This window comes from Flavobacterium oncorhynchi, assembly GCF_002217355.1.
Classification (GTDB): domain Bacteria; phylum Bacteroidota; class Bacteroidia; order Flavobacteriales; family Flavobacteriaceae; genus Flavobacterium; species Flavobacterium oncorhynchi.
Window position 1 is genome coordinate 1 of the sequence record NZ_MUHA01000015.1, and the last position, 57,671, is coordinate 57,671.

Consider the following 57,671-nt stretch of genomic DNA (forward strand, 5'->3'; position numbering starts at 1 on the left):
ATTGTGATGAAGTAACTTCAGTTATAGTAGTTAGCCAGCCGACAATCGATGCAGTAACAGAAACAACAGCTTCGATCAATGGTTACACAGGAGGAACAACCCCAGCTTTAACGTTAAATGATAAATTAAACGGAGCTGCTGTAGTAGTGGGTACTAACCCAGGAGAGGTAAGAGTTACCCCGGTAACTGTGCCATTGGGATTAACTCTGAATGCAGACGGAACAGTAACTGTTGCAGCAAATACAGCTGCAGGAAATTATGATCTAACGTACAAAATCTGCGAAGTAACCAATCCAACAAATTGTGATGAAGTAACTTCAGTTATAGTAGTAGGTAAATCAATTATCACTGCATTGACGGAGACTACAGATGCAATCAATGGAAGAGTTGGTGGAACGACATATTCATTAGTTAAAAATGATCTTTTAAACGGAGTTGCAGTTGTTATTAAAAATAGTAATGGAGGAGTAATCTTGACAAGTGTAAGTGTACCAGCAGGATTAACTTTAAATGCAGACGGAACTGTAAAAGTAGATGCGGGAACGCCAGTAGGACTTTATGAGGTTGAATATACAATTTGCGAATTTTTAAATCCAACAACAAATTGTGCAACTGTCAAAAGTTATGTTCTTGTTACAGGTTCAGCTCCTAGTGCAGGATTATTAAAAGCAAATGATGACAATGGAGGAACTATTGATACTAATAAAGGTGAAAAACCAAACGTAAATGTCTTTAAAAATGACACTTATAATGGTTTGCCATTAGATCCTTCAACTGTTATTTTAACAACAGTAATTTCAAATCCTAATTTAATTTTAAAAGCGGATGGATCAATAGAAGTAAAAGATGGAACTCCAGTTGGGGATTATGAATTGACATACCAAATTTGTGAAGTCTTAAATACAGATAATTGCAGTCAGGCAAAAGTGAAAGTTTCAGTTGAAAACAGCGTTGATCCTGAACCGCCAATTTCAAAAATTGTACTTGGAAACGATCAAGGTGTTGCAGATGGAATAAATGGTTCACTTGAATTCATCAATGTTTTAGACAATGATTTCTTGAATGACAAGCCAATTAGTTCTCTAGATATTGTAATTACTAATATATCAAGAAGTCCATATTTTGAGTTTAATTCAGATGGAACAGTAAATGTGAAACCAAATACGCCGGGAGGAAATTATGCAATTGCATATCAAGTTTGCGAAAAAGCAGATTCATCTAATTGTAGTACCGGAATGTTAAATGTTTTTGTTGAAGTTCCAGAAATTGCACTTGTAAAAACAGCGGTATTCAATGATGAAAATGGTAACGGAGTTGCTAATGCAGGCGAAACAATTACATATAGATTTGTGGTAACAAATACAGGAAATGTTCCATTAAAAGGAATTATGATTACAGATCCTTTAGTTGGAGTTAAAGTCTTTGGTCAAGCAATTGATCTAGATGTTAACGAATCTAATGACACTAATTTTACTGCAGAATATAAGATCACACAAAGTGATATTAATTTCGGAAGCGTGAGTAATCAAGCTAGTGTAAAAGGAAGCAGTGCAAAAGGAGTTGTAGTTGAAGATATTTCTGATGATGCAAGCCTTACAGATGATAAACCAACTGTTTTAGGTCTAAAAGGATGTGTGATAAAAGTCTTTAATGCTTTCTCTCCAAATGGAGATGCTAAAAATTCAAGATTCTACATTCAAGGATTAGAATGTTATCCAAACAATACAGTAGAGATTTACAATCGTTGGGGAGTATTAGTTTTTGATATTGACCGTTACAATAATGAAGATCGAGTGTTTACAGGATATTCACAAGGACGTACAACTATTAGTGAAACTGCTGGATTACCTGTTGGAACTTATTTTTATATTATTAAGTATACTGATAGCGATTCTAACCCTCACGAACTTTCAGGTTATTTATATCTAAATAAATAAAAATTACAAACGGCTTAGTATTAAGCTAAGCCGTTTTTTTAAATTCTTTTAAATGAAAAAATTAAGCTTAATTTTTATATTCTTTTCCGTTGTAGGCTTTGCGCAGCAAGATGCTCAGTATACACAATACATGTACAATACTATAAATGTAAATCCCGCATATGCTGGTTCACGAGGAGTAATGAGTGTTTTTGGATTGTATCGTACCCAATGGATAGGGCTTGACGGTGCACCAAAAACCAGCAGTTTTTCATTAAACACCCCAATAAATAACAGCGATATTGGAATAGGGGTTTCGCTTGTAAATGACAAAATTGGACCTACAAATGAAAATACCTTATCTACAGATATATCTTATTCAATACCAACATCCGAAACCTTCAAACTTTCGTTTGGAATTAAAGCAACAGCCAATTTATTCAATTTAGACATAAACAAACTTACTCCCGAAGATCAGGGAGATCCACAGTTTCAGGACTTAAATAATAAATTCTCGCCAAATATTGGAGCAGGAGTTTATTGGCACTCAGACAAAGCCTATGTTGGTTTTTCCATTCCAAATTTCATAGAAACAAATAGATATGATGACAATGATGTCGCAATTTTTAAAGATAAAATCAACTATTACCTAATGGCAGGTTATGTATTTGATCTTAATTATTATCTCAAATTTAAACCAGCTGTTCTAACAAAAATGGTTCAAGGAGCCCCTTTACAAGTTGATTTATCAGGAAATTTTATGTTTAATGAAAAGTTTGTCGTGGGATTGGCTTACAGATGGAGTGCTTCATTAAGCGCAATGGCAGGTTTTCAAGTCTCAGAAGGAATGTATATAGGCTACGCTTATGATCGTGAAACGACTAAGTTAAACAACTATAATTCAGGTTCTCACGAAATATTCCTTCGTTTCGAGTTTTTTAATAATTACAATAAAATGATATCTCCAAGATTCTTCTAATATATGCCATAATGAAAATTAAAAAAATAGGTTATTCAGTTCTATTACTATGCTTCTTTTTCCAAATAAATGCGCAGACAAAAGTTATAAGTAAAGAAAATAAAACTAAAAGCAGCAAGGAGGTTAAACTTGCAAAAAAAGAAGAGAAAGCAAAAAAAGCATATGCAAAACGAGTAAGCAAAGCGGATAAAAAATATGACAATTATGAATATGTAGATGCTATAAAGGCCTACAGAAAGGTAATGGAAAAAGGAGATTTTGACGAAAAACTGCTTCAAAGACTTGCAAACTCTTATTATTTTACAGCCGATTTAAGAAATGCAGAAAAATGGTATGGAGAACTTTACAGAATCAATAAAAATCAATTACCAGAATATTTATACAGGTATGCGCAATCCTTAAAATCAGTAGGACATTATCAAAGAGCAGATCAAATCTTAGAAATATTTAACACCAGAGCTACGTCAGAAAATAGAGCTGCTTTAGTTAGAAACGAGAAAAATTATTTAGACGAAATTAAATCCAATTCGGGACGCTTTGTAATCGCCGATGCTGGAGTTAATTCTGAATTTTCAGATTATGGAGGAGTAATTTATGATAACAAGATTATTTTTACTTCTGCAAGAGATACCGGCGGAATAGCCAGAAAAAACTTTAAATGGACAAATAAATCCTTTTCTACTTTTTTTACAGCAGATTTATTACCAGATGGAAGTGTTGGAAAAGTGAAACTTTTCTATAAAAAAGACCATGGAAACTTTAATGAATCTTCTCCAGTGTTTACAAAAGATGGACGCACAATGTATTTTACCCGAAATAATTTTATTGATGGTAAAAGAGGAGAAAATAATAAGAATGTAACGCTTCTTAAACTTTATAAAGCAGAATTGGTTGATGATAAATGGGATAATGTAAAGGAGCTGCCTTTCACAAGTGATCAATACAGTACTGCACACGCTGCTCTAAGCATAGACGAAAAAACGTTGTATTTTGCTTCAGACATGCCTGGAACTCTTGGAGAATCTGATTTGTACAAAGTAACCATAAATACAGATGGAAGTTTTGGAACACCTCAAAATTTAGGAGCACAGATAAATACAGAAGGCAGAGAAACATTCCCATTTGTCTCAGGTGATAATGAATTGTATTTTTCTTCAGACGGACGTCCAGGTTTAGGTGGCCTTGATGTGTTTGTTGTAAAAATGAATGAAGACGGAACGCTGGACGAAGTTCAAAATGTTGGACAGCCAGTAAACAGTAAACAAGATGATTTTGCTTTTATAATCGACAGTAGAAAGAGAAATGGATTCTTTTCGTCAAACCGCGAAAACATGCATGATTCAGATAATATCTATCGATTTACAGAAATAAAAAAATTGGTATGCGAACAAGCACTGTCAGGAATAATTACAGATGCTGAATCAAATGAAATTTTAGCAAATGCTTCTCTTATTTTGTTTGATGAAAATTTCAATACGCTGCAAAATGTTGAATCTGATGAAAAAGGCAATTATGCTTTTGAAAACGTAAAATGCGGAAAGAAATATTCTATCAGAGTTGTTAAAGACGGTTTTAACAGAAAAGATGTTTCAATTGCTTTAAAGAAAGAAAATGGTAAAACTGAATTACCAATTGGGTTGCATAAAAATGTGCAGCCTGCCGAAATTAAGAAAATAGCGGTAAATAAATTAGCTATTAAACCTTTGAAAATAGGGACTATTAACGTCGGGTCAGATTTGGTAAAATTACTTCACATTCCGATGAACTTTTTTGATTTAGGAAAAGCTACAATTAAAAAATCATCCGAAGCTTCGCTAATTAAAGTTGTACAAGCCTTAAATCAGTATCCGAATTTAAAATTAGATATTCGATCACATACAGACAGCCGATCTTCATCTGAAAGTAATCAAATTTTATCTGATAAAAGAGCCCAGTCAACAAGAGATTGGTTAATAAGTAAAGGAGTTGATGCCAGTAGATTAACGGCAAAAGGATATGGTGAAACACAGTTAGTTAATAAATGTGCAGACGGTGTAAAATGTACCGAACAACAGCACCAGTTAAACAGACGCAGCGAATTTATTGTAGTTGCAATGTAAAAAATAAGTTTCTTTAAAATCTAATAAGCCCTTTTTTAAATCTAGAAAAGGGCTTTTTTTATGATAACTCTTTAAAAGTTAAAAAAGCTGATTTTTGGCAAAAAAGAGCCGTAAATGTTTTTGTTCTTTAGTGTATAGTTTTAAAAAGTTAAAAAACAATGTATAATGTTTAAAATGAATGTGTTGTATTTTCAAAAGATAGGGTTAGAAGTAAATAGTGTGCAATTTTTTTTTAACTTTATAAATCTAAAATTTTTCAGATATGACTGTAGATCAAATACTAAACGCAAAAGGTAAAAATGTTTATTCGGTACATTCAACAACAACAGTTTATGAAGCTTTGAAAGTAATGGGCGAAAAAAACATAGGAGCAATCCTTGTTATTGACGGAAATGACTTAAAAGGAATTTTATCTGAAAGGGATTATGCTCGAAAAATTGTTTTAAAAGATAAATCATCCAAAGAAACCCTTGTACATGAAATCATGGAAAGCAATGTTTTTTCGGTTAAATTATCCAATAATATCGAGGATTGTATGGAGTTGATGAGCTCAAAGAGAATCAGACATCTTCCAGTTTTAGAAAACGAAATTGTAGTAGGAATAATTTCGATCAGCGATGTGGTAAAAGCTGTTATCGAAATTCAAAAAGACACCATTAATCATTTAAATTCCTATATCTCACAGTAAATAAATTTTATGAAATATAACTTTTTAAATAGTCCATTATGTCATGGGCTATTTTTTTGACGTTATTAATTTAACATTTTAACAAAAGAAAGTAGTAAAAACATACCTTTTTAAGCTAAGACTTATATCTTTGTAAGCTAGAATAAAAGCTAAAAATAATGAACAAAGAGAGTAAAAAAAGAGAGGCATTACTGTACCACGCAGAGCCAACTCCAGGAAAAATTCAAGTAGTTCCAACAAAAAAATATGCAACCCAAAGAGACTTATCACTGGCTTATTCGCCGGGAGTTGCTGAACCATGTTTAGAAATCGCAGCAAACAAAGAAGACGTTTATAAATATACAGCAAAAGGAAATTTAGTAGCTGTAATTTCAAATGGTACAGCTGTTTTAGGTCTTGGAAATATAGGTCCTGAGGCAGGAAAACCAGTAATGGAAGGGAAAGGTTTACTGTTTAAAATCTTCTCAGACATTGATGTTTTTGATATAGAAATCGATACCGAAAATGTTGAAGAATTTATTCAAACGGTAAAAAATATTGCCCCAACTTTTGGAGGTATCAATCTTGAAGATATTAAAGCACCAGAATCTTTTGAAATTGAAAGAAGATTAATAGAAGAATTAGACATTCCGGTAATGCATGATGATCAGCACGGAACTGCGATTATTTCTTCTGCAGCCTTAATCAACGCACTTGAATTAGCAGGCAAAAAAGCCGAAGAAGTAAAAGTTGTTGTTTCAGGAGCAGGATCTGCTGCAATTGCTTGTACCGACCTATATGTTTTATTAGGAGTAAAAGTCGAAAATATTTTAATGTACAATAGTAAAGGACTTTTAACAAAAGACAATCCTTCACTTTCAGAATTACAATTAAAGTACGCGGTTAACGGTCCTAAGATTGATTTAGCAGATGCAGTAAATGGAGCAGATGTTTTCATCGGATTATCATCAGGAGATATTCTGTCACCTGAAATGTTATTGACAATGAAAGAAAATCCGATTGTGTTTGCAATGGCAAATCCAAATCCGGAAATCGATTATAATTTAGCTGTTCAAACGCGAAAAGACGTTATTATGGCTACAGGACGTTCAGACTTTCCTAACCAAGTAAATAATGTTTTAGGTTTTCCATATATTTTTAGAGGAGCGTTAGATGTACGTGCTACTAAAATTAATGAAGAAATGAAAATGGCGGCTGTAAAAGCTTTAGCTATTTTAGCAAAAGAACCAGTTCCAGAACAAGTTAACGTAGCTTATGGTGCGACAAAATTAGGTTTTGGTCAAGAATATATCATTCCTAAACCTTTTGATCCTCGATTAATTACTATTGTAGCGCCTGCAGTTGCTAAGGCAGCAATGGAATCTGGAGTAGCAAAAAAACCTATTACAGATTGGGCAGCTTATGAAGATGTGCTTCGTGAGCGTATGGGTAATGATAACAAAATGGTGCGTTTAATTACCAATCGTGCTAAATTAAATCCTAAACGAGTTGTTTTTGCAGAAGCAGATCATTTAAATGTTTTAAAAGCGGCTCAAATTGTTTATGAAGATGGTATTGGTTCGCCAGTATTATTAGGAAATAGAGAATTAATTTTAGAATTAAAAGCCGAATTAGGTTTTGATGCTGATCTTGAAATTATTGATCCTAAAACTAATGAAGAAGAAGCAAGACGAAATCGATTTGCAAATTCTTATTGGGAAACTAGAGAGCGTAGAGGAGTTTCATTACTTGATGCTCAGAAGTTTATGCGCGAAAGAAATTATTTTGCAGCAATGATGGTTAATGAAGGAGAAGCTGATGCTGTAGTTACAGGTTACTCAAGAAGTTATCCAAGTGTTGTAAAACCAATGCTTCAGCTAATCGAAAAAGCGCAAGGAGCATCTCTTGTTGCGACTGCAAACATGATGCTTACATCTCGCGGACCAATGTTCCTGTCAGATACAGCAATTAATATCAATCCAAGTTCAGAAGATTTAGTGAACATTGCTATTATGACAGCGAAAACAGCAAAAATGTTTGGTGTTGAGCCTGTTATAGCGATGGTTTCTTATTCAAACTTTGGATCATCAACAAGTCAAAGTGCTTCAAAAGTAAGAGAAGCAGTTGCTTATTTACATAAAAATCATCCAGATATGATTGTTGATGGTGAAATTCAAGCAGATTTTGCTTTAAATCCAGATATGCTTAAAGAAAAATTTCCTTTCTCTAAATTAGCAGGTAAAAAAGTTAATACATTAATCTTTCCTAATTTAGAGTCAGCAAATATTACATACAAATTGTTGAAAGAGTTATATAAAGTTAATTCTATTGGGCCAATTATGATGGGAATGGGTAAACCAGTTCACATTTTTCAATTAGGAGCAAGTGTTGAAGAAATGGTCAACATGGCAGCAATTGCGGTAATTGACGCGCAGCAAAAAGAAAGTAAAAAAAACAAATTAGCAGAGTAGTACAATAAAGTAAGGATCAAATAATATTGTCTTAATTTTATTGCATTTTTGTTATATTTGATACTTATAAATAATACTATGATAGCACATTTGCAAGGGAAATTAGTTGAAAAAAATCCCACAGAAGTTGTAATTGATTGTGGTGGAGTGGGATACCATGTAAACATATCGTTGCATACCTTTTCATTAATTCCTAATGCTGATTTTATAAAATTGTATACGCATCTTCAAATCAAAGAAGATGCGCATACTTTATTTGGTTTTGTCGAAAAATCAGAGCGAGAAATATTTAGAATGCTTTTGTCTGTTTCAGGAATTGGAGCCAATATTGCGAGAACAATGCTGTCTTCTATTGAACCTAGACAAATTATCAATGCCATAGCATCGGGAGATGTCGGTGTTATTCAATCGATAAAAGGAATAGGAAACAAAACTGCACAGCGAGTAATACTTGATTTAAAAGAAAAAGTGTTAAAGTTGTACGATTTAGATGAAGTTTCCGTAGTTCAAAACAATACAAATAGAGATGAAGCGTTATCTGCTTTGGAAGTTTTAGGATTTGTTAGAAAAACTTCAGAAAAAGTAGTCGAAAAAATTGTAAAAGAAGATCCGGAAGCTACCGTAGAAACGATTATTAAAAAAGCATTAAAAAGCTTGTAAACCCAATCTTGATAAACGAATTGTATGCGTAAAATTTGTATTTTTTTGCTGGTTTTATTATGTGGTAACGTTTTGCGATCACAAGTAAATCCGGCGGCTCAAGATACAACCAAAACTCAGTTTTCTGTTGGAAAATTAGAGTTAGAAAATCCGCCTAGTATACTCTCAGCTTATCGATACGATCCAATTACAGATCGTTACATTTATACAAAATCAGTCGATGGTTTTTCCATTGATTATCCCCTTATTTTAACACCCAAAGAATACGAAGATTTAGTTTTAAAAGAATCTAGAAGAGATTATTTTAGAAAGAAATCCGATGCAATCGATGGTAAGAAAGCAAACAGCGAAGCTGCCAAAAAAGATTTACTGCCACGGTACTATATTAATTCAAGCCTTTTTGAAAGTGTATTTGGAAGTAACACTATCGACGTAAAACCTACCGGATCTGTTGAGATGGATTTAGGTATGCGTTATACAAAACAAGACAACCCTTCATTCTCACCTCGTAATAGATCAAGTCTTACGTTTGATTTCGATCAGCGAATCAGTATGAGTTTGATGGGTAAAGTAGGAACAAGATTAGAGGTAAACGCAAATTACGATACACAATCAACATTTGCTTTTCAGAACTTATTTAAACTGGCCTATACGCCATCAGAAGATGATATCATCCAAAAAGTAGAAGTTGGTAATGTCAGCATGCCGCTTAATAGTACCTTAATCCGTGGAGCTCAGAGTTTGTTCGGGGTTAAAACACAGTTGCAATTTGGAAAAACAACCATTACAGGCGTTTTTTCAGAACAAAAATCACAAACAAAAAGCGTCGTTGCCGAAAACGGAGGGACAGTTCAAAACTTTGATTTGTATGCTTTAGATTATGATAACGATCGACACTTTTTCTTATCTCAATATTTTAGAAATAAGTATGACGCATCTCTAAGGAATTATCCAATTATTGATAGTCGTGTACAGATAACAAGATTAGAAGTTTGGGTAACCAACAAACAAAATCGTATAAGCACAAACAATAATAACTTAAGAAACATTATAGCGCTTCAGGATTTAGGTGAAGGCCAGATTAGTGGTATTCCAGATAATGAAGTTGTTGTAATAAGTTCTAGCACTGGATTTTTTAATAATCCTGTAGATACACCAACAAATAATACCAATAATAAATATGATCCAGCGACCATTGGCCAAGCAGGAGCATATTTAAATTCTAATATTAGAGAAATAGTAACTGCAAAATCAGGATTTAATAATACCAATGTAAGCGAAGCCACTGATTATTCGGTATTAGAAAATGCTCGAAAATTAACAGCGGCAGAATACACATTTAATCCTCAATTAGGATATTTATCGTTGCAGCAGCGTTTAGCAAACGATGAAATTCTTGCAGTAGCTTTTGAATATACAGTTGGTGGAAAAGTGTACCAAGTAGGAGAATTTGGAAGTGATGGTATTGACGGAACAGTAGTTACTGGTAATAATAATGGCAATCAGGCAATTATAACACAGAGCTTAGTTTTAAAAATGCTGAAAAGTAATTTGACAAACGTTAAAAATCCAGTTTGGAATTTGATGATGAAAAACGTTTATCAAATTCCACAGGCCTATCAAATTAAACAAGACGACTTTAGGTTAAATATCCTTTATACAGACCCGTCGCCTATAAACTACATTACACCAGTTCAGGGAACTACTTTTCCTCCAAATCCGGCACCAGATAGTAAAGTGGAACAAACGCCATTATTAAACGTTTTCAACTTAGATCGCTTAAACTACAATAATGATCCGCAAACAGGTGGAGATGGATTTTTTGATTACATTCCTGGAATAACAGTCGATGTTCAAAACGGGCGTGTAATTTTTACAACAAAAGAACCTTTTGGAGAGCTTATCTTTAAAAAATTACAAAACAGCGCAGGAGAGACATACAACGATCCAACAACTTACAATGCCAATCAGCAAAAGTATGTTTTTAGAAATATGTATAAAAACACTCAGGCAGGAGCATTACAAGACAGCGATAAAAATAAATTCTTATTAAGAGGAAAATATAAATCATCAGGAAGCAACGGAATACCTATTGGAGCATTTAATGTACCTCAAGGATCTGTTGTGGTTACTGCAGCCGGACGAAGACTAGTTGAAGGTATCGATTATAGTGTCGATTACCAACTAGGAAGAGTACAAATTTTAGATCCTTCACTTCAGGCATCAAATACACCTATAGAAGTTTCGTTAGAAAATAATTCAATCTTCGGGCAGCAGACTAGAAGATTTATGGGGTTCAATGTTGAGCATAAAATTTCAGATAAATTTGTTGTTGGAGGAACTTATTTAAAAATGACCGAAAGACCATTTACTCAAAAATCAAGTTATGGTCAAGAGTCAGTAAATAATACCATTTTTGGTTTTAATGGAAATTACTCGACAGAAGTTCCGTTTTTGACAAGATTAGCAAACAAATTGCCTAATATTGATACAGATGTACCTTCGAACTTATCTATTCGCGGAGAAGTCGCATTTTTAAGACCAGATGCACCAAAAGCAAGTGATTTTGAAGGAGAAGCAACTATTTATGTTGATGATTTTGAAGGTTCGCAGACTACAATCGATATGCGATCTGCTTATGCATGGAGTTTAGCATCAACACCATTTGTGAATTCTATAAACGATAATACATTTAATGCCAATTCAAACACTTTAGAATACGGTTATAAAAGAGCAAAACTATCTTGGTATACTATTGATCCAATTTTTTATTCTTCAAAACCATCTGGAATTTCAAATGATGATTTGTCTTTAAATACAACAAGAAGAATTTACAGTCGAGAATTATATCCAAATACCGATATTGCTCAAGGACAGATTCAGGTAGTCAATACGCTTGATTTAACCTACTATCCATCAGATAGAGGACCTTATAATAATAACCCAAATTTTAGTTCAAGCAATCCATCGTCAAATTTTGGTGGAATCATGCGAGCTTTAAACTCAACAAATTTTGAACAAGGAAATGTAGAGTATATTCAGTTTTGGGTGCTGGATCCTTATGTTGGAAATGGAGAGACACCGGGAACTAATACAGGTAAAATATATTTCAACTTAGGAGAAATTTCCGAAGACGTTTTAAAAGACGGAAGAAAACAATATGAAAACGGATTGGGGCCAGATCAAATTATGGTTAACCCGCAGCCGCTTTGGGGTGATGTCCCTGCATCACAATCTTTAATTTATGCTTTTGACACCAATCCAGAGAACCGAAAAAATCAAGATGTTGGTTTAGACGGTCTGCCAAGTTCAAAAGAAGGGGCAATTTATACAAATTACGCAGGAGAAGCTGACCCTGCCGCAGACGATTATACCTATTACTTAAATACTGACGGTGGTGTTCTTGAGCGTTATAAAAATTACAACGGAGTTGAAGGAAACTCAGCAGTAAGTATTAATGATCCAAATCGTGGTTCAACAACTCTTCCGGATGTTGAAGATATTAATCGTGATAATACGATGAGTACCATCAATGCTTATTACGAATATAGTATTGATGTAAAGCCGGGAATGCAGGTAGGGCAAAATTATGTTACAGATATTAGAGAAGTAAGTAATGTCGAACTGCCAAACGGAGGAACAACTACAGCAAGATGGATTCAGTTTAAAATTCCAGTTTCTCAGCCACAAAACACAATTGGTAATATTACAGATTTTAGATCTATTCGTTTCATGCGTATGTTCATGACCGGATTTAATAATCAGACTACCGTGAGATTTGGAGCCTTAGATTTAGTAAGAGGAGAATGGAGAAGATATACAGGAACCCTTGATGCAAATGATCCAAATCCAGACGATGATGGAGTAGAGTTTGATGTAGCTGCAGTAAATATTCAAGAAAATGGAACAAAGTGTCCGGTAAATTATGTAATTCCACCAGGAGTTCGAAGAGAGCAGTTGTATAATAACAATACTGTTATCAATCAAAACGAGCAATCTTTGGCGGTGCGAATTGGTGGTGTAGGTTTGCAGTATCAAGATTCAAGAGCGGTTTTTAAAAACGTAAGTGTTGATATGCGTCAATACAAAAAACTTAAAATGTTTTTACATGCCGAATCTCTGCCAAATGAAAATACACTTGAAGATGATGAAATGGTTGGTTTCATTCGTTTTGGAAATGACTTTACACAAAACTTCTATCAAGTAGAAATTCCATTAAAAGTTACTAGAACAGGAGGTTCTTGTACGATAAGCCCAGACTTGGTTTGGATGGAAGAGAATAACATAGACTTAGCTCTTGATTTACTGACCAGTATGAAAATTAAAGCCATGTCTATTGATATCAATTCAGATAAGCGCGATATTAATGGAATTTATTATCCTGATGATGATTTATCAAGCGGGGGAGATGGTGACGGCAGATTAAAATTAGGTATAAAAGGAAATCCTAATTTTGGTTTAGTGCGAAACTTAATGGTTGGAGTAAAAAGCAGAGCCGATCATAAAGATATAAAAGGAGAAGTTTGGTTTAATGAACTTCGATTAGCAGATTTAGAGAATAAAGGCGGAATGGCAGCAATATTAAATGTTGACACTAATATGGCCGATTTTGCAACTGTTTCTGCAACTGGTAGAAAAAGTACAATAGGTTTTGGATCTTTGGAACAGGGTGCAAACGAGCGCAGCCGTGAAGATGTGCAGCAATACAACATTGTTACCAATTTAAATTTAGGGAAATTACTGCCTCCAAAATGGGGAATCAACCTGCCGTTTAATTATGCAATCGGTGAAGAAGTGATTACGCCAGAATATGATCCTTTTAATCAGGATATTAAGTTAGATCAGTTAATAAGAGAAACGACAAATGAGGCTGAAAAAGATAATATCAGAACTCGTGCTGTAGATTATACGAAACGTAAAAGCATCAACTTTATTGGTGTTAGAAAAGACAGAGCTCCAGAGCAGAAACCTCATGTTTATGATGTAGAGAATTTTACATTTTCACAATCATACAATCAGGTCGAAAGACATGATTATGAAGTTGAAAACTATGAAGACGAGCAGTCTAGTACAGCTGTAAATTATGCCTATACATTTCAGCCCAAAGAAGTAGTTCCGTTCAAGACTACAAAGTTTATGAAGAAAAGTGATTATTGGAAAATGTTAAGCGACATCAACTTTAATTATCTGCCGTCAAACATATCTTTTAATACTAATATTTTAAGACAAAGTAACCGTCAGCAGTATAGATTAGTTGAAGTTGAAGGTATTGGACTTGATCCTTTATATAGAAGAAATTTTGCCTTTAATTATCAATATGGTTTTGGATTCAACTTAACTAAATCATTAAAACTAAATTACTCAGCAGCATCAAATAATATCGTTCGAAATTTCTTAAACGATGATAATTCTCCAAAAGAAGATTTTAATATTTGGGATGATTATTGGGATATTGGTACGCCAAACCAGCACGTTCAGCAGTTAATATTGAACTATGATATTCCAATCAATAAAATTCCAATCTTTAGTTTTGTAAAAGCGAGTTATTCTTATACGGCCGATTACAGTTGGAATCGTGCTTCAACAGCATTTACTCAATACGAAGACACCAATGGTAATATATACGATTTAGGAAATACAATCCAAAACGCAAATTCTAATACACTTACTACAACCTTAAACATGAATATGTTGTACAAGTACTTAGGATTAACGCCAGGTGCAAAATCTCCTGCAAAACCTAAAACAGCAGCGCCGCCAAAACCAGGTGAGAAAATTGTTAATACAGCAAAACCAGTTGTAAGCAGCAGCCCTTTTTATGATGGTTTAATCGGGGTGTTGACAAGTGTGAAAAATGTTCAAATTAATTACACCAAAAACAGCGGTACCGTTTTACCTGGATATACACCAAGTATAGGTTTCTTAGGAACATCAAAACCAAGTTTAGGATTTGTATTTGGTAGCCAAGATGACGTTCGTTACGAAGCTGCAAAAAATGGATGGCTTACAACTTACCAAGATTTCAATCAAAGTTTTACACAAGTTTCAAATAAGCTTTTAAAAGTTACCGCAAATATTGATTTGTTTCCTGACTTAAAAATTGATTTGTCAATGGATCGTGCCTATTCTGAAAACTCATCAGAACAGTTTAGTGTTGATCCAGCAACGAGAGAATATTTGCCGTTGTCGCCTTATACTTATGGAATGTTTTCTATTTCGACAGTTTTGATTAAAACAGCTTTTTCAACGAGTGATGAAACACAGTCGGCTGCATTTGATGATTTTAGAAACAATCGCTTAATAATTGCAAACCGTTTGGCAGGAGAACATTATGGTGCAGGAGTTGAAATTCCTAGATATGGAGATGCAAATAATCCAATTCCGGCAGAAACAGATCCTAATTATAAAATATATGTGGCCAATCAAGGATATCCTATTGGTTATACAAAAAGTAATCAAGCTGTTTTATTGCCATCATTCTTGGCGGCATATACAGGCGCTGATGCTTCTGGTTCATCTACAGATATTTTTAGAAGCTTTCCAATTCCAAACTGGAGTATTAAATATAATGGATTAATGCGCTATAAGTATTTTAAAGATAAATTTAAGCGTTTCTCATTACAGCATAATTATAGAGCATCTTATACTGTGAATCAGTTTAGATCTAACTTTGATTTTAATGATCCTGCTAAGACGCAAGACGTTAATACTAATTTCTATAATCAAATTATTATGTCTAACGTTAACTTAGTTGAGCAGTTTAGTCCATTAATTCGAATGGATTTTGAATTGAAGAGTTCTTTAAGAGTGCTTTCTGAGATTAAAAAAGACAGAGCCTTATCAATGAGTTTTGATAATAACTTATTGACAGAAGTTAGAGGTGTAGAATATATAATTGGATTAGGATATCGTTTTAAAGATGTTATTTTCTCGTCAAGATTAGCAGATTCTCCAACAGGAATTATTAAGAGTGATATAAATATTAAGGCCGATTTCTCATTTAGAAATAATGAAACATTAGTACGATATTTAGATTACGATAATAATCAACTTGCGGCAGGACAAAATATTTGGTCGTTAAAATTAACAGCTGATTATTCTTTTAGTAAAAACTTGACAGCAATATTTTATTACGATCATTCATTTTCAAAGGCTGTTATTTCAACATCATTTCCTTTAACGAATATTAGATCCGGGTTCACACTTCGATATAATTTCGGAAATTAAATTTGAGTTTCTAAACAGGAATTTCTTAGAAGATTATTACATTTGTTGCAGAATTATTAAATTATCAATTTTCAAACACACAATTATGAGCATACCAGCAAATTTAAAGTACACAAAAGATCACGAATGGGTTAGCATCGAAGGAGATGTTGCAACAGTAGGAATTACTCATTTCGCACAGAAAGAGTTAGGAGATATTGTGTATGTTGAAGTAGAAACTTTAGATCAAACACTTGATAAAGACGAGGTTTTTGGAACAGTTGAAGCTGTAAAAACAGTTTCAGATTTGTTTTTGCCTTTAACAGGAGAAATTATTGCTTTTAATGATAGTTTAGAAAGCGCTCCAGAAACAGTAAACTCTGATCCTTACGGAGCAGGATGGATGATTAAGATAAAAATTGCAGATGCTTCAGAAATAGAATCATTATTGTCTGATGAAGCATACAAACAATTAATAGGTGCCTAAACAAATCCTTTTAATCTGGGCGATTATTTGCTCGGGAATCATTGCATACCTTTGTTTGATAGATTCAAGTAAAATACCAGCAGTCAATTTTCCGAGTATAGATAAAATCGTGCACTTTTGTTTTCATTTTGGATTTACAATTTCGTGGATTTGTTTTTTCAAAAAAGAACTCAAAGGAAAAGAAGCAGATGATTACAAAGCCTATTTGATTTCGTTTATATTCTCCGTTTTTTTCGGAATTACAATCGAAATTTTGCAAAATATTGCAACAGTTACAAGAGCTTCAGATGTAACAGATATTTTAGCAAATGCATTAGGCGCAATTGTAGCAGTTTTTTCTGCTATAGCTTTCAAAAAACAGATTGACAAAATATAAGAATGTAATAACCCACTTCGGTGGGTTTTTTTATGGTTTAAAAATAAAGATTTCTAAAAACTTATTTTGTCAGAATTTTAATGTATTTTTGTAGAATTCGATCTAATTTCAAAATTATGGATGTTAACCACTATTTAGATTCAACATATTTAAAAACAGCTTCTCAAGCCGGACTTACGGAAGAAGAGAATACTATTGTTGTAAAAAAAGCAATTGAAGAAGCAATTCAAGAAAAGTTTAAATTAATTATGATCAGGCCAAATTTTGTGACTATGGCCAAAGAAATGATCGTAAAAGCAAACTCAGCTTTACTTGTTGGTACTGTAATAGATTTTCCAGAAGGAAAATCAAGTTTAGAAATTAAGATAAAAGAAGCCAATGAAGCAATTGAAAATGGAGCCGACGATTTAGATTTTGTTTGCAATTATGAAGCTTTCAAAAATGGTAATACTGAATTAGTGAAACAAGAAGTTCTAATAGGAACTCAGATTGGGCTGGCAAACAATAAAACCGTAAAATGGATTATAGAAGTCGCAGCTTTGAATGAAAAAGAAATTATTCAGCTTTCGTCACTTATAAAAAATGTAGTTGTATCCAATTTTAATGAAGAAGATTACGCATCAGTTTTTGTGAAATCTTCAACAGGATTTTATAAAACCGAAAATGATCTGCCAAACGGTGCAACAATTCCTGCTGTAATTATAATGTTAGAAAATGCATCTCCGTTGTCTGTAAAAGCTGCAGGCGGCGTTCGTTCGTATGAAGATGCAGTAGAAATGATTCGTTTAGGAGTTAAACGTATTGGAACTTCAGCAGCAAAAGTAATTTCAGATGGTGGCAATACTACAAATCAGTATTAATTATAAGTCTAAATTTACGTGAACAAGATTTTTTTACTTGTTGTAGCTCTTTTATATCCTTACTTTCTCTTTTCACAAGAAACAAAAATAAAACTCGGTTTTTCTACAGAGCAATTTCCAGTTTTTTCAAATTGTGAAAATCTTCGATCTAAAAATCTTGAAAACTGCTTTTATAAAGAAGTTCAGGATTTTGTATTTAATAATTTTGGAGTTCCCGAAAATCTTCAGCACAACAATTATAAAGGAGAAGTTAAAGTGCTTTTTGAAGTTGATGCCAATGGCAGCTTTAAAGTAATTTATGTAAATGCAGCAAATGAGTTATTGTCTGATGAAGCCAAACGCGTTTTTAGTAAATTTCCTAAAATAAAACCTTCTACTTACAGCGGAAAACCAACTTACTCTCAATATACCATCTCCATTGACATACCTTTAAAAAATGCAGATCAAATAGCCCAAGAAGCTTTGGCTGCCGCCGAGATTTTAAGGCCAGTCGAAAAACCTATGACAGAATTAGACAGTGTAGTCTATAAAAAGTACAAAATGCCTGAATTTGAGAGTCATTTAAATGTACCTTTTTCGCACAGTTATTATGCGCAGTTTGATGGCGCTCTCAATCAAGTAGGAATTAATAACCATACAGCTTCAAAACCTTATACTTATACAGAGGTGTCTAGATATTATAATCTGAAAGCAGTAAATCAATCACTTCAAAAAAACGTTTCGACTTGGTTAGGAAGAAAATTTTGGAATGAAAATATGGTTCAGATTCAAGGAGAGGATTATTGGCTGGCATTAAATCCAATTGTCGATTTACAAGTGGGAAAAGCCTCAGATATTGATGCTTCATGTACTTATGTAAATACTCGCGCGTTGAATTTTAGAGGAGGATTAGGAAAGCAAATTAATTTCACTACAACAGTTTTTGAAAGTCAAGGTCGTTTTGCAGGTTATTTTAATGATTATGCCGAATCGATAAAACCGTCTGGAGGAAATTCTGCAATTATTCCAGGAGTTGGAATTGCCAAGCGATTTAAAACTGATGCTTATGATTTTCCTTTAGCAGAAGCTGATATAACTTTTACACCAAGTAAAGTTTTCGATTTTCAGTTGGGTTATGGCAGAAATTTTATTGGAGACGGCTATCGCTCTTTACTTGAAAGCGATGGAGCCAGTCCATATCCTTATTTTAAAATTAATACCACTTTTTGGAAGATAAAATACACCAATACTTATATGTGGCTTAAGGATGTTCGCCCAGATGTAACAATCGAGAAAACATATGCATCAAAGTTTATGGCAAATCATTACTTAAGCTGGAATGTTTCAAACAAATTAAATTTTGGCTTTTTTGAGTCTGTGGTTTGGATAGATTCTAATAATAGAGGATTTGATGTTAATTTTGTAAACCCAATTATTTTTTATCGAACAGTCGAATTTACATCTTCTTCAAAAAGCGGAAATGCACTTTTAGGGATAACGTCAAAGTACAAATGGAATAATCAAATCAATTTATACGGACAGTTTTTAATAGATGAATTTTCCGTATCAGATGTAAAAGCCGCAAATAAAAGTTGGAAGAATAAATTTGGAAGTCAAATTGGAGCCAAATATTATAATGCATTTCAAGTAAAAGACCTGTTTTTGCAATTAGAATACAATCACGTTCGACCTTATGTGTACTCGCACAGCGCTGTAATTACAAACTACGGACACAATAATCAAAGTATTGGGCATCAATGGGGAGGTAATTTTGAAGAACTAGCGGCAATCGCACGTTATCATAAAGGGCGTATTTTTGCAGATGCCAAAATTACAACCGGTACAAGAGGATTAGATTTTGACACTGCAGAAGACAATTACAATTATGGTGGAAATATTTATAAAGGTTATGATGAAAAAAGACCTTATAATACCGGTGTAAAAGTAGGGCAGGGAAATAAAACAAGTATTTTTATTGGCGATATTCAAGGTGGTTATCTGATAAACCCAATTACTAATTTAAAGCTTTTTGGGAATTTTATTTATAGAAATTTTGATCCAACAAAAGAAACTACGTCAACTTTTAAACAAAATACCACTTGGTTTACGGTAGGATTACGCTCTGATATTTTTAATTGGTACTTTGATTATTGAAATTTTTAATAAGATTTTTCGAAGTAATTGTGTTAAAGAATTGAAACTTCTCGATTTGGGACAGTTTTATTGAAAAAAATCTAAATTTATAGTTCTAAATTCTACAATCAAATTTGTACATTTGCACCACTCAAAAAAAATACAAACACTACGGTATTGAACGCTTCAAAAAAAACATTTTCAATAAAAGCAATATTTCAGGATTTCAAAGAGATTACTAAAGCAGGTTTAGCTATTAGTGTTTTGTTTTCTTCAATTGCTGGATATTTATTAGGTGTAAATGATGAGCATCCTTTTAAATGGAGTGTTTTGGCTGTTTTGGCAGTTGGTGGTTATTGCATGGTTGGAGCATCAAATGCTTTTAACCAAGTAATCGAAAAAGACATCGATTCTTTAATGGATCGCACAAAAAATCGTCCAGTTTCTTCAGGACGTATGTCGCCAACAACAGCGTTAATTGTTGCTAGTCTACTTACTATTATTGGTATTTCACTGCTTTATACAATAAATGCTAAATCAGCAATGTTTGCTGCAATTTCAATATTTCTATACACAAGTATTTATACACCATTAAAAACAGTAACTTCATTGTCTGTATTTGTAGGTGCATTTCCTGGAGCAATTCCTTTTATGTTAGGCTGGGTTGCTGCGACAGGAGAATTTGGCATAGAAGCAGGTACATTATTTTTAATTCAGTTTTTCTGGCAGTTTCCTCATTTTTGGGCAATCGGCTGGTTTTTATATGAAGATTACGAAAAAGCAGGAATCTTTATGCTTCCAACTGGAAAAAAGGATAAAGGGACAGCTCTGCAGGTTATTTTATATACAGTTTGGCTTATTATTGCTTCATTACTGCCAGTTTTAGGGTATACAGGACAATTGTTTATTTCGCCAATAGCTGCAGTTCTAGTGTTTTTATTAGGCTTATGGATGTTATTTTTTGCTGTTCGTTTGTATCAGCTTCGAACTGCAAAAGCTGCAAGAACATTAATGTTAGTTAGTGTGTCTTATATTTCGCTGTTGCAGATAGTATATATAGTAGATAAATTTTTAAGATAGTTATTTATGGAAATGACAATGACAAAAAGTGAAGAGCAAGTAAGGAAATCAAAATCAGCTAAGTTGATTTTGTTGTTCGCAATGGTTAGTATGACCATGATGTTTGCTGGACTTACAAGTGCATTTGTGGTGAGTAAGTCAAGAGCTGACTGGTTGAAGAATTTTGAATTGCCAACAGCGTTTTATTATAGTACAGCAGTTATCATTGGGTGCAGTGTTACTTTTTATTTGGCTAAAAAAGCCATTCAAAAAGGAAATAGAAGCGCTACAACTGCTTTTTTATTAGGAACATTAGCCTTAGGGATCTTGTTTGTTGTGCTGCAGTTTGCTGGTTTTGGACAAATTGTACAAAGCGGGTATTATTTTACTGGAGAAGGTAGCTCAATTACTACAACTTTCTTGTATGTAGTAACCGTTACGCACTTATTGCACTTGGCTGGAGGGTTAATTTCACTTTTAATTATAATTTATAATCATTTTAAACAAAAATACAATTCGACTCAAACTCTTGGAATAGAACTAGGTGCGATGTATTGGCACTTTTTGGATTTATTATGGTTATATTTATTTTTATTTTTATATTTCTTTAAATAAGAAAAAAACGTAAATTTGGGAACTTTTTAACGAATATCTTTTATGGGAGCGACAGTTACTACTGCAAACAACGACGAAAAAACTTGGGGAGGCGGTCATGAGATTCAGCCACTAGGAGCAAGTTATGGTAAAATGATGATGTGGTTTTTTATCGTATCAGATGCCTTGACTTTTTCTGGATTTTTAGGAGCCTATGGTTTTTCTAGATTTAAATTTATTGAAACTTGGCCATTGGCTGATGATGTGTTTACACACTTTCCTTTTATGCATGGTGTTTCGGCTCCTATGTATTATGTAGCCTTAATGACTTTTATTTTGATTTTTTCATCTGTAACAATGGTTTTGGCTGTTGATGCAGGGCATCAATTAAAGAAAACAAAAGTTGCAATTTACATGTTCTTAACAATTATTGGAGGTTTAATCTTCGTAGGCTCACAAGCTTGGGAGTGGAAAAACTTCATTAAAGGTGAGTACGGTGCAGTTGAAACAGTAGGTGGTAGTTTGTTACAATTTGTTGACAAAGACGGTAAAAGAGTTGCTCTTGCTGATTTTGCTGTAAAATTACCAGAACAAAGAGAAGCTTTGACAAGAAATAAAACAACTTGGTTCATGGAAGATGCTCATGCATTGCCATCTTACACAGTTGCCGAAGTTCAAGCAGGATTTAAAGCACATCCTGAATTATTGATCAGAACAGAAAAGCTTACTGAGAAAAAGAAGAAAACTGTTCTTGATAGAGCAGAATCTGAAGCTCATTTAGCAACTGCAAAATATGTAGTAGAAGGTGCAAACTTGATTAGAAATGAATACGGAAACAAATTGTTTGCTGATTTCTTCTTCTTTATTACAGGTTTCCACGGATTCCACGTATTTTCTGGAGTAATTATTAATATCATTATTTTCTTTAATGTATTATTAGGAACTTACGAGAAAAGAAAAAGCTACGAAATGGTAGAGAAAGTTGGTTTATACTGGCACTTTGTAGATTTAGTTTGGGTATTTGTATTTACAGTTTTCTACTTAGTTTAATTTTAGATTTTAATTATTATGTCACACGAGCACGTATCAAATACAAAAAGAATCTGGTTTGTTTTCGCTTTACTATCAGTAGTAACTACAGTAGAAGTTATTTTAGGTATTCTTAAACCAGAATCATTAGAACTTACTCATTTTGTTGGTTTGAATTTATTAAACTGGATATTTTATATCTTAACTATTTTCAAAGCATATTATATAGTATGGGCATTTATGCACATGGAAGGTGAAAAAAGCAACCTTAGATGGTCTGTTGTATCACCTGTTATATTCCTAGTTTTATATTTATTGTTTATTCTATTGACAGAAGGACATTATATTTATGGGGTTTTTAAAGATTCTACTATTAAATGGAATTTTTAACATGATATTAATTCGAAAAGAAGCTCCGTTTTGCGGAGCTTTTTTTATTTTTGTACCTCAATAACTTCTGTTAATACAATGAAAAAAAATATAGTTCTTTTTGTACTTTTTGTTTTGCCAATTGTAGCCTATTTGTTTTTTGCTTCAGGCGTAAATAGTTTTACAACACTTCCGGTAATTACACCAAAGATTGCTGATTTTGGAGATTGGAAATCTTTAGATGGCAAAAAAGTTTCTCTCGATAAAAAAATTACGGTTTTAGGATTTTCGGGTTCTGATATTTTAAGTAACAGAGGAAATTATTTTAATCTCAACGAAAAAATATATAAACGTTATTATGGTTTTGAAGATCTTCAATTCGTAGTAGTCTGTCCAGAAGGTACAGAAGAAGAAGCTCAAAAAGTACTTGATGCACTTAAGCCTTTTACAGATGTTAAAGGATGGAATTTTATTTTTGCTCCACCTGCTGAAATAGAAACTTTTTACAATCAATTGCATTTAAAAGGAAAACTAGATAAAAATCTTGGAACTCCAAATGTTTATATCATAGATAAAGAAAGAAACTTAAGAGGTCGTAAAGGCGGAGACAAAGATAAAAAGGATGAGTACAAAGAAGGGTATAATACTTTTCATCCTTCAGAATTGAGTAATGAAATGCTTGATGATTTTAAAATTATTTTGTACGAGTACCGTGCAGCATTAAAAAAGAATCATAACGCTACTAAACAACTTTAAACGTATATATAATGTTCAAAAACAAATCATACATAGGGATTTCATTTATTATTCTAATTTTTGGAATTTATGCAGTACCTAAAATAGTAGATAGAATAAAGAATGGTGAAGTTGTAAAAGGAAACCGTTTGGATAATGTAGGTTTGAAAAATTCAAAAGCAGATGGAAAATTAATAACTATAGGTCCAGCTCCAAAATTCGAATTGACAAATCAAGATAACGTTAAAGTATCTAACGCTGATTACAAAGGGAAAGTTTATGTATTAGAATTTTTCTTTACTACTTGCCCTTCAATCTGTCCAAAAATGAATTTAAGTATGTTGGAGATTGAGAAAACGTTTTTTGGTAATCCAAAATTCGGAATTGTTTCTATTACGATTGATCCAGCTCATGATACACCACAAGTATTAAAAGATCATGCAAAGCTATTGGGAGTGAAATCGTCAACTTGGAATTTTCTAACTGGAGATAAAACTACAATAATGGATTTATCTAATAAAGGATTTAATCTTTATGCGGGAGAAAATGAAAAAGTAAGTGGTGGTTTTGAGCACTCAGGTTTATTTGCTTTAATAGATAAAGACGGAAACATTCGCTGCAGAAAAGATGAGTATGGTAACCCAAGTATTTATTATGACGGTTTAGATAAAAAAGGAGTTAGAGAAATTCAACAAGATATTAAAATATTATTAGAAGAATAAAAATGGAAGATCAGTCTTTAGAAAAAAAGTTTAGCAAATTTATTATTGCCGTTTCGATTGTGATACCTGTGGTTGTTGCAATTTTATTCGGAATTAAACTAAAAGATTTTGGAATAAACGTAGAGCCGCTTTCTTTTTTACCTCCTATATACGCTACCACAAATGGTATTACAGCAATTGTTTTAGTTTGGGCAGTTATTGCGGTTAAAAATGGAAAACGAAAGCTGCACGAAAGATTAATGACTCTAGCAATTGGTTTATCAGTAGCTTTTTTAGTGATGTATGTCGCTTATCATATGACAGCAGATTCTACTAAGTTTGGAGGTGAAGGTATAGTGCGTTATGTGTACTTCTTTATTTTATTAACCCATATTTTGTTGTCAATTGCGATAATTCCATTAGTGTTAATCACGTATGTAAGAGCACTCGCAAAACGATTTGACAAACACAAAAAAATAGCTAAAATTACTTTTCCGCTTTGGTTGTATGTTGCGGTTACAGGTGTTGTAGTTTATTTAATGATTTCTCCGTATTATGCAAATTAAAAACAAAAATAAGTTTCAAGTTTCAAGTTTCAGAATGCAGAGAATATCTTTTGTAGTCTTGTTATTCTTTGTTGGAGTTGTTGCAAATGCACAATGTGCAATGTGTAGAGCAGCACTTGGCGGCGATTCAAATGTAAAAAAAGCGGAAGCAGTAAATGATGGAATCGTTTATTTAATGGTTATTCCGTATTTACTTGTTGGTATAATTGGATATCTTATTTATAGGATGTACCAATCTAAAAAGAAAAAGGCAGAATAATTATTCTGCCTTTTTTTATTTCAATCCGTTAACCGATACATTTACCGTTCCTTTAATTTTTATAAAAGCAATGATCGCTTGATTCGTCAGCTGTATTTTATCAAACTGAATATCTTCCATTTTTCCATTAACAAAAACTCCTGGCATAGGCGAGTAATTTTTAAGATAAGCAGCCATGTTTTTTTTGCCTTCTTCTAAATTTGGCTGTATAGAATAACGACAGCTTTGTTCCATTTTTCGAATTACATATCCTTGTGCGAGCCAGCTTGCAGTTCTCATTAGCTTACTTTTAGTGTCTAGAACGTAATCAAGTTTGTCGAAATAGATTTCTTTAGTCTGTGGATTGTATTGTGGAAATCCGTTTAAATAAAGCGTTCCGTTTATAGAACCTAAAACATCTAGAGCAATAACCATTTTTCCATCTTTATGCCAAATAGTAACATTTTTAACCGTTATTTTTTTGCTTCCAGAACCAAACTCTTGTCCGGCAAAATTCTTAGTCATAATTTTTGAAGCATCTACATAGCTCGAAATTGCAGCAATATTTGCTGAAATCTGATTCGGAATTTTTGTAACGGGCTTTAAAACAATTTTATTAGCATTGAATTTAGATTCAGGTTGTTTGCCTACAATAGTTTCCATATTGCATTTCATACCCATATCCATTAAAAAGGAATCATTTTTAAGTTTTGCATTAGTCGAGTAAATTTCAACAGGAACAATTCTGAGCCAGCTTTCATAAGTATCACTCATTTGAAATGGTGTACAGATTTTTTCTAAAGCAGATAAAACATTAGGTTTAAAATCCATAGACTTTTCAATTGCGTCATCTATTTTGCGTTCCAATTTAGATTTGAAAATGGAGATAGCGGGATTTATTAAATAAGTAATAGGCATATTTTTTCCAAAAACACTCATTGTAGGACTTTCGTTCCAGTCAAGTGATTTGAATTCCGTTTTGGTGTTTAATTTCCAATTTGTCAAAGCAGCTTCGCTGGATAAAGTAATTACTCCGTTTAAATTAAATTCGCGTATATCGTAAAGATCAACTCCTAGTTTCTTGGTTCCTATTCTGTATTTTATATTGGCTTTTAACGGCAGGATTGTTTTTATTTTTTTATCCGGATTGGCTGGGTCATTTTGAATTTTTATAGGAGCCTGTTTCCAAATTTTCATTTGAATGTCGTCATCTTCGATATCATTATCCTCATAAATTAATCCCGTTAATAAAGCATTTGTCTGGCTTTCAATATCAGTGAGTTTTACTGTTATTGGCAGGTTTATGAAAGACGGGTTTGCATCATAAACTAAGGGACTTGCGTCATCTGGCTCCGGTTTTAGCGTGTCTAGTTTTTGAGTTGTTGAACAGCTGGCAATTACTGTAAATACTGTAAATAGTGATAACCTTAAAAGAAATTTCATTTGTATTAAATTTTTAAAGTGCAACAAAATTAAGAAAACAATTAAATTATCTTAAAAAAGTGTAACAATTGGTTAAGATCGCCGTCTTATTTAGATATGGAAACGAAATTATTAACGTTTTGTTATCATAAATTACTTATAAAAAATATTATTATTGTTTAAAAATTTAACAATACCATGATCGAGATCAAAGATTTACACAAATCCTATAAAATGGGAAGTTCGGAGTTACATGTGTTAAAAGGAATAAATTTTAATATAGCCGAAGGAGAATTAGTTGCGATTATGGGATCGTCTGGATCTGGTAAATCTACGCTTCTTAATATTTTGGGAATTTTAGATGAGGCAGATTCAGGAAGTTATATTTTAGACAAAACCCCAATTAAGAAGTTGAATGAAACTTTAGCGTCAAAATATCGAAATAAGTTTTTGGGTTTTGTATTTCAATCCTTTAATTTGATAAACTACAAATCAGCTCTTGATAATGTTGCAATGCCTTTATACTACCAAGGAATAAAAAGAAAAGAGCGTTATGATATTGCTTTAAAGTATCTTGAAAAAGTAGGTTTGGGTTCGCATTCACATCATTTGCCTAATGAACTTTCAGGGGGACAAAAACAACGTGTTGCCATTGCAAGAGCATTAGCATCAAATCCTAAAGTTTTATTGGCTGATGAACCAACAGGTGCATTGGATACTAAGACTTCATACGAAGTCATGGAACTTATTCAAGGAATTAACGACGAAGGAAAGACTATTTTGATCGTTACGCACGAACCAGATATTGCCGCAATGTGCAAAAGAAATGTTGTCCTGAAAGACGGATTAATTATCGATGATAAATTAGTAGAACAAGTTAGAGCTTCATCTTATGTTTAATATTGAGCGTTGGCAAGAAATATTTGAGGCAATTTCTAAGAATCGACTGCGAACCTTCTTAACAGGCGTTTCCGTTGCTTCGGGAATTTTTATTTTGGTGATTTTGCTAGGAGCTGGTAAAGGTCTTCAAAATGGTATTGAAAAACAATTTGAACGTGATGCTGCTGGTCTTATCGAGGTTTGGTCTGGTACAACAACAAAGGAGTACAAAGGACTTAACCCAGGAAGACGAATTCAGTATCGAAATAGTGATTTTAATCAAGCTGTTCAAAAGTTTGAAGATAAACTAGATTTGAGAGCTTCAACACAGAATTATTGGGGAGCACCTTTTGCATACGGAAAGGAATCAGGGAATTATCAGTATAGAGGAGTTGATCCAGATTATGGTGATGTTGAAAACCTTACGATAGTTCAGGGACGATATGTAAATGCTAAAGATTTGCAGAATAATGAAAAAGTCGCTGTTATCGGAATGAAATTAAAAACTGATTTGTTTAAAGACAAAGAAGCTCTTGGGAAAGAAATTTCAATTAATAAAATTAATTTTAAAGTAGTTGGAATTTTTAGTGATCCGGGAGGAGAAAGAGAAGAAACGAGAGCATATCTGCCTTTGAGTACTGTACAAAGAACTTTTGGGGCCGGAGATAAAATCAGTAATTTGTTTTTTACTTTAAAAAAGACAAATGATTATGATGAAGCTTTGGCGCAATCTGAAAAGTTTACTCAGGATCTTAAAGATTTATTGAAGAGTAAAAATATAGTTGCTCCAGATGATGATGGTGGAGTAGGAGTTTACAATTCGGTTAAAGACGCAAAGCAGTTTTATGATTTAAATTTATACATTAGATTGTTTTTTTGGTGGGTTGGTATCTGTACTATTATTGCCGGTGTTGTTGGGGTTAGTAATATTATGCTGATTATTGTAAAAGAAAGAACAAAAGAAATTGGAATTAGAAAAGCTTTAGGAGCATCTCCGTTTTCCATTATTTCGATGATTCTTCATGAGTCAATATTTATTACCACAATTGCTGGTTTTGTAGGTTTACTTGCGAGTTTGTTATTGTTGGAATTTGTTGGACCGATGGTACAGAGTGAATATTTTCAGAATCCTGAGGTAGATTTCAGTGTGGCATTAACAACACTTGCTCTGCTTGTATTTGCGGGAGCGCTTGCTGGATTTTTTCCAGCGTACAGAGCAGCTAAAATTAAACCTATTGTAGCACTTAGAGACGAATAATTATGTTTAAAAAAGATAATTGGGACGAGATTTTACAGGCCTTAACGGCAAATCCTTTCAGAACAATTCTGACGGCTTTTGGTGTTTTTTGGGGAATTTTTATTCTGGTAATTCTACTTGCGGCAGGTAACGGCTTGGAAAATGGAATTAAAAAAGGATTTGACGGAATTGCTACTAATACCATGTTTATGTGGAGTCAGACTACTTCAAAAGCCTATAAAGGACTTCCGAAGATACGTCGTTACGATTTTAGAAATAGTGACGTTGCAGCCTTAAAAGCGGCATTACCAGACTTATTATATGTTTCGCCAAGGAATCAGTTAGGAGATTTTAACGGGACAAATAACGTGGTTCGTGGTACAAAAACATCTGCATTTACGGTGTACGGAGATTATCCAGAGCTGATAAAACAGCAGCCGATGGATATTATAAAAGGTAGATTTGTAAATCAGCAGGATATTCAAGAAAGAAGAAAAGTTGCGGTAATTGGTAAGGGAGTTATCAGTGAGCTTTATGGTAAGGAAGAGGAATGCATTGGAACCTATGTGAAAATTAACGGCATAAACTTTATGGTTGTTGGTGTTTACAATTCTAAACAGCAAGGAGGAAATGCAGAGCAGGAGCAAAAGAATATCTTTATTCCTTTTACCACTTTTCAGCAGGCTTTTAATTTTGGAGACAAAGTGGGCTGGATGGCTATTACTGCAAAAGATGAAACTTCGATTACGTCATTAAAACCAAAAATTCTAGAATTAATTAAAGCGCTTCATTCTGTAAATCCAACTGATGACAGAGCAGTGGGGAATTTTGATTTGTATGAGCAATTTAATAAAGTACAAAGTTTGTTTAATATTTTGAAAATCATTGCCTATTTTGTTGGAACGCTGGTTCTGATTTCTGGGGTTATCGGAATTTCAAATATTATGCTTATTGTGGTTAAAGAACGAACCAAAGAAATTGGAATTAGAAGAGCACTGGGTGCAACACCTGCCGCTATTCGTGGACAAATTTTAGCTGAATCTATATTTTTAACTATTATTTCAGGTATGTTAGGAATTGCCGTTGCAACTGGAATTATTGCGATTTTAAATATGGTTTTAGATTCGATGCCTCCGGGCAGTAATACTATGTTTGCTAATCCAAGTGTAGATTTAGGAGTTGTATTTGTTGCCTTACTTATACTAGTAGGGTCAGGTTTGCTGGCAGGTTTTATTCCTGCACAAACTGCCATTAATGTTAAGCCGGTAGATGCTTTACGAACAGAATAAAATTATCAATCAAAAATAATCGATTAAACCAAAAACAAAATGAAAAAAGGATTTACTGTAACCATTTTAATTTTAATTGCCGTAGTTTTTTTTGGCGCACTTTACTATTTGTACGCAAAGAATCAAGAGCCGCCTATAGTATTTAAAACTGAGAAAGCAGAAATTAAAACAATTGTAAAAAATACAATTGCGACTGGGAATATTCAACCTGATGAAGAAGTCTTAATCAAACCAAACATTTCAGGTATTATTGAAGAAGTTTATATCAAAGCAGGAGAAAAAATCAAGGCAGGCGACATGATTGCAAAAATCAGAGTAGTTGCCAATGTATCTAATGTAAGCAGTACTCAAAATCAAGTGCAAACCGCAAAAATTGCTTTAGATAATCAAGAGAAAATTTATCAAAGACAAAAAACACTTTTTGATAAAGATGTAATTTCTGCTAATGATTTTGATGCAGCACAATTGGCTTATAAACAAGCGAAGCAAAATTATTTAGCTGCAAAGCAAAGCTTAGATATTGTTAAAACAGGAACAACAACATCATTAGGAAACTATGCAAATACCTTAATTCGTTCAACTGTAAACGGAATGGTTTTAGCGGTTCCTGTAAAAGTAGGAAATCAGGTTATTGAAAGTAATAACTTTAACGAAGGTACTACTATTGCCAGCGTTGCCGATGTTGGAAGAATGATTTTTATTGGAAAAATTGATGAATCTGAAGTAGGTAAAATTAAAGAGAAAATGCCTATCGAAATTACAGTTGGAGCAATCGAAAACAAAAAATTTGAAGCCGTACTTACTGATATAGCGCCAAAAGGAGTAACAGAAAATGGAGCAATTCAGTTTGAAATTAAAGCCAAATTAGAAAATAATGACGGTACTTTTATCCGAGCTGGTTTAAGTGCAAATGCCTCTATTATTCTTGAAAAAGCTGATAAAGTAATGGCTATAAAAGAGTCATTGGTTCAGTTTGACAAGAAAACACAAAAACCATATGTTGAAGTCGAAACCGCTCCTAAGAAATTCGAAAGAAGAGATTTAGTTTTAGGAGTAAGCGATGGAATTTATGTTCAGGTCAAAAGCGGTATTAAAAACACTGATAATATTAAAATCTGGAACCAAGGTTTAATCAACGAAGGCGAGAAAAAATAGATTGAAATTGTAAGAAGTTTTTTGGTTTTAAAAAATGTTAAATTTGTACAGCTTGACCGCTGTACTTTCACTCAAAATATATGAAAATAAATAAATATAATAGTCTTGTTTTCGCCATGTTGTTCGGTTTAGGATTATCAGGGCAAGCTCAAACAAAACAATGGACGCTAGAGGAATGTGTACGATATGCATTAGATAATAACATAACTATAAAGCAGACAGAACTAGATGTTAAGACAGCTGATATTGATAAAAAAGGAGCATTTGGCAACTATTTACCATCAGTAAGCGGAAATGCTTCGCATTCTTGGAATATTGGTTTGAATCAGGATGTTACAACAGGACTTTTGCGTAATCAAACTACGCAATATTCTTCTGTAGGACTTAATGCTGGTGTTGATATTTACAAAGGTCTGCAAAATCAAAATGCATATCGAAAAGCTAAATTATCGATTGTAGCTTCAAAATATCAATTGTTAAAAATGCAGGAAGATATTTCGCTGAATGTGGCAAATGCTTTTCTTCAAATTTTATCGAATAAAGAAGATTTGAAAATAAAAAAAGAGCAGCTTATTATTGATGAAAAACGTTTAAAACGTTCTGAAGAAATGGTAAATGCAGGAACAATTCCGCGTGGCGATTTATACGATTTAAAAGCGACAGTTGCTACCGATCAGCAAAATATTACTGTTTCAGAAAATAATTTATTGATTTCAAAACTGAGTTTAGCGCAGCTTTTACAGCTTAAAGAATTTACAGATTTTGATGTTGTTGATGACACGAATGCAAAAGATGAAAATAACATCATGGCGCAAAATCCTATTGATATTTACAATAAAGCAAAAGAGACTAGAACAGAGTTAAAATTGGCTCAGACTAATCTTGAAATTGCTGAGAAAAATGTAGCAATCGCAAAAGGAGCTTATCAGCCGACACTTACAGGTTTTTATGGTTTTAATACGAGAGCAAGTTACAGCGATCAGATTAAGCTAGATGCAAATGATAAACCTTATACAGTTGGACCTGATCCTATTTTTGATCAGTTTAGTAAGAATAAAGGGCATAACTTTGGTTTTCAATTGAATGTTCCTATATTTAATGGTTTTGCTACTAGAAATAATGTTGAAAGAAACAAAGTAACTTTGGAGAAATCTAAAATAGATTTAGAGCAAAAAAGTTTAGATTTGCAACGTAACGTTTATACTGCTTTTACAGATGCAAAAGGAGCTTTAAATACTTATGAGTCAACAGTAGTAACGTTAGAAGCGAGACAACAGGCTTATAATTACGCTAAAGAAAAGTATGATGTTGGTTTAATGAATTCATTCGATTTTACACAAGCACAAACTTTGTTGACAAATGCACAGTCAAATGTTATTAGATCGAAATACGATTATATGTTTAAGATTAAAATAATCGAATTCTATTTCGGAATTCCAATTGTTCCAATTATTTCAAAATAATTTATTATGTCAAAAAAAACAATTTACTTCTTACTCGGCGGAGCTGTAGTACTTATCTTCGCATTAGTTGGTCTTTCCAAAGCAGGAGTAATAGGAAGTAAAGATGAAGGAAAAGAAGTTGAAATTTCTAAAGTAGCATCATCAACAATTGTTGAAACAGTTTCTGCAACTGGTAAAATTCAGCCTGAAATAGAAGTAAAATTATCATCAATGGTTTCAGGTGAAATTATTGCTTTAAATGTAAAAGAAGGTCAAGTTGTAAAAAAAGGCGATTTATTAGTTAAGATAAATCCTGATTTATACACCTCTGGTTTAGAGCGTTCGGTTGCCAATTTATCTGGAACAAAAGCAGGTTTAACACAATCTGAGGCAAGTTTTAAAGAAGCCAAAGCAAGTTACGAACGTAATAAAACGTTGTACGATAAAGGTGTAATTTCAAAATCAGATTGGGACAAAGCTATTTCAACCTACGAAGTTGCAAAAGCGACAAAGCAAAATGCTTATTATAATGTTCAAAGTGCATCAGCATCGGTAACAGAAGCACGTGATAACTTAGGACGTACAACAATTTACGCTCCTGCAGACGGAACAATTTCAGTTTTAAATGTTGAGTTAGGAGAACGTGTTTTAGGAACACAACAAATGGCTGGTACAGAGCTTTTGAGAGTGGCAAACCTAAACAATATGGAAGTTGAAGTTGATGTAAACGAAAATGATATTGTAAAAGTAAAAATTGGAGACGAAGCTAATGTTGAAGTAGATGCTTACTTAAAAAAGAAATTTAAAGGTATTGTAACCAGTATTTCAAACTCGGCAAGTACGACTTTGACGTCAGATCAAGTAACAAATTTTAAAGTTAAAGTTCGTATTTTAAAAGAATCTTACCAAGATTTATTAGAAGGAAAACCTAGTACATATTCTCCTTTTAGACCTGGAATGACTGCTACAGTTGATATTATTACTACAACTAAAACTAATGTTTTAGCAGTGCCAATTAGTTCTGTAGTTGTAAAATCAGATACTACTGCCGTAAAAGACTTTAAAGTTGAAGATCCAAATGAAGACAAAAAAACAGCTCCAAAAAGCGATAAAAAGTTTGAGTGTGTTTTTGTAAAAGTAGGAGATAAAGCAAAAATCAGAATCATTAAAACTGGAATTCAGGATGATACCAATATCGAAGTAATGTCTGGTTTAAAAGCAGGGGATGTTGTAATTACAGGTCCTTACACAACAGTCTCTAAAGATTTAAATTCTGGAGATAAAGTGAAGCTTAAAAAAGCGGATGCTCCAAAGAAGTAAAACATTTATGAGATGATGATTGCACTGCACGGTGGTTTTTCTGAGGAAATGCTTTATGGATTAGGAGGGGGATTTATTGTTGCAGTTTTGTTTCTTATAATTATACACTTTAGAATCTATCAGAGTGCATACTATAATGAAGAATATGTGTATTTTTCATCTTTTAAAAAAATTGCTCTTTATTTGGGGTTTATCACTATTAATCTTATTGTAGCATACTTTTTGTTTTTTGTCTTTATGCTTTTAATTGGCGGAATTTCAAGCTATTTTATTAGAAAATTTTAATAACATTATAAAATTATACACATTGTCTTTTATTCTCAATATCGAAACAGCAACCAAAAATTGTTCAGTATCCATTGCAAAAAATGGGGAGACTATTTTATGTAAAGAGATCGCTGAAGAAGGATACTCACACGCTGAAAAACTGCACGTTTTCATTGAAGAGGTTATTGCTGAATCTGGAGTTTCAGTTCAAGATTTAAAAGCAGTTGCAGTAAGTCAAGGGCCAGGATCTTATACCGGTTTGAGAATTGGAGTTTCAGCAGCAAAAGGATTGTGTTTTGCATTAAATATTCCGCTAATTGCGGTTGATACTTTGCAAACTTTAGCTTCACAGGTTTCTATTTCTGAAGGGAAAATTATTCCAATGCTTGATGCCAGAAGAATGGAAGTCTACAGTGCTGTTTTTAATGCCAAAGTTGAAATAGAAAGACCAATTCAAGCAGAGATTATAAACGAAGATTCTTTTGCTGACTATACTGATACTATTTATTTTGTTGGAGATTGTGCTGATAAATGCAAAGCTGTTTTAACAAAAGAAAATTTTATCTTTTTAGAAGAAATTAAATATCCGTCAGCTAGAGAAATGAGTAAAATCAGTTATGATAAATATCAAAAAAGCGACACTGTAGATGTCGCTTATTTTGAACCGTATTATCTAAAAGATTTTATGATGACACTGCCATCAAAAAAATAACACTTATTTTATTTTTGAATTGTGTATGGCTGGATAGAAATTCCTGCTTCATCTAGAGCTGTTTTGCAATTCTCTAATGTTTCAGAAAAAACAGTACCATAATTAGCATTTTTTGCCCACGGGCGCACTGCAAAATCAATAGAGCTGGCAGACAGATTTTTTACAAAAACTTCTGGTGCCGGCGCTTTAAGTACATTTGGATTTTTGTTTAAAACATCTAAAAGAATATCTTTTGCCTTTTTAATATCAGAATCATACGAAATTGAAAATGTCAAATCGGCTCTTCTTTCTCCCTGCATTGAGTAGTTGATAATTGTTCCGTTTGATAGCGCCCCATTTGGAACAAAAACCGTTTGGTTATTTCCTGTAAGCATTTTGGTAACAAAAATCTGAATTTCTAAAACAGTTGCAATAACCCCTTGAGCTTCGATAGTATCGCCTACTTTAAAAGGTTTGAAAACAATAATCAGCATACCTCCTGCAAAATTAGAAAGAGATCCTTGCAATGATAAACCAACAGCAAGTCCCATTGCTCCTAAAATAGCTACAAATGAAGAAGTTTCAATTCCTAGTTTTGAAATAAAAGTTACAAATAATAAAATTCTAAGTGCCCACAACAAAATGTCAGCAAGAAATTTAGTTAAAGTAGGATCAAGATTTCTCTTAACCATTATTTTTCGAATAACTCTATTAATTAATCGGATTGCATATAAACCTACAAATAAGATTAAAAAGGCTGAGATTAGCTTTGGCGAATAATCGATTAGAATGTCAATAAATTTTGCTGCGTAATTACTCAGTTGTTCTGGACTCATGTTCATCTTTTTTTTGAATAAAAAAACCTTCTCTCAGAGAAGGTGTATTAGTGGTGCAAATATAAAAATATTTCTTTTTATAGAAAAGCGATGCATTCTTAATCTTTGTCCGTTTTGTCAGAAATTTTGTCTATTTCTGCGGCACTGGCTTCGCTTGCATCGGCAACGGTTTCTGATGCAATTGTTTTAGTATTGTTGGTAAATTCGTTCGTTTTTTCTTTTACAGATTCAACAACATTGTCTAATGCGTCAGATGCTTTATCAGCATATTCGCTTACAATGTCTTTTGCCTGATTCGCATAATCAGAGGCATTTGCGATTATAGGTTCAGAAGCTTCTTTGACTTTCGAAATAGTTTCATCGGCAAAGGTTTCTGCCTTATCGATATAAGGAGCAGCGGCTTCTTTAGCTTGCTCAAAAGTACTTTCGGCTTGGTCAGCCAGATCAACCACAGTTTCTTTGGCGGTGCCAAATAAATTTTTAAAGAATGAATTTAATCCCATAATTTTCTAATTGATTGGTTTATAATACAATATTAACGAATTTTTCGTGAAATAGTAATCTGATTACCTAATAATTTGTTGAAAAACAATGAGATATAAAAAAAGCGTCCGAGATTATCGAACGCTTTCTTTATTTAAAGCAAAACTATTGTTATGCGTTTACTGCTTCAACTTTAATAGCTTCATCATTAAGCATGCTTTTCAGCATGTTTTCGATACCACTTTTTAAAGTAAAAGTAGATGATGGGCATCCGCTGCAAGCTCCTTGCAAAATTACTTTTACCGTTTTATCATCTTCATTATAAGAATCAAAAGCGATATTTCCGCCATCTGCAGCAACTGCAGGTTTTACGTATTCTTCAAGAATATTAATAATCTGCTGAGATGTAACATCTAGTTTGTCAAATGCTTCATCTTTTGTAACGTCATTTTTAGTGGCTGTTTGAACTAAACTTTCATCTAAAACAGTTCCTCCATTCTCAATAAATTGTTTAATAAAAGTTCTTAATTCCAAAGTGATTTCTGCCCAGTCGTTGATTTCATATTTAGTAACTGAAATATAGTTTTCATCAATAAAAACTTCTTTTACATAAGGAAACTTAAATAACTCTTGTGCTAACGGAGACGAAGCTGTTTGATCGATGTTTTTATACTCAATTGCATTTCTAGTCAGCATTCTGCTTACCACAAATTTTAAAGCTGCTGGGTTTGGAGTTGTTTCTCCGTAAACCGTAATAGGCTGTTTTTTTGTCTTAGTTTCATCGATTGTTATAATAACACCGCCTTTGTCTACAAATGCTGCAATTTGTTCTGCAACAGCATCTTTTACATCATCCCATTCAACAATACTGTATCTTTCGATAGCAATAAAATTTCCTGAGATATAAACCGTTTTTACAAATGGTAAATAAAATAATTGCTGTGCTAAAGGAGAAGCTTGTGCTTCGTCGATATTTTTGAACTCAAAGTTTTGATTTTGAGTAATAAAATCTTCAAATTCGAACTTTAATATAGTAGGATTTTGTGTTTCTTTTATAGTGATTTTTGTCATGGTAGTAATTTTTTGCAAATTTACTAAAGTTATTTTCTACTAATACCTATATTTGATTTTTTAATAAAATAATTATGACTCTTTTGAAGAAATTCGTACTTAATTATTAAGAGTATAAAATATTTGTAAACTCATCGGTTATTATGATGTTAAGAATCAGGTTTTTATTTGTTTTTTTAATCACTACTTTTTTTTCTTATTCTCAAGAAGGAATTCCGGTTTATTCAGATTATTTATCAGATAATTATTACTTGATTCATCCGTCGATGGCTGGAGCTGCAAATTGCGCAAAAATTAGATTGACAGCTAGAAAACAATGGTTTGGTCAGGAAGATGCGCCTTCGCTTCAAACTTTAAGTTTTAATGGCAGAGTAGGTGAGCGATCAGGAGCTGGTATTATTGTTTTTAATGATAAAAATGGGTATCATTCTCAAAAAGGCGTGAAAGTTACATATGCACATCATCTTATGTTTTCAAGAGATGAAATCGACTTAAATCAGCTTTCATTTGGTATCAGCGGCGGATTGATTCAGAGCCAGTTAGATGAAACTAAATTTGGAGGAACTTTTGATCCTATTGTTTTTGGTTCAATTCAAAAAGACTCTTATTTTAATGTAGACATAGGTGCTTCGTATAATTTTCTTGATTTTTATGCACACGCGACAATTCAGGGCCTGCTTGAAACACGACGAGAGTTATATACAGATTATGAAAGTAATAATTTAAGAAAGTTTCTATTAAGTGCTGGATATGTATTTGGTAAAAGAGACAAGATTACTTGGGAGCCTTCAATTTTGTTTCAATTGTTTGATCAAACGAAAGAAAAGTCAATCGATTTAAACATGAAAGCTTACAAAAATATGGATTTTGGAAGTTTATGGGCAGCTTTGTCTTATCGAAGAAGTTTCGATGGTACGCAATTTACTTCAGGAGGAGGTGTTTCATCTCAAAAACTGCAATATTTCACTCCTATTATTGGAGTAAACTATAAGAATTTTATGTTTGCTTATACCTATTCTCAAGTTATGGGTGATGTAAAATTTGATACTGGAGGATATCATCAAATAACTTTAGGAATTAATTTATTTTGTAAAAAGGAGCGTTACGATTGTAATTGTCCGGCAATTAATTAAAAAAATATCATGCTTATTAAATCTGTAAATGGGAAATCGCCTTTGATTCCAGAAGATTGCTATGTTGCTGAAAATGCTACAATTGTTGGAGATGTTACATTTGGTGACTCTTGCAGTGTTTGGTTTAACGCCGTTATTAGAGGAGATGTTCATTTCATAAAAATTGGAAATAAAGTAAACATTCAAGATGGTGCAATAATTCACTGCACTTATCAAAAACATCCAACAATTATTGGAAATAATGTTTCGATTGGACATAATGCGATTGTTCACGGTTGCACTATACAGGATAATGTATTAATAGGAATGGGAGCTATTGTGATGGATAACTGCATTGTAGAAAGTAACTCGATTGTTGCCGCTGGAGCGGTTTTAACGCAGAATACAGTTGTTCCTTCGGGAACTATTTTTGCAGGTGTTCCTGCGAAGAAAGTAAAAGATATTAACCAGTCTGACTTTGCAGGTGAAATCGAACGTATTTCAAACAATTATGTGATGTATTCGGGATGGTTTAAAAATGAAGAACAAAAATAACAGAAAATAAATTCCAATACTAAAAATTCCAAATTCCAATGAAACGTGATTTACTGGAATTTGGAATTTTTAGTATTGGAATTTTATAAATTAAAGATTGATTTTTTCAAAGAAAGCATTCTTGTAGCTTTCACTTATAGGAATCCGTTTATCGCTAATCAAAACTTTATTTTTTTGTATCGATTTCACATGTTTTATATTAATGATATAAGATCTGTGAATTCTAGAGAACCCTTTGCTTGAAAGTAAATTTTCAAGTTTTATTAAGCTGATTAATGTTAGTGTATATTTATTATCGGTTGTATAGATTTTTACATAATCCTTTAAACCTTCGATGAATAAGATATCAGCAAAATTCATTTTAACATTTTCGTATTCAGCTCTTACAAACATAAAATCCTGTTCGAGCTCTGGAGCAAGTGTATTTTCAGCAATTGAAGAAACAGCCGCCGTAGGATTAACAATTTGCTGTGCGCGTACTACCGATTTTAGAAAACGATGAAAGGGAATTGGTTTTACTAAATAATCGACAGCACCAAGATTAAACCCTTCGACAGCATAATCAGAATAGGCAGTTGTAAAAATTACAAGTGGTTTTTTCTCGATCGTATTTAAAAAATCTATCCCTGAAAAATGCGGCATTTGAATGTCTAAAAAAATCAAATCAACATTATTTTGATTGATAAATGAAACGGCATCAATAGCATTATTAAAAGTACTGATCAATTCAAGTGAATCGACTTTTTGTACAAAATCTTCCAGTAATTCAACAGCTAATGGTTCGTCATCTATAATTACACATTTCATCTGCAGGAGTTTAAATTTATTCGGTTTGGAGCTCAAAAGTAGTTTTAAACCAGTGAATTAAGTTTTAAAATTATCATAAAATACTGGTTTGATTTTAATTACCCATTTACAGTAATTGTTTTGGTCAAAGTATAACCATCAGTCAAATTACCTGTTAAAACTGCCAGTTCGCTGGCAAGACTGTCTGCAAAAACATTATCTCTAGTATTAGAAGTATCAGCTTGTCCGTGAGCAGCATAATTAGTACTTGAGTAAACAGTACTCGAAGTGCTTTCTGGGAAAGCAATTTGAGTAACTAATAATGAAGATCCGCTGCTTGACAAAACTTCAACATGTACATGAGGAGCTCTGCCTTGGTACCATCCTGGATAGATAGAAATAAATGAAACTTCTCCTTTAGCATTTGTTGTTTGTCTTCCTCTTAAAAAATGAACAGAAGTATAATCTGTCTGCTGCATTTGAGTTCCGCCGTATTCAGAATAATTGCCGTCTTTGTCGCAATGCCATACATCAACTAAAACATTCGATAGAGGCAGGCAGTTATTGTTTTTATTTTCAATAATTAAATTGATTAATAGGGCAACTCCAACTCGGTCCGATTTTATATTTTCTAAAACTAATTGACTTGGTGTTTTGATAGGAAAAGGACCTTTAGTTTCAGATGGTGAAACTGTGCAGCTTCCGTTACCAGATAAGTCTGTGCCAGAATCATCATTATCACTTTTAGAGCACGATTCTAATATTTTTGAAGCACCAGCCAAAGCTGTGATGCCCAAAAGACCATTTCGGATGAATTTTTTTCTGTCCATAATTTCAAGGTTTAATTTACAGTAGTTTTAATTTCATCTAATTTTAGATTTAAATGCACGCGGTAAAATTGGCTGTCTTGGTTTATAGTTAGTTCATGAGCATTTGGGTAAAGTAAATCCAGTCTGTTTTGGATATTTACTAGTCCAATACCTGAATTTTCAGGGTCTTTTATATAGTTTTCAATTGTATTTTCAATCCAAAAATCAAGGTTGTTTTCTGAAATGAAAATTTTAATTTTGATATGTGCTGCACCTTTATAATCTGTTCCGTACTTAAAGGCATTCTCAACAAATGATATCAGCAGTAAAGGTTCAATAAACTTATTTTTAGTGTCGCCATGAACATTAATTACAATATCTTCAATGTTGTTAAGTCTTAGTTTTTGCAGTTCAATATAATTCTGAATATAATTTATTTCCTTTTCTAAAGCTACCGTTTTATTATCTGTTTCGTACAGCATATAACGCATTAACTCAGATAATGTGACGATGGCATCAGGGACCAAATCAGATTTTTTATGTGCTAGAGAATAAATACTGTTTAGAGAATTGAATAAAAAATGCGGATTGGTTTGTTTGCGCAAATAAGTCAATTCCGTATTTGTTCGATGCGTTTCGGCAATTAGTTTGTTTTGTTCGTTGCTGTAAAACTCTGTCAGGGTTCTAATAATTGCACTTATGGTAAGAATTAAAATATAGAAAAAGGAAGGGCCGATTTTAAAGAAAAGCGGACGTTTCATTTCGATTTTTAAGTTGTCGGTTTTTCGTAAAAGTACAGTTTCATTTGGCATGAAATGTGGGCGGGCAATATTTGAAGGAGGTAAATGTCTGAATTCAGGAATAAAATAATTAATTCTGATGATCATAAAAGCAGCAATAATTATAAATGCAAATAAAAAATACTGCCAGTACTTTTTTTGTAAAAGAAGGGACGGAACCATGTAATAATAGTTGAGGTAAAACAACATTATTCCTGATGCCCACTGAACATAAAAATCATTATTGATCCTAAACGGACTTTCATAAAACTGAATTAAAGAAGTCAGAATGAAGAAAACCCATATAATACAATGGAATAGAATTTTATTTGAGTTAGTATTTTTGATGGCTCCGATTTTCATTTATAATTTTATTTTTAATAAAATTAATTCATTTTTGTTTACTGTTGGTGATAAGTTTTGGCTGAGTTTTTCAATCACTAAATGAGCAGTTTTTAATGCATCATCTTCTGTCGAAAAACTTTTGTTGTCACTTATTACGGGTATAATCGATTGTTTAATAATGATTTTGTCTTTATACAAAATCGAGTATCCCCAGCCAGAAGTGGTTTGAAAAGTTTCTGTTCTATAGGCCTCTTTTTTTTCACAAGAAACCATTTGTAAAACAAGACACAAAAGCAATAAATTCTTCTGGATGTTACTCCAGAAGAATTGTTTAGTATTAATTATCATTGTCATTTTGTTCCTCCAAAGGTTTAAATTCCCAAGCATCATCAAAATAAGAAGAACCAATTCTTCCTAACATATAAAAACCGCGATTATTTATAGTAAAACCTACAGCATCAGTTCTTGTTGCGCCTTCAAGCGGAGTTCTTTCAACCCAAAGATCAGTAGTTGGGTTGTACTCCCAAATTGTTTTTATATTTTCGCCTCCAACTACGTATCCTAGTCCATTCATGCTAAAACTTGATGCATTGGCACGTACAATTGCATATTCGTCATTATACGAATAATCATCAGTGGTATTTTTATCAATATCTCTTTTTCTTGTCCAAGTATCAGTTGCAGGGTCAAATTCCCAAAAATCTCCCTGGTAAACACTATTATTAATTCCTGTAGCCAGATACGCTTTATCAGCAATTACAAATACAGTTGCATTGCGTCTTTTATTACCGCTAAAACCGTTTACAAGTGTCCAGCTGTTTGCTTGATCATCATATTGATAGAAATCTTTTAGATAGTTTCCATCATAACCAGTTCCAAAATAAGCTTTTCCTCCAGCCTGAAAACCTACAGCAGCATAACGAGCTGTTCCAGCAAAATCTGTTTTTTGAGTCCAGCTGTTGTTGGAAGGATCGTATTGATAAAAATCCTTCAGTTTATTAGTTCCGTCATAACCAAGTCCAATGTAACCTTTATTGTTTAATGCAAAGCTAGATGCAGAACTTCTTCCTACACCAATAAAGTCTGCTTTTTGCTCCCAATAGTCTCCATTTGAGTTGTAAGCCCATAAATCTTTCAAGTATACATCGCCGGTATAACCAGCAGCAACATAAGCATAATCACCAATTACAAAACTTGTGGCGCTAGACCTTGCCGGCCCATCAAAAGCTGATTTCTTTACCCAGTTTCCCATTAATTCATCATCCTCGTTGTCATTGCTGCAGCTTATAAAGAAGAGACTAGAAAGTAATGAAGCGAATAATATTCCTTTTTTAAAATTATTCATAGTGTATTAAAATTTATTTATTGGTTCAAAAGTAGGTTGGAGAAGGATTTAAAAAAAAGAAGATATATGTATTGCCCATTTTGATAGACTAAATCAGACTTTTTAAAGGCGAATGAGTTATTGATGTTACTTTATCTATTGTAGATGCTTTTTTGCCTTTTATAGAACAAAAATGTAAGACTGTATATGTTATGATGCCGTCTAAACCACGCCATTATATATTTGCGCAAAAAATTGATTATGCGTAAGTTATTGTTTGTGTTGTTTGTTGCTTTTACATTATTTTCATGCGGAACAGATACTGATGCAGGAGAGTTTGTAGTTGGATCTGATTATTTGGCGTTGAACAATAAGGTTGTTATGATTGATACTGTAACGGTCGAAATGTCTACCATAAATTTTGATTCGCTGGTGACTTCAAACCAAAGCCGAATCCTGGTTGGAAATTACGATGATCCTATTTTTGGTAAGGTAAAATCGAGTAGTTATTTTCAGTTGTCATCAAGTAATTATGCTTTAAATAATGAAGGTTCCGATACAGAGAATGTTAATTATGTTTTTGATTCCATTTCTATGGTGTTAAAGTATGATAACTATTTTTATGGCGATACAACTAAAATTCAAACATTTAATATTCATCGCTTAACGCAAAAAGTAAAACCAAATACTGATTCTGGAAGTTTTTATAATAATTCGAGTTTGAGTTACGATGAGGAAAGTTTGGGAACATTTTCATACAAGCCGCGCCCAGTTGGAAAAGATTCGATTAATATAAAAATGAGTAATGTATTTGGAGAAGCTCTTTTTCAAAAAATAAAGAAAAGAGATATTACAGATTTTGACTCTTTTACAGAGTATCTAAAAGGGCTTGTAATTGTACCATCATCGTCTAACTCGTCAAGTGTTATTGGGTTTAATACTTCCAAGAGTTTAGTGCGTTTGTATTACTCCAAATATCAAGCGGGTGTTGATGAGGTTCCTTTTGTGATCGATTTTTCTATTTTAGATGCTACAAAGCAGTTTAATTCTATTTCATTAGATAAAACAGGAACGTTAATTCAAAATCTGCCTATATCGAGCAGTAAACTTTCGAGCACAGCGACTAACGGACAGGGATTTATTCAGTCTGGAACAGGAGTGGCTTGTCGTATCGATTTTCCAAACTTAAGACAGTTGAAATATATTTCAGATAACGGCGCTATTGTCGATGCTCAATTGATTTTAAAACCAGTTAATAATTCTTATTCTGAAAAATACCCACTTGCAGATTCCTTAAAAATATATGTAGGCGACAATTTAAATAGAATAAGCAGTTCGTTATTGAATTCTGCTGGAGCAGCAGTTTATGGTATTTTGAATAAGAAAAGCGATGAGTTCAACGAAAACATCGGATATACTATTCCGTTGGGTAATTTTTTACAAAAGGAAATGCTTCGAGCTTCTGATTCTAAATCTTCTTTGATCCTTACGCTTCCTGGTATTTCTAAAACCGTAGATCGAATTGTTTTAGGGGATCAAAAGCATTTAAACAATAAAATTCAACTAAAAATATATTACATCTCTTATTAAATGAAAAATAAAATAGTTTTTATTTACTGCGCCATTTTAATATCGTTTGCATCATTTTCTCAAAGTATTTCAAGTTCGCCGTATTCATTGTATGGAGTAGGCAGTTTGTATGATGCTGATTTTGGATTGCTTCCTTCAATTGGATCAGCGGGAATTGCACTGCCATCAGATAGCTTTATTAATAATCTTAATCCAGCTTCATTAGGTTCACTTCCATTAAATCATTTTATGTTTGATGTTGGTGGTAAAGCTATTGCGACAACCTATCAAAACAATTCAAAAAAGGAGAATCGTAACAATTTTCAATTTTCTCATATTGCTTTTGCTTTTCCAGTTACTAAAAATTCTGGTTTTAGTGTTGCGTTACGTCCGTATTCTAGCTCGGCATTTAAAATTTCTAATCTTATCCTGCCAATCTCAGATAGTCAGGAATCTTATAGTTTATCAGCAACAGGTTCAGGAGGATTAAATAATTTTGATTTTTCTTATGGGTATCGATTTGGTAAAAAACTTACGGTAGGAGCGTCTGCAGCTTTGTTATTTGGAAACACTGTTGATGACAGAGTTTTTACAATTCTCAATTCAATCACTACTATACATAAAAAAACAGATTATAACGGACTTCGTGCAACGTTAGGAACTCAGTATAAAATTGATTCTACGTTTACTATTGGTGCAACAGTTAAATTACCGGCACAAATTAAAGGTTCAAAAGTACAGTCAGTTGAGTCGATCAATGATGAGGTGGTGAGCGATATTCAACCTGAAACAGTTTCTGATGTAGACGATTATTATATGCCTTTAGAAATTGGAATTGGTATTAGTAAACGATTCAAAAAAGTCTTGAATATGACTTTTGATTATGAAAAAAGTTTATGGAATGATACGAAACAATCTGGTTTCTATGGTGATTATGTAAATCAAGACAGATTTGCGTTAGGTTTTACTTATTTTAACGAAAAACGAAATTACAGAAAATATTGGGACAGGGTCAAATATTCTGCAGGTGCAAATTTTGATACGGGATATCTTGAAATAGACGGAAAAAGAATCAACAATGCTTCAATTTCAATTGGAGTTAATCTGCCTATCGAAAATACTTTTTCGGCCTTAAATATTTCATATTCGTACGGGCAAAAAGGAAGTATTTCAAACAATTTAATCAAAGAAAATTATCATAAATTGTCTGTAAACTTATCTTTAGATGGTATTTGGTTTGTTAAGAGAAAAATAGAATAAAATTAGAAATCTTTTTGGACTACGTTGTACTTATGTTCTAAAATGGAATCTAAAACAACTGGATTTGAATTAACGTAAAATATAGGTTCGCTTTTTTGAGCTGTTGTAAAACCAACTTTTTCGCGTAAAATATTTTGAGTTTGTCTTGCTACTGCTTCTCCAGAATCTATAATCTGAATATGTTCAGGAAGTATTTTTTTAATCTGAGGAATTAAATAGGGGTAGTGGCTGCATCCTAAAACAAGATAGTCAATGTTTGCATCTATCATAGGCTGCAAGTATGATTCTAAAAGCTGTGTCATTTCAGTAGAATACAAATTTCCATCTTCAATTAACTGAACTAGTCCATAACCAACCTGTTCAATAATCGTTGTGTTTTGAAACATTTCTGCAGTTTTATTAAACAACTCACTGTTTAATGTTCCTTTTGTAGCCAGGATACCAATAACTTGCGTTTTAGAGTTATTGGCTGCAGGTTTTATCGCAGGTTCAATTCCAATAAACGGAATGTCATAATCATTACGGAGTTCACGAATAGCATTAGTTGTCGCTGTATTGCACGCTACAACAATTAATTTGCATTTCATTTCCAGTAAAAAATCAACATTTTTTTTACTTAAAGCAACAATCTGTTCTTTGGTTTTTTGACCATACGGAGCATTTTTACTATCGGCTAGATAAATTGTTTTTTCATTTGGAAGTAAGTCATGAATAGCGCTCCAAATTGAAGTTCCTCCAATTCCAGAGTCAAAAACACCTATAGGATTATCGTTTGTCATAGTGCAAATTTAGTATTTTTTGAAACAAAATGATAGTTGAAATTAATTGTAATTTGCGAATGATATGTCTTTTTTATTTTAAATAAATGTAAAAAAAAACTGTTCAAATTTTTTAAAAATTTGAACAGTTTTTAATTAAAGAATTCGTTTTTATTAGAATCCTAAATCTTTTTTTACATCAGCAGTAATGTTTGGACCATCAGCTAATAAAAGAGTAGAACCATCTAAAACATATTGGAAACCTTTAGCTTTTCCAATTTTTTGGATAGAAGCTCTTACTTTTTCCATTAATGGTTTTACGATGTCAGTTTCTTTTTGTTGCAATTCTTTTTGAGCATTGTCTCTATAGTCAACAATTCTTTTTTGCATGTCTTGAACTTCTTTAGAACGATCTCCATTAACAGCTTCTGTTACAGTTGCAGCTTCAGCTTCGTACTTTTTGATTTTAGTTTGATATTCATCAACCATTTTTTTGTATTCAGCATCATACGTACCACTTAATTTTTGCAGTTGATTTTGAGCATCAAGCATAGCAGGCATTTTCGACATAATGTCGCTTACATCAACATGGGCAACCTTCGCCTGTGCGTTCATTGTGTTACTTGCTCCTAAAATTAGTATTGCAGCAATTAGTAAAGTTTTGATTTGTTTCATCATTTTTAAAATATTAATTAATTATTGGTCGTATTAGTTTTTTGTGTTTCGGCTTCTCTTGCTTTTTTCGCCGCTTCTCTTTCTTCTAATATTTTTTTTCTTCTTTCTTCTAATTCTTTTTTACGCTGTTCGTAAAGTTTTTGTCTTTCGGCTGCTTTGTCTACTGCAGGTGCAGCTGTTGTTGTTTCAGCTGCTGCTGGTTTTGCTGTCGTACCATCAGTTTTAACTGCTTCGGTTGTTTTTGCTGCCTGAGTTGTTTTTGCTGGTTCAGAAACCGTGCCATTTTTTTTAGCTTCTCTTTCTTCTAGTATCGCTTTTCGCCTGTCATCATACTCTTTTTTCTTGGCTTCTTGCTCTAGTCTTCTGTCTTCAATAAGCTTTTCTCTAGCGGCTTTTCTTTCATCTAGAACTTTTTGTCGATCAGCCATAGCAGGATTTTCATCGATAGCATTTTCTTTACTTTCTTGTACTTCCTGATCTTTCAATTGTTTTTTCGTCAATTGTTCTCTTTTGTCAGTTCTGTTCAAGATACGTATAACCTGATCGCTGATATCAAATCTTTTGTTGCTGAAAAGCATTGTCAAATCTGATGATTTATCAAAAACAAAATCGTAATTTTTAGCTTCTGCAATATCTTGAACGGCAGTAAATACCTGATCTTGAATTGGCTTTGCCAAAGCAGCTTTTTGTCGAATTAGATTTCCGTCAGCTCCAAATTGTTTTTGCTGATAATCCAGCATTTCATTTTCTAAGAACTTAATTTCAGTTTCTTTTTCATCAATTAATTCTTTGGTTAACAAAGCTTTTTCTGCTTTAAGGTTTTCCTTAAGTGTATTGATGTTTGTTTTTTTTGTTTCTATTTCTTGTTTCCACTTTTGAGCTTTCAACTCTAATTGTGATTTTGCTTCTTTATAATCAGAAACATTTTCCAAGATATATTCCATATCTATGTAACCAATTCTAGTTGTCTTGCCTTGTGCCTGACTTGTATTAGCTACAATCAAGGCTAAAAATATAAATAAAAATTGTTTTCTCATAACATTACTTTATTCGATGATTTTTAACCAAACGTATTATTTCTAAAATTGTTGTCCAATTATAAAGTGAGTTTCCCAGCCATTTGCTTTGTTTGTAACAGATCCTGGCAGAGCATCGAAACCATAACCAAAATCGATTCCTAATAATCCAAACGCAGGCATGAATACACGTAAACCAGCTCCAGCAGAACGATATAAATCGAACGGGTTGTAATCCCTGAATGTTGGATATGATGAACCTGCTTCTAAAAACGTCAAGGCATAGATCGATGCAGATGGTTTTAATGTTATTGGATAACGTAACTCCATTGAGAATTTGTTGTAAATAGTTGCTCCAATTTGCTGCCCGTATCTAGAACTTGTTTTGTCTTCAATAATTGGCGTCAATGAGTTGTTCGGATATCCTCTTAGCTGTACAGTCTCTCTACCATCCATAGAATACTGCGCCATTCCGTCTCCTCCTAAATAAAAACGTTCAAACGGTACAACACCTCTAGATTGATCGTAAGCACCTAAGAAACCAAATTCTGTTAATGTTCTTAAAACTAATTTTCCATATACCTTAGTATACCAGTCTGCTTTAAATTTAACCTTATAATATTCTAACCAGTTGTATTTTTTCTGATCGACTTTTGCTTGATCTGTATCTGCATTTGCATAATCAGATCCCACACTTACTGTTTGGTTACTACCATTTATAGATTCACTTTTTGTGTAATCTCCAGGATTTATTGGTTGCCCGTCAGCTCCTGTAGTAGTGGTTGTACCAGTATATCTTGTTTTGTATTCTTTTTCATTTCCTAAGTTAGCATAATCTACTCCATTAAATAATGAATATGGAGGTGTTACTTTAGCAGAGACACTAAACTCAGAACCATAAGTTGGGAATATTGGGTTAACCCCTTTATTACTTCTTGAAATTCCAATAGTGTAAGCTAAGTTTCGTGATGCTCCATTACCAAAGGTAAATAAACCAGTAAAGTAATTATTCAAATCATAATGCTGGTAACTTACAGATTGTGATAATACGAAATAATCATCTGGCACAGTAAGACGTTTTGCTAAACCAACTTGTACTGTAAAAATATTAAAACTTTGGCTTCTATCAACAGTTCTTGTAACATAATTATTATTAAACTGTTTACTGTACGAGATAGATGAGCTAAATTGTACTGGTTTTTTTCCTCCAAACCAAGGTTCAGAAAATGATAAACTGTAAGTTTGGAAATAAGTACTTCCTTGTAAACGTAATGATACTTTTTGTCCATCTCCCATTGGAAGCGGTTTGTAAGCATCTTTGTCAAATAATTTACGTGCCGAAAAGTTGTTGAATGATAATCCTAACGTTCCAATGAAACCGCCGCCGCCGTAACCTCCTTGAAGTTCAACCTGGCTAGATCCTTTTTCTACTAATTGGTATTCGATATCTACTGTTCCTGCTCCTGGATCAACGTTTCTAAATTCAGGCTTGATAGACTCAGGATCAAAGAATCCTAATTGTCCAATTTCACGAATTGTTCTAACTAATTCTTCTTTGCTGTATTTGTTTCCTGGTTTTGTTCTTAACTCACGATAAATTACGTGGTCATTTGTTTTGTCGTTACCAGTAACGTATATTTTGTTGAAATAGGCAATTGGACCTTCGGTAATTCTAATTTCAAAATCAATAGTATCATTAACCGTTTTTACCTCTACAGCATTGATTTTTGAGAACAAATAACCGTTGTTTTGGTACAAGTTTGTAATATCCTCACCATCAGGTTTTGAATTGTCTGCAATTCTTTTTTCAAGCATTACACCATTATAAACTTCTCCTTTTTTGATTCCTAAATAACGATTTAACTGCTGATCTGAGTAAACTGTATTTCCTAAGAATTTTATGTTTCCAAAGTAATATTTGTTTCCTTCTTCAACATTAATTTTAATGCCAAGCATATTTTTCTCTTTGTTATATTTAACAGAGTCATAAATAATACGTGCATCACGATATCCTTTTTCTTTGTATGCCGAAATAACTTTTTCTAAGTCGGTTTTGTATTTTTCTGGAATAAATTTAGAAGCTTTTAAAACACGGAAAACATTTTTCTGTTTCGTGTCTTTCATCGCAGCTCTTAATTGACTTTCTGTAAGTTGTTTATTTCCAGTGAAGTCGATATTGCTGATTTTTACTTTGTCGCCTTTATCTATACGCACCAACATATTAACCTGATTACCGGCAATTGTATCTGGTGTGGTTGTAATGGTAACTTTAGTATTGTAAAAACCGTCTTTTTTGTATTTGTTTTCGATGTAGTTTTTCGTGGTAGTAATTAAGTTCTCGTTTACAATTTTGTTTTTGGTTAAATTGTTGTCCTTAATTAAAGCTTCGATTTTGCTTTTCTTTACACCAGTGATTTTAACTTCATTAAGCTTTGGGAGCTCAACAATATTTAAATCTAGATAAATACTGTCATTTTGAACTCTATTAATGTAAAAAGCGATTTCGTCAAAAAGACCAAGCTTACCCAATTTTTTAATTGCACCCGTGATTTCTTCTCCCGGTACGGTTATTTCCTGGCCAGTTTGAAGTCCAGAAAACGTTACTACAGTTTGTTCGTTAAAGCTAATTTTACCAACTACAGAAACTTTGGCCAGTATATACTTTTTTCCTTGATCAAAAGGAACTCTTTCTTGTGCTTTAATTTGTGAAAAACTACCCAAAAGTAAAAGGGTAAAGACTATTTGTATTCTTTTTTGTAACACTAAAAAATTATTTAATTTGTTCACTGGTTTTTCCAAATCTACGTTCTCTTTTTTGATAACTAATAATAGCCTCATATAAATCTTGATCTTTAAAGTCTGGCCACAAGACATTAGTAAAATACAATTCTGCATAGGCGATCTGCCATAGCAAAAAATTACTTATTCTATGTTCTCCACTTGTTCGTATTAACAAATCTACATCAGGTAAATTTTGCGTGTAAAGATGCTCATTTATAATTGAATCGTCAATAGCGTCTATTGAAATTATATTATTTTTAACTTTATCACTGATGATTCTAACGGCATTTACCAATTCTTCTCTCGATCCGTAACTTAAAGCTAGCGTAAGAGTAAGACGAGTGTTGTTTTTAGTTTTATCAATTACATCAAGGAGCTCTCTTTGTGCGGATTTTGGTAATTTTTCAAGATTCCCAATTGCATTAAGTCTGATGTTGTTTTCTTGAAGCGTAACTAGTTCTTTTTTTAATGAATTGATTAAAATTTTCATTAATGCTTCAACTTCTAGTTTAGGACGGTTCCAGTTTTCTGTAGAAAAAGCATATAAGGTTAAGTACTCGATACCAAGCTTAGCACAAGTTGTAATTGTTTTTTTTACAGATTTTGTACCATTTTCATGTCCAAATGCTCTTAGAAAGCCTTGTTGTTTGGCCCAGCGTCCATTTCCGTCCATAATAATGGCCAGATGTTTTGGTAAGTTTGATTGATCTATAGAGTCTATTAAATTCATTGTATTATTGTGCGCAATAGCAAGGTTTTTGTCCAAAGGTATACGTTAGTGTTAAACCTGAGAAAACATACCAATCATTGTTGTTTAAATTTCCAAATTTTAAAATGTTTGCATTGTTGGTGTTTGGATTGCTGCCATCAATGTTATCTGTAAATGTATATCGTGCTCCAACTTCGGCCGCTAAGACAAAGCGAGATGTTATATTTGATTTTATACCCAGTGTCATTGGTATTGCAAATGAATTTGAGTTTGTACTTTGTGTAATATTTTGGGTTGTCTTATAGCGATACAATCCGTCATAAATAAAAAAACTTAATCCAGAGTATATATAAGGTGTAATTTTTCTGTGATAATCATGCAAATTAAAATCAAAAAAATTAAACTCCAAACCCGCAGAGATTTCTTTTATATTATTTTCAAAACGATATCCCCTTCCGCTTCTTCCTGTTTCATCTGAGTCTAAATCATTTCCCGTAATCGTAGATTGCGTGTAAGAAATTCGATAAGAGTGACGAGGGCTTTTATTCCATTTATACAAAACGCCAAAAGCCAGTTTATCAGGATTTATGTAAGTTGTACTTCCTACATCGCCTACAAAGTTGCTTCCACCAAGAAAAACACCAATCTCATTGATTTGAGCATTTAGTGTAATAAAGGGAAAAAAACATAACAATAAATTAAAAATTTTCTTCATTTAATTCAGAATTGCGTGCAAATATAATAATTATCAATACGAATCAACGTTCCTTTACATAAATGTGCTTTTTTTTCAATTTACAATATGAATTTGAGACATTTAATGATGATTCACTACAGGCAGAACGAGAAAATGTCCTATTATCGTATAGTGTTAAGTAAGAAATAGGGTTAGTTTCTCTTGTCTTCGCCCCAAAGCAGTTTGTTTCTTAATGTTTTTAAGAAAGTTTCGCCTGGTATTTCGACCATTTTTATTTTGTAATCAGTTTTTTTGATCTTTAAAATTGATTCGTTTTTTACAGAAGAAGTTCTAGAGTCTAATGAAACCAAATATTGATCTTCTCTGCCTGAAACGCGCAATGTAATTTCTGTGTCGTCTGGTATAACAAGTGGTCTTGCGGTTAAGTTATGCGGTGCAATAGGAGTAATGACTAGACTTTTTACATCTGGCGTTAAAATTGGTCCGCCGCAGCTTAATGAATATCCTGTAGAGCCGGTAGGGGTAGAAATGATCAAGCCGTCTGCCCAATACGAACTTAGGTATTCGTTGTTTAGGTGAGTTTCTACAGTAATCATCGAAGTAGTATCCTTTCGGCTTACTGTAACTTCGTTCATTGCGAAATTAAGTTCTGCAAAGGCGTCATTTTTAGGTTCGCACGTTAAACCAAGTAATGTTCGTTCAGATGTTGTGTAGTTTTGGTCAATAACATACTGCAGTAAGCTGTCGATATTTTCTTTTTGAACTTTCGCCAAAAAACCTAATCTGCCTGCATTTATACCTAAAAGTGGAACACCTGAACTGCGAACTAAAGCAGCTGCTCTTAACATTGTTCCGTCGCCTCCAATACTAATCAACATCTCAAAGCTATCATCTAAAATTGTGCTTGATGAAAAAGTAGAATACTCTTTTTTGACAAGCTGCTTTTCATAGAGCATTTCCAAAAAGTTTTCTTCAATTACAATTTCGACATTATTTGAAGTAAGAAACAAGAAAATGTCTTTTATAATTGGTTCAGTGCTGTTTTGATAATATTGTCCGTAAATGGCTATTTTCATTCGTCTTAATTAGATAATGAGGAAATGTGTTAATTTGATAATTTATTTAGTTGAGAACATTTTCTAATTTTCTCATTGACCAATTTTCTAATTTAAATATTAAGATATTTGTCTAAATAATCAGAGCGTTCTTTTAAGCTGTTAATATAAGTGTCTTCTTGATGCTCTGAGATTATTTCATAACCATATCTTCTGTAAGTTTGAATTATTTCATTCATTGCACCTAATCCTATTTTTATGGTAATTTGAACATTCTCTAAATCAGCTTCAGAGACAAAGCATCCTAATATCTTTCCGTTATTGCTTTCGACGATTTGCGTAACCTCACTCATAGAATAATCTAAAAGACCTTTTTGAACAATAATAATTCCGCCTTGCTCTTTTATAAAAGGAGTTTCTTGAAAGAACTTCATAATGTCCTCTATTTCATAATAGCCTACATAGGAGTTGTTTTCGTCAAGAACAGGAATTGTATTGGTGTGGTTTTTTGCAAAAACTTCTAAAACATCCAGCCAAATCATTGATTTTCTAGCAAAAAAACGTTCTAAAGTATATTTGTAATCAATTATTTTTTTATCTGAATCAAAAGTTTCAACATCATCAGAAGAAATACTTCCAATGAAAATTCCTTCCTCCAAAACAGGGAAATGAGAAAAATTTACCTCGGCAAAAAAGTCTTGAACCGATGCTATAGTTTCCTGACCATCAATTGGTCCGAAATCATTGGTGATATAGTTTGTAATTTCTGTCATAAATCAATTGGAGATATTTAATGCAAAATAATCAAAAAATACCAAAAACTGCTGCGTTTTACTTTGTATTTTTGTCGTAACAAATATAGTGTTACTAGAATTAATTATCTATTTATATGACAAAGTTAAGTGTAAATATCAATAAAATCGCAACGCTTAGAAACGCACGTGGCGGAAATGTTCCTGATTTATTAAAAGTTGCTGTCGATATACAACGTTTTGGAGGACAAGGAATCACGATTCATCCACGTCCAGACGAACGACATATTCGGTATCAAGATGCGCGCGATTTAAAAGCAATTGTTACTACAGAATATAATATTGAAGGAAATCCGCAGCATAATTTTATTGATTTAGTTCTTGAATGCAAGCCTGATCAAGTTACATTGGTGCCAGATGCAATTGGTGCAATAACCTCTTCGGCAGGTTGGGATACAATAGCAAATCAATCTTATTTAACAGAAGTTATTCAAGAGTTCCAACGAAACGGAATTAGGACTTCTATTTTTGTAGATCCAGTTTTGGAGGTTATTGAAGGAGCGAAAAAAACAGGAACAGATCGAATTGAATTGTACACTGAAGCTTTTGCACATCAATATGATTTGGGGAATAAAAAAGGAATAGATCCTTATGTTGAAGCTGCAAAATTGGCAAATGAATTAGGGTTAGGAATAAATGCCGGACATGATTTGAGTTTAGATAATATTCAGTTTTTCAAACAAAACATTCCAGGATTATTAGAGGTTTCTATTGGTCATGCTTTGATTTCAGAAGCGCTTTATCTTGGTTTAGATAATGTTGTAAATATGTATTTGAATAAATTGAAATAAGTTTCCAAAAAGATTCTTAGAAAGGATAAATAAATATTTAATGTAAAATAAATGTTATACTCAAAAATAGAAGGCGAAGGAAAACCATTCATTATCATGCATGGATTTCTTGGAATGTCTGACAATTGGAAAACACTTGCAGGACAATATGTAGAAGCAGGATTTCAGGTTCATATTTTAGATTTACGAAATCATGGGCGCAGTTTTCATTCTGATGAATGGAGTTATGAAGCAATGGTTCAGGATGTATTTGAATATTGTAATGCGAATAATTTGACTAGAATTGATATTCTTGGGCATTCAATGGGAGGAAAAGTAGCTATGCTTTTTGCGGCAACACACCCGGAAATTGTAGATAAATTAATCGTTGCAGATATTGGTCCTAAATTCTATAAACAGCACCATCAAGATATTTTGGCGGGGTTGAATGCAGTTGATTTTTCTGTAAAACCAAGTCGAAATGATGTTGAAGAAATAGTAGCGCAATACGTGCCTGACTTTGGAACTCGCCAGTTTTTATTAAAAAATTTATATTGGAAAGAACCTGGTCAGTTAGCATTTAGATTTAATCTCGCTGTTTTTAATAATAATTTGGATGCAATTGGAAAACCGCTGGCAGATAATTTGGTTTTTGATAAACCGACATTATTTATTCGTGGCGGAGCATCGGGGTATATTTTAGATTCAGATCTTGAAGATATTCGAAAACATTTTCCTAATTTAAAATTAGAAACCATTCCAAATGCGGGGCATTGGCTTCATGCTGAAAATCCAAAAATGTTTTTTGAATTGACAACAACGTTTTTAAAAGAGTAACTTTTTTTGATAAAAAAAATGTTACTTTTATTAAAATTTAAAAAGAAAAAGATATGAAATTATTACTTAGACTTCTTGTTACGGCTGCTTTGGTTTTGTTAATTGCTAACTTTCTTACAGGAGTGCATGTGGCCAGTTTTACTACAGCAATTATCGTTGCAGTGGTTTTAGGGTTATTGAATCTTTTTATAAAACCAATACTGGTTATTTTGACATTGCCGGTAACAGTGGTTACATTGGGATTGTTTTTATTGGTTATTAATGCCGTCATCATTTTGTTGTGCACTAATATTGTAGGAGGATTTGCAGTTGATTCACTCTGGACAGCTTTATTGTTTAGTGTTATATTATCTATTCTGCAATCTATTGCATATAAAATAGTAGGAGACGATAAATAAAGGCATTAAAGTGACTTAAAAACCACTTCAAATACAATATATTAAAAACTTGGTTGGGTTGCAAAAATTTTATAATTTTGCAACCCAATTTTATTATGTAAATTAAAGAAGAAGATGGATATTAAAAGAGTAGCAATAGACGCTGTGAATGAAACGATTGTATTAAACGTTGTTCACATGGATTATAAAGGTCAAGTAGCAAAAAGAATAAACGAAAAAATGCCATTGGCTACCGTGAAAGGTTTTAGAAAAGGACAAGTTCCTAAAGACCTTGTTGAAAAACAATACGGAAAAGCGATCAAGCAAGAAGAAGTTAAAAAAGTAGTTGATTTAGCTTTAGAGCGTTTTGTTCAATCTGAAAGATTAAATCTTTTAGGAACTCCTCTTGCTAAAGAAAACGAAAACTTTGATTGGGATGCTGAAGAACTAACTTTCGAATATGAAATTGGTTTAGTTCCAAACTTCGAAATTGATTTAGAAGCAAAAAATAATATCGTAAAATATATCGTAACGGCTGATGATAAATTAATCGACGGTCAAGTAGAGCGTATCCAAAAACAATTCGGAAAAGCAATCCCGCAAGAAGTGGTGTCTGCAGATTCTGATTTAACTGGAACTTTCTCAAACGAAGAAAAAGGTATCAACAATACAACTACAATTTCATTATCTACTTTCAATAAAGCTGCTGGAGATAAATTCATCGGTAAAAAAGTTGGAGATGTTGTTGCAGTAAGCACAAAAGGTTTATTTGAAGACGATCACCAATTAATGGATTACTTAAAAGTATCTCATGATGATGTTCACGGTTTAGATATCGAAGTAAACTTTACAATCGAAGCAATCAACGGAGCTGAATTAGCTGAATTAAACCAAGAGTTATTTGATAAACTTTTTGGAGAAGGAAAAGTAGCTTCTTTAGAAGATTTAAAATCTAAAATTAAAGAAGACGCTGAAGCTCAATTTGCACAACAAGCAGATCAAAAATTATTATTAGACGTTCAAGATTTCTTGATCGAAAGCACAAAATTTGATTTACCAGCTGAATTCCTTAAAAAATGGTTACAAACTGTTGGAGAGAAAAAACTTTCTGCAGAAGAAGCTGAAGTGGAATACGCAAGATCTGAAAAAGGTTTACGTTTTCAATTAATCGAAGGAAAAGCTATGGCTCAAAGCAATATCCAAATTACATTTGATGATTTGAAAGCTTTTACAACAAACGCTATCAAACAACAAATGGCTCAATTTGGTCAAACTAACCCAACTGACGAAGAAGTTCAAGGAATTGTAGCAAGAGTTTTATCTAACCAAGAAGAGGTGAAAAGACTTTCTGAGCAAGTTGTAGCAGAGAAATTGTTAGAATTGTTTAAAGAAAAAGCAAATCCAACAACTAAAGAAGTAACTTACGAAG

General features: G+C 32.9%; 52 protein-coding genes (1 of these 52 running past the window's edge). 35 read left to right on the top strand and 17 right to left on the bottom strand.

Going from position 1 to position 57,671, the window contains the following annotated elements:
- The 19 genes from B0A75_RS11520 to B0A75_RS11610 form a co-directional block, all read left to right on the top strand.
- On the top strand, nucleotides 1-1,937 hold a 1,937-nt coding region (locus B0A75_RS11520; protein ID WP_123872363.1), incomplete at its 5' end, for a T9SS type B sorting domain-containing protein.
- A gap of 52 nt (nucleotides 1,938-1,989) precedes the next feature.
- The gene (locus tag B0A75_RS11525; RefSeq protein WP_089054427.1) at nucleotides 1,990-2,895 is read left to right on the top strand and encodes a PorP/SprF family type IX secretion system membrane protein; all 906 of its coding nucleotides are present in this window, start codon (nucleotides 1,990-1,992) and stop codon (nucleotides 2,893-2,895) included.
- An 11-nt stretch (nucleotides 2,896-2,906) separates the two neighbouring features.
- The gene (locus B0A75_RS11530; protein WP_089054428.1) at nucleotides 2,907-4,994 is read left to right on the top strand and encodes an OmpA family protein; all 2,088 of its coding nucleotides are present in this window, start codon (nucleotides 2,907-2,909) and stop codon (nucleotides 4,992-4,994) included.
- A 262-nt stretch (nucleotides 4,995-5,256) separates the two neighbouring features.
- Nucleotides 5,257-5,682, top strand: a complete 426-nt coding sequence (locus tag B0A75_RS11535; protein WP_089054429.1) for a CBS domain-containing protein — start codon at nucleotides 5,257-5,259, stop codon at nucleotides 5,680-5,682.
- 158 nt (nucleotides 5,683-5,840) lie between these two features.
- Nucleotides 5,841-8,132: an NADP-dependent malic enzyme gene (locus B0A75_RS11540; protein WP_089054430.1), complete on the top strand. Its 2,292-nt coding sequence runs from the start codon at nucleotides 5,841-5,843 to the stop codon at nucleotides 8,130-8,132.
- Between the two features lie 78 nt (nucleotides 8,133-8,210).
- Nucleotides 8,211-8,792 carry a Holliday junction branch migration protein RuvA gene (ruvA, locus tag B0A75_RS11545; protein WP_089054431.1) on the top strand — a complete coding sequence of 194 codons (582 nt, stop codon included), beginning with the start codon at nucleotides 8,211-8,213 and terminating at the stop codon, nucleotides 8,790-8,792.
- Nucleotides 8,793-8,816: 24 nt separating this feature from the next.
- Nucleotides 8,817-16,019 carry a T9SS outer membrane translocon Sov/SprA gene (gene sov, locus B0A75_RS11550; protein WP_089054432.1) on the top strand — a complete coding sequence of 2,401 codons (7,203 nt, stop codon included), beginning with the start codon at nucleotides 8,817-8,819 and terminating at the stop codon, nucleotides 16,017-16,019.
- Nucleotides 16,020-16,104: 85 nt separating this feature from the next.
- Nucleotides 16,105-16,485, top strand: a complete 381-nt coding sequence (gene gcvH / locus B0A75_RS11555; RefSeq protein WP_089054433.1) for a glycine cleavage system protein GcvH — start codon at nucleotides 16,105-16,107, stop codon at nucleotides 16,483-16,485.
- Complete coding sequence (locus B0A75_RS11560; protein WP_089054434.1) at nucleotides 16,478-16,861, top strand: VanZ family protein; 384 nt, start codon at nucleotides 16,478-16,480, stop codon at nucleotides 16,859-16,861. Before gcvH ends, B0A75_RS11560 begins: the two co-directional genes overlap by 8 nt.
- 116 nt (nucleotides 16,862-16,977) lie before the next feature.
- A complete protein-coding gene (deoC, locus tag B0A75_RS11565) occupies nucleotides 16,978-17,721 on the top strand; it encodes a deoxyribose-phosphate aldolase (RefSeq protein ID WP_089054435.1) in 744 nt (247 codons plus the stop codon).
- A gap of 18 nt (nucleotides 17,722-17,739) precedes the next feature.
- Complete coding sequence (locus tag B0A75_RS11570; RefSeq protein WP_089054436.1) at nucleotides 17,740-19,854, top strand: energy transducer TonB; 2,115 nt, start codon at nucleotides 17,740-17,742, stop codon at nucleotides 19,852-19,854.
- Between the two features lie 156 nt (nucleotides 19,855-20,010).
- Nucleotides 20,011-20,913 (top strand): heme o synthase, encoded by a 903-nt coding sequence (cyoE, locus tag B0A75_RS11575; protein WP_089054437.1) that lies wholly within the window; start codon nucleotides 20,011-20,013, stop codon nucleotides 20,911-20,913.
- A 6-nt stretch (nucleotides 20,914-20,919) separates the two neighbouring features.
- Nucleotides 20,920-21,507, top strand: a complete 588-nt coding sequence (locus B0A75_RS11580; RefSeq protein WP_089054438.1) for a cytochrome c oxidase subunit 3 — start codon at nucleotides 20,920-20,922, stop codon at nucleotides 21,505-21,507.
- Between the two features lie 42 nt (nucleotides 21,508-21,549).
- Nucleotides 21,550-22,536 (top strand): cytochrome c oxidase subunit 3, encoded by a 987-nt coding sequence (locus B0A75_RS11585; protein WP_089054439.1) that lies wholly within the window; start codon nucleotides 21,550-21,552, stop codon nucleotides 22,534-22,536.
- 18 nt (nucleotides 22,537-22,554) lie between these two features.
- Nucleotides 22,555-22,905 (top strand): cytochrome C oxidase subunit IV family protein, encoded by a 351-nt coding sequence (locus tag B0A75_RS11590; protein ID WP_089054440.1) that lies wholly within the window; start codon nucleotides 22,555-22,557, stop codon nucleotides 22,903-22,905.
- A gap of 78 nt (nucleotides 22,906-22,983) precedes the next feature.
- Nucleotides 22,984-23,640 (top strand): hypothetical protein, encoded by a 657-nt coding sequence (locus tag B0A75_RS11595; RefSeq protein ID WP_089054441.1) that lies wholly within the window; start codon nucleotides 22,984-22,986, stop codon nucleotides 23,638-23,640.
- A gap of 11 nt (nucleotides 23,641-23,651) precedes the next feature.
- Complete coding sequence (locus B0A75_RS11600; RefSeq protein ID WP_089054442.1) at nucleotides 23,652-24,341, top strand: SCO family protein; 690 nt, start codon at nucleotides 23,652-23,654, stop codon at nucleotides 24,339-24,341.
- Nucleotides 24,342-24,343: 2 nt separating this feature from the next.
- Nucleotides 24,344-24,886, top strand: a complete 543-nt coding sequence (locus B0A75_RS11605; RefSeq protein WP_089054443.1) for a DUF420 domain-containing protein — start codon at nucleotides 24,344-24,346, stop codon at nucleotides 24,884-24,886.
- A 34-nt stretch (nucleotides 24,887-24,920) separates the two neighbouring features.
- Nucleotides 24,921-25,145, top strand: a complete 225-nt coding sequence (locus B0A75_RS11610; RefSeq protein WP_244284389.1) for a hypothetical protein — start codon at nucleotides 24,921-24,923, stop codon at nucleotides 25,143-25,145.
- Between the two features lie 15 nt (nucleotides 25,146-25,160).
- Here the strand turns inward: B0A75_RS11610 and B0A75_RS11615 are convergent, their stop codons facing one another.
- Entirely contained in the window at nucleotides 25,161-26,567 is a 1,407-nt protein-coding gene (locus tag B0A75_RS11615; protein ID WP_089054445.1) for a DUF4403 family protein, read from the bottom strand.
- 177 nt (nucleotides 26,568-26,744) lie between these two features.
- On the opposite strand from B0A75_RS11615, the gene B0A75_RS11620 reads away from it, so the two are divergent.
- The 8 genes from B0A75_RS11620 to tsaB all read left to right on the top strand — a co-directional run bounded on the left by B0A75_RS11620 (nucleotide 26,745) and on the right by tsaB (nucleotide 34,847).
- Nucleotides 26,745-27,446 carry an ABC transporter ATP-binding protein gene (locus B0A75_RS11620; RefSeq protein WP_089054446.1) on the top strand — a complete coding sequence of 234 codons (702 nt, stop codon included), beginning with the start codon at nucleotides 26,745-26,747 and terminating at the stop codon, nucleotides 27,444-27,446.
- Nucleotides 27,439-28,683 carry an ABC transporter permease gene (locus B0A75_RS11625; protein WP_089054447.1) on the top strand — a complete coding sequence of 415 codons (1,245 nt, stop codon included), beginning with the start codon at nucleotides 27,439-27,441 and terminating at the stop codon, nucleotides 28,681-28,683. The genes B0A75_RS11620 and B0A75_RS11625 overlap by 8 nt, the downstream gene beginning before the upstream one ends.
- A 2-nt stretch (nucleotides 28,684-28,685) precedes the next feature.
- Nucleotides 28,686-29,951: an ABC transporter permease gene (locus B0A75_RS11630; RefSeq protein WP_089054448.1), complete on the top strand. Its 1,266-nt coding sequence runs from the start codon at nucleotides 28,686-28,688 to the stop codon at nucleotides 29,949-29,951.
- 39 nt (nucleotides 29,952-29,990) lie between these two features.
- Complete coding sequence (locus B0A75_RS11635) at nucleotides 29,991-31,106, top strand: efflux RND transporter periplasmic adaptor subunit (RefSeq protein ID WP_089054449.1); 1,116 nt, start codon at nucleotides 29,991-29,993, stop codon at nucleotides 31,104-31,106.
- Between the two features lie 80 nt (nucleotides 31,107-31,186).
- Complete coding sequence (locus B0A75_RS11640) at nucleotides 31,187-32,569, top strand: TolC family protein (RefSeq protein ID WP_089054450.1); 1,383 nt, start codon at nucleotides 31,187-31,189, stop codon at nucleotides 32,567-32,569.
- 6 nt (nucleotides 32,570-32,575) lie between these two features.
- Nucleotides 32,576-33,868, top strand: a complete 1,293-nt coding sequence (locus B0A75_RS11645) for an efflux RND transporter periplasmic adaptor subunit (RefSeq protein ID WP_089054451.1) — start codon at nucleotides 32,576-32,578, stop codon at nucleotides 33,866-33,868.
- A 12-nt stretch (nucleotides 33,869-33,880) separates the two neighbouring features.
- The gene (locus tag B0A75_RS11650; RefSeq protein ID WP_123872365.1) at nucleotides 33,881-34,153 is read left to right on the top strand and encodes a hypothetical protein; all 273 of its coding nucleotides are present in this window, start codon (nucleotides 33,881-33,883) and stop codon (nucleotides 34,151-34,153) included.
- 22 nt (nucleotides 34,154-34,175) lie between these two features.
- Nucleotides 34,176-34,847 (top strand): tRNA (adenosine(37)-N6)-threonylcarbamoyltransferase complex dimerization subunit type 1 TsaB, encoded by a 672-nt coding sequence (tsaB, locus tag B0A75_RS11655; RefSeq protein ID WP_089054501.1) that lies wholly within the window; start codon nucleotides 34,176-34,178, stop codon nucleotides 34,845-34,847.
- An 8-nt stretch (nucleotides 34,848-34,855) separates the two neighbouring features.
- On the opposite strand, the gene B0A75_RS11660 is transcribed toward tsaB, so the two are convergent.
- From B0A75_RS11660 to B0A75_RS11670, 3 genes are all read right to left on the bottom strand, one after another.
- Entirely contained in the window at nucleotides 34,856-35,668 is an 813-nt protein-coding gene (locus B0A75_RS11660) for a mechanosensitive ion channel family protein (protein WP_089054453.1), read from the bottom strand.
- 92 nt (nucleotides 35,669-35,760) lie between these two features.
- Entirely contained in the window at nucleotides 35,761-36,165 is a 405-nt protein-coding gene (locus tag B0A75_RS11665; RefSeq protein ID WP_089054454.1) for a hypothetical protein, read from the bottom strand.
- A 151-nt stretch (nucleotides 36,166-36,316) separates the two neighbouring features.
- The gene (locus B0A75_RS11670; RefSeq protein ID WP_089054455.1) at nucleotides 36,317-37,216 is read right to left on the bottom strand and encodes a NifU family protein; all 900 of its coding nucleotides are present in this window, start codon (nucleotides 37,214-37,216) and stop codon (nucleotides 36,317-36,319) included.
- 143 nt (nucleotides 37,217-37,359) lie between these two features.
- Between B0A75_RS11670 and B0A75_RS11675 the strand changes: the two genes are divergently transcribed.
- Both B0A75_RS11675 and B0A75_RS11680 read left to right on the top strand, forming a co-directional pair.
- Nucleotides 37,360-38,349, top strand: a complete 990-nt coding sequence (locus B0A75_RS11675; RefSeq protein ID WP_089054456.1) for a PorP/SprF family type IX secretion system membrane protein — start codon at nucleotides 37,360-37,362, stop codon at nucleotides 38,347-38,349.
- Nucleotides 38,350-38,358: 9 nt separating this feature from the next.
- On the top strand, nucleotides 38,359-38,883 hold the full coding sequence (locus B0A75_RS11680) for a gamma carbonic anhydrase family protein (RefSeq protein ID WP_089054457.1): 525 nt from the start codon (nucleotides 38,359-38,361) through the stop codon (nucleotides 38,881-38,883).
- A 90-nt stretch (nucleotides 38,884-38,973) separates the two neighbouring features.
- On the opposite strand, the gene B0A75_RS11685 is transcribed toward B0A75_RS11680, so the two are convergent.
- The 5 genes from B0A75_RS11685 to B0A75_RS11705 all read right to left on the bottom strand — a co-directional run bounded on the left by B0A75_RS11685 (nucleotide 38,974) and on the right by B0A75_RS11705 (nucleotide 42,947).
- Nucleotides 38,974-39,690 carry a LytR/AlgR family response regulator transcription factor gene (locus B0A75_RS11685; RefSeq protein ID WP_089054458.1) on the bottom strand — a complete coding sequence of 239 codons (717 nt, stop codon included), beginning with the start codon at nucleotides 39,688-39,690 and terminating at the stop codon, nucleotides 38,974-38,976.
- A gap of 98 nt (nucleotides 39,691-39,788) precedes the next feature.
- Nucleotides 39,789-40,499: a dioxygenase family protein gene (locus B0A75_RS11690; RefSeq protein WP_089054459.1), complete on the bottom strand. Its 711-nt coding sequence runs from the start codon at nucleotides 40,497-40,499 to the stop codon at nucleotides 39,789-39,791.
- 11 nt (nucleotides 40,500-40,510) lie between these two features.
- Nucleotides 40,511-41,620: a sensor histidine kinase gene (locus tag B0A75_RS11695; RefSeq protein WP_089054460.1), complete on the bottom strand. Its 1,110-nt coding sequence runs from the start codon at nucleotides 41,618-41,620 to the stop codon at nucleotides 40,511-40,513.
- Nucleotides 41,621-41,950, bottom strand: a complete 330-nt coding sequence (locus B0A75_RS11700) for a DUF4907 domain-containing protein (RefSeq protein ID WP_089054502.1) — start codon at nucleotides 41,948-41,950, stop codon at nucleotides 41,621-41,623.
- Entirely contained in the window at nucleotides 41,940-42,947 is a 1,008-nt protein-coding gene (locus B0A75_RS11705) for a Kelch repeat-containing protein (RefSeq protein WP_089054461.1), read from the bottom strand. Before B0A75_RS11705 ends, B0A75_RS11700 begins: the two co-directional genes overlap by 11 nt.
- Before the next feature lie 240 nt (nucleotides 42,948-43,187).
- Here B0A75_RS11705 and B0A75_RS11710 point away from each other — a divergent pair, with 240 nt between their 5' ends.
- Together B0A75_RS11710 and B0A75_RS11715 are read left to right on the top strand one after the other, a co-directional pair.
- On the top strand, nucleotides 43,188-44,516 hold the full coding sequence (locus B0A75_RS11710) for a DUF4270 family protein (protein WP_089054462.1): 1,329 nt from the start codon (nucleotides 43,188-43,190) through the stop codon (nucleotides 44,514-44,516).
- Nucleotides 44,517-45,755 (top strand): aromatic hydrocarbon degradation protein, encoded by a 1,239-nt coding sequence (locus B0A75_RS11715; RefSeq protein ID WP_089054463.1) that lies wholly within the window; start codon nucleotides 44,517-44,519, stop codon nucleotides 45,753-45,755.
- Between the two features lie 2 nt (nucleotides 45,756-45,757).
- Here the strand turns inward: B0A75_RS11715 and murI are convergent, their stop codons facing one another.
- The 8 genes from murI to B0A75_RS11755 all read right to left on the bottom strand — a co-directional run bounded on the left by murI (nucleotide 45,758) and on the right by B0A75_RS11755 (nucleotide 54,219).
- Nucleotides 45,758-46,534 (bottom strand): glutamate racemase, encoded by a 777-nt coding sequence (gene murI / locus B0A75_RS11720; RefSeq protein WP_089054464.1) that lies wholly within the window; start codon nucleotides 46,532-46,534, stop codon nucleotides 45,758-45,760.
- A gap of 153 nt (nucleotides 46,535-46,687) precedes the next feature.
- Complete coding sequence (locus tag B0A75_RS11725) at nucleotides 46,688-47,191, bottom strand: OmpH family outer membrane protein (RefSeq protein WP_199170255.1); 504 nt, start codon at nucleotides 47,189-47,191, stop codon at nucleotides 46,688-46,690.
- 14 nt (nucleotides 47,192-47,205) lie between these two features.
- A complete protein-coding gene (locus B0A75_RS11730) occupies nucleotides 47,206-48,225 on the bottom strand; it encodes an OmpH family outer membrane protein (RefSeq protein ID WP_089054465.1) in 1,020 nt (339 codons plus the stop codon).
- A 42-nt stretch (nucleotides 48,226-48,267) separates the two neighbouring features.
- Nucleotides 48,268-51,042: a BamA/OMP85 family outer membrane protein gene (locus B0A75_RS11735; RefSeq protein ID WP_165765120.1), complete on the bottom strand. Its 2,775-nt coding sequence runs from the start codon at nucleotides 51,040-51,042 to the stop codon at nucleotides 48,268-48,270.
- Nucleotides 50,975-51,715: an isoprenyl transferase gene (locus B0A75_RS11740; RefSeq protein WP_089054504.1), complete on the bottom strand. Its 741-nt coding sequence runs from the start codon at nucleotides 51,713-51,715 to the stop codon at nucleotides 50,975-50,977. The genes B0A75_RS11735 and B0A75_RS11740 overlap by 68 nt, the downstream gene beginning before the upstream one ends.
- Before the next feature lie 4 nt (nucleotides 51,716-51,719).
- Complete coding sequence (porG, locus tag B0A75_RS11745) at nucleotides 51,720-52,409, bottom strand: type IX secretion system protein PorG (protein WP_089054466.1); 690 nt, start codon at nucleotides 52,407-52,409, stop codon at nucleotides 51,720-51,722.
- A gap of 173 nt (nucleotides 52,410-52,582) precedes the next feature.
- Nucleotides 52,583-53,467, bottom strand: a complete 885-nt coding sequence (locus tag B0A75_RS11750; RefSeq protein ID WP_089054467.1) for an NAD kinase — start codon at nucleotides 53,465-53,467, stop codon at nucleotides 52,583-52,585.
- Between the two features lie 92 nt (nucleotides 53,468-53,559).
- Nucleotides 53,560-54,219 carry a CBS domain-containing protein gene (locus B0A75_RS11755; RefSeq protein ID WP_089054468.1) on the bottom strand — a complete coding sequence of 220 codons (660 nt, stop codon included), beginning with the start codon at nucleotides 54,217-54,219 and terminating at the stop codon, nucleotides 53,560-53,562.
- Nucleotides 54,220-54,335: 116 nt separating this feature from the next.
- Here B0A75_RS11755 and B0A75_RS11760 point away from each other — a divergent pair, with 116 nt between their 5' ends.
- The 4 genes from B0A75_RS11760 to B0A75_RS11775 all read left to right on the top strand — a co-directional run.
- The gene (locus B0A75_RS11760) at nucleotides 54,336-55,049 is read left to right on the top strand and encodes a pyridoxine 5'-phosphate synthase (RefSeq protein WP_089054469.1); all 714 of its coding nucleotides are present in this window, start codon (nucleotides 54,336-54,338) and stop codon (nucleotides 55,047-55,049) included.
- 51 nt (nucleotides 55,050-55,100) lie between these two features.
- On the top strand, nucleotides 55,101-55,865 hold the full coding sequence (locus B0A75_RS11765; protein ID WP_089054470.1) for an alpha/beta fold hydrolase: 765 nt from the start codon (nucleotides 55,101-55,103) through the stop codon (nucleotides 55,863-55,865).
- Nucleotides 55,866-55,918: 53 nt separating this feature from the next.
- Nucleotides 55,919-56,263 carry a phage holin family protein gene (locus tag B0A75_RS11770; RefSeq protein ID WP_089054471.1) on the top strand — a complete coding sequence of 115 codons (345 nt, stop codon included), beginning with the start codon at nucleotides 55,919-55,921 and terminating at the stop codon, nucleotides 56,261-56,263.
- A 114-nt stretch (nucleotides 56,264-56,377) separates the two neighbouring features.
- Nucleotides 56,378-57,671, top strand: partial view of a trigger factor gene (locus tag B0A75_RS11775; RefSeq protein ID WP_089054472.1) — the 5' portion only. Its footprint extends 29 nt past the window's final position; only the first 1,294 of its 1,323 coding nucleotides appear in the window; the start codon lies at nucleotides 56,378-56,380; its stop codon lies off the right edge, out of view.

Bases quoted from the DNA above. Each gene is read 5' to 3' on its own strand.
- B0A75_RS11740 (WP_089054504.1), bottom strand. From the start codon at position 51,715: ATGAATTTAATAGACTCTATAGATCAATCAAACTTACCAAAACATCTG.
- B0A75_RS11665 (WP_089054454.1), bottom strand. From the start codon at position 36,165: ATGGGATTAAATTCATTCTTTAAAAATTTATTTGGCACCGCCAAAGAA.
- B0A75_RS11595 (WP_089054441.1), top strand. From the start codon at position 22,984: ATGAAAAAAAATATAGTTCTTTTTGTACTTTTTGTTTTGCCAATTGTA.
- B0A75_RS11700 (WP_089054502.1), bottom strand. From the start codon at position 41,950: ATGATAATTAATACTAAACAATTCTTCTGGAGTAACATCCAGAAGAAT.
- B0A75_RS11760 (WP_089054469.1), top strand. From the start codon at position 54,336: ATGACAAAGTTAAGTGTAAATATCAATAAAATCGCAACGCTTAGAAAC.
- B0A75_RS11580 (WP_089054438.1), top strand. From the start codon at position 20,920: ATGGAAATGACAATGACAAAAAGTGAAGAGCAAGTAAGGAAATCAAAA.
- B0A75_RS11755 (WP_089054468.1), bottom strand. From the start codon at position 54,219: ATGACAGAAATTACAAACTATATCACCAATGATTTCGGACCAATTGAT.
- B0A75_RS11675 (WP_089054456.1), top strand. From the start codon at position 37,360: ATGATGTTAAGAATCAGGTTTTTATTTGTTTTTTTAATCACTACTTTT.
- B0A75_RS11615 (WP_089054445.1), bottom strand. From the start codon at position 26,567: ATGAAATTTCTTTTAAGGTTATCACTATTTACAGTATTTACAGTAATT.
- B0A75_RS11530 (WP_089054428.1), top strand. From the start codon at position 2,907: ATGAAAATTAAAAAAATAGGTTATTCAGTTCTATTACTATGCTTCTTT.
- B0A75_RS11730 (WP_089054465.1), bottom strand. From the start codon at position 48,225: ATGAGAAAACAATTTTTATTTATATTTTTAGCCTTGATTGTAGCTAAT.
- B0A75_RS11630 (WP_089054448.1), top strand. From the start codon at position 28,686: ATGTTTAAAAAAGATAATTGGGACGAGATTTTACAGGCCTTAACGGCA.
- B0A75_RS11625 (WP_089054447.1), top strand. From the start codon at position 27,439: ATGTTTAATATTGAGCGTTGGCAAGAAATATTTGAGGCAATTTCTAAG.
- B0A75_RS11705 (WP_089054461.1), bottom strand. From the start codon at position 42,947: ATGAATAATTTTAAAAAAGGAATATTATTCGCTTCATTACTTTCTAGT.
- B0A75_RS11640 (WP_089054450.1), top strand. From the start codon at position 31,187: ATGAAAATAAATAAATATAATAGTCTTGTTTTCGCCATGTTGTTCGGT.
- B0A75_RS11715 (WP_089054463.1), top strand. From the start codon at position 44,517: ATGAAAAATAAAATAGTTTTTATTTACTGCGCCATTTTAATATCGTTT.
- B0A75_RS11535 (WP_089054429.1), top strand. From the start codon at position 5,257: ATGACTGTAGATCAAATACTAAACGCAAAAGGTAAAAATGTTTATTCG.
- B0A75_RS11645 (WP_089054451.1), top strand. From the start codon at position 32,576: ATGTCAAAAAAAACAATTTACTTCTTACTCGGCGGAGCTGTAGTACTT.
- deoC (WP_089054435.1), top strand. From the start codon at position 16,978: ATGGATGTTAACCACTATTTAGATTCAACATATTTAAAAACAGCTTCT.
- B0A75_RS11650 (WP_123872365.1), top strand. From the start codon at position 33,881: ATGATGATTGCACTGCACGGTGGTTTTTCTGAGGAAATGCTTTATGGA.
- porG (WP_089054466.1), bottom strand. From the start codon at position 52,409: ATGAAGAAAATTTTTAATTTATTGTTATGTTTTTTTCCCTTTATTACA.
- B0A75_RS11725 (WP_199170255.1), bottom strand. From the start codon at position 47,191: ATGATGAAACAAATCAAAACTTTACTAATTGCTGCAATACTAATTTTA.
- B0A75_RS11605 (WP_089054443.1), top strand. From the start codon at position 24,344: ATGGAAGATCAGTCTTTAGAAAAAAAGTTTAGCAAATTTATTATTGCC.
- B0A75_RS11525 (WP_089054427.1), top strand. From the start codon at position 1,990: ATGAAAAAATTAAGCTTAATTTTTATATTCTTTTCCGTTGTAGGCTTT.
- B0A75_RS11585 (WP_089054439.1), top strand. From the start codon at position 21,550: ATGGGAGCGACAGTTACTACTGCAAACAACGACGAAAAAACTTGGGGA.
- B0A75_RS11685 (WP_089054458.1), bottom strand. From the start codon at position 39,690: ATGAAATGTGTAATTATAGATGACGAACCATTAGCTGTTGAATTACTG.
- B0A75_RS11710 (WP_089054462.1), top strand. From the start codon at position 43,188: ATGCGTAAGTTATTGTTTGTGTTGTTTGTTGCTTTTACATTATTTTCA.
- B0A75_RS11610 (WP_244284389.1), top strand. From the start codon at position 24,921: ATGCAGAGAATATCTTTTGTAGTCTTGTTATTCTTTGTTGGAGTTGTT.
- B0A75_RS11635 (WP_089054449.1), top strand. From the start codon at position 29,991: ATGAAAAAAGGATTTACTGTAACCATTTTAATTTTAATTGCCGTAGTT.
- B0A75_RS11735 (WP_165765120.1), bottom strand. From the start codon at position 51,042: ATGAGGCTATTATTAGTTATCAAAAAAGAGAACGTAGATTTGGAAAAA.
- B0A75_RS11695 (WP_089054460.1), bottom strand. From the start codon at position 41,620: ATGAAAATCGGAGCCATCAAAAATACTAACTCAAATAAAATTCTATTC.
- ruvA (WP_089054431.1), top strand. From the start codon at position 8,211: ATGATAGCACATTTGCAAGGGAAATTAGTTGAAAAAAATCCCACAGAA.
- murI (WP_089054464.1), bottom strand. From the start codon at position 46,534: ATGACAAACGATAATCCTATAGGTGTTTTTGACTCTGGAATTGGAGGA.
- B0A75_RS11660 (WP_089054453.1), bottom strand. From the start codon at position 35,668: ATGAACATGAGTCCAGAACAACTGAGTAATTACGCAGCAAAATTTATT.
- B0A75_RS11540 (WP_089054430.1), top strand. From the start codon at position 5,841: ATGAACAAAGAGAGTAAAAAAAGAGAGGCATTACTGTACCACGCAGAG.
- sov (WP_089054432.1), top strand. From the start codon at position 8,817: ATGCGTAAAATTTGTATTTTTTTGCTGGTTTTATTATGTGGTAACGTT.
- B0A75_RS11600 (WP_089054442.1), top strand. From the start codon at position 23,652: ATGTTCAAAAACAAATCATACATAGGGATTTCATTTATTATTCTAATT.
- gcvH (WP_089054433.1), top strand. From the start codon at position 16,105: ATGAGCATACCAGCAAATTTAAAGTACACAAAAGATCACGAATGGGTT.
- B0A75_RS11590 (WP_089054440.1), top strand. From the start codon at position 22,555: ATGTCACACGAGCACGTATCAAATACAAAAAGAATCTGGTTTGTTTTC.
- B0A75_RS11765 (WP_089054470.1), top strand. From the start codon at position 55,101: ATGTTATACTCAAAAATAGAAGGCGAAGGAAAACCATTCATTATCATG.
- B0A75_RS11690 (WP_089054459.1), bottom strand. From the start codon at position 40,499: ATGGACAGAAAAAAATTCATCCGAAATGGTCTTTTGGGCATCACAGCT.
- B0A75_RS11670 (WP_089054455.1), bottom strand. From the start codon at position 37,216: ATGACAAAAATCACTATAAAAGAAACACAAAATCCTACTATATTAAAG.
- B0A75_RS11620 (WP_089054446.1), top strand. From the start codon at position 26,745: ATGATCGAGATCAAAGATTTACACAAATCCTATAAAATGGGAAGTTCG.
- B0A75_RS11770 (WP_089054471.1), top strand. From the start codon at position 55,919: ATGAAATTATTACTTAGACTTCTTGTTACGGCTGCTTTGGTTTTGTTA.
- B0A75_RS11750 (WP_089054467.1), bottom strand. From the start codon at position 53,467: ATGAAAATAGCCATTTACGGACAATATTATCAAAACAGCACTGAACCA.
- B0A75_RS11680 (WP_089054457.1), top strand. From the start codon at position 38,359: ATGCTTATTAAATCTGTAAATGGGAAATCGCCTTTGATTCCAGAAGAT.